The sequence below is a fragment of the Lunatimonas sp. genome, from assembly GCF_020832325.1.
Classification (GTDB): domain Bacteria; phylum Bacteroidota; class Bacteroidia; order Cytophagales; family Cyclobacteriaceae; genus Lunatimonas.
Window position 1 is genome coordinate 115,343 of the sequence record NZ_JAFIEU010000017.1, and the last position, 57,671, is coordinate 173,013.

The window sequence follows — 57,671 nt, forward strand, 5'->3', positions numbered from 1 at the left end:
CGTTCAGGAGGTGTCTCGGATCTGCTACATCCACAACTTCCTGTTCCAAGTCAAAGGATTCGGTAGTTTGTCCTAGCACAAAAGTTCCCTCGTATTCTTTTTCCTGACTTTGGAAGCGGTTGATCTGCTTGGTCATTTTGCCTGCGCATACAATCAATAGCCCGGTTGCCAAAGGGTCTAAGGTGCCCGCATGCCCTACCTTTTTGATTTTAAGCGCATTGCGAACCTTTTTAACCACATCAAACGAGGTCCAGGTGTATGGTTTATCGATTAAATAGACGGTTCCTTCCTCTGTCATGACGTCATCAGCCCTCCAATAATGGCAATCAGCCCCACGATGAGGCAATACACGGCAAAGATGGTGAGTTTACTCTTTTTTACCAGTTGGATCATCCAGGAACAGGCAAAAAGCCCGGCCACAAAGGCCGCCACAAAAGCGATGGCCATTACGCCGAAGTTTTCGCTCTCGTATGTCAATGCGCCGTCCAAGATGTCTTTGCCAATCTTACCGATGATAAGGGGTAGCACCATCAAAAAGGAAAAACGGGCGGCTTTCTCTTTGTCGATACCAAGCAAAACCGAAGTAGAAATAGTAGCTCCGGACCGGGAGATGCCAGGTAACATGGCGACCGCCTGCGCAAATCCAACGATTATTGCCTGCCCGGTGGAAACAGGTTTGCCCGTATTTTTGGCCTTGTCTGCCAAAAATAGCAACAGAGCAGTGACTAGAAGCATACTACCTACTAAGATAATCTTTCCTCCAAACATTTGCTCCAGCTCCTCTTCAAAAAACAGCCCAATGATCACCGCTGGAATCATGGAAAGGATGATTTTTACCGAGAATTGGGCCTCTTCGTTCCACTGAAATTTCAGCAATCCCTGTAGGATGTGCAAAATATCTTTTCTAAAGACAACAATCGTACTCATGGCAGTGGCAAAATGAACCACTACGGTAAATAGAAGACTTTCCTCTGGCAGGGAGGTACTTCCCAACAACACAGACGCAATCTCTAGGTGGCCACTGGAAGAAACGGGCAAAAATTCGGTCAACCCCTGGACAATGCCCAGGATGATGGCTTCAAATGTGGTCATGGATTAGTTTTTGGATTGGTGAAAAATAGCGTAAAACTGGAACATGAAGCCTCCTAAGGTGATGATAGGGCCAAGGGTGAGTCCCATGAATCCAAAACCGTGGGGCTCGCCATCCAGCCCAATGATCGTAAACCCTGCAATTATCATAGCTAAGCCGATGAGCATCAATTGGTAGTTTTTATGTTTAAAGGGAAAAGAGCTTTTCATTTTTGTACGTGTGTTAGGTTGGTCTAATGCCCGCTCATATTGACGGACCTTGTGATGGTTGCCGGATCTACGTGTCTGCCTATAGCAGGGTCACGGATTGGCATTTAGTAAAGTTCATCCAGCGACATATTCAAATACTTATTTACCGACTTCAGGGTGCTCAATAAGGAGAGTATGGCTCCCAAGAATATAAGACCCACAAACAACAGCAGTAGCCATTCCAGATTGTAGAGAAGGTTAAACCCTTCGATCATCTGACGTCCATATTCCATCAGCCCAAACAGCATGGCCGAAGCCAATAGGCCTCCAATCGCTCCAAAGAAAAACGACCTCCATAGAAATGGCTTGCGAATAAAGCCTTTGGTGGCACCCACCAGTTGCATGCTGCGGATCAGAAAACGTTGTGAAAAAAGGGCTAGCCGTATCGTATTATTGATCAGAATGACGACCGTAACTAGAAGTATGAGTACAAAAGCGCCCAGAACCATGCTGACTTTCACGAGGTTTTTATTGATAGACTCGACTAGGTCGTGCATATAGGTGACCTCAAAAACCCCCTCCATAAGTTGCAGCTCGAGTACGATGTCTTCTAGCAGTTCAGCGGTTTGGTAGGACTCTTCTACGGAAAACGTAAAAGTGTCTCGCAGAGGATTTTCGTTGAGAAACAGGGTAAAGTCCTCACCAATCTCGGCCGTGAATACCTCTGCGGCGGCTGTTTTGGAAATGTAAGTAAACCTTCGTTCTCCGTCTTTCTCCAGGATGTATGGCTTGGACCGGATGGTATTTTCCAGTTTTTTGATGTCTGAATCGGATATGTTTTTATTTAAAAATACCTGTATTTCGATATTTTCACGAATCAGCGAGGTGAGTGCTTTGGCTTGCAACAGGATCAGCCCCACTAGACCGGTGATAAACAGGGAGAGGGTAATGCTAAAGAGAACGCTGCCGAATTTATAGCTGCCCAAGTTTGTCTTTTTGCGCGGAGCCTTTACCATTTTTATTCCAAATTAGAGTCAAAATTAACGAGCGGAAGCTACTAAACCAACCCTATCTTCCAAATTCATGGGAATTACTTTGGTTGGTGTTACCAGATATACCCTATCTTCCGGCTCTGGTAGTAGGTTAAACAACCCCGTAAAGGCACCAAATGCCGGCATCACAAGGGTGTTTTTACGAAATAAAAAGCAGGGAATTTTCAATCGTTGACGTCCTTTGCCTCGTAAAGTAACTCCGGGATGGATGTGCCCGCAGATCTGAATGGGCTGACTCGGTAACTCGGGCAGTGGTTCATGGTTTAGAAGTATACTTTCCAATGCGAATGAACCGCTGTGCACTTGCAGGACGGAAGATTGGTATACCGCATCGGGTAGGATATCATGGTTTCCTCTGACTAGGTGAAAGACCGTTTCCGGAAATTGCTTTAGAAAGGTTTCCAGAACATCCCACTGAGAGTTCCACTCGCTATGAAATAAATCTCCCAAAAAAAAGACCTGCTTCGGTTGGTAGGTGGCTAGAAGTTGTTCCAATACGCGGTAATCTGCCTCATGCACTGACTCTGATATGGGAATGCCAGCTTTTCGAAAGTGGCCGGCCTTTCCAAAATGGATGTCAGACAACAACAAAGAACCTAGAGAGGCAATCCATATGGCTTTTTCTTTGAGTAACTCTAGTCGGATGTCTCCAATTTGTAGGTGCATGAGATCGCTTTTCGGCCATTCAATTGATTGGGTGAAACTACAAAATCTTTGCAGGAAAATCTCCCGTAACTGGTGCGAATTGACATAAATTAACGAACTGACAGCCTTTTGGGGTTGTCTGTGAGCCTTTCGTGTAGTTTCGTCGATTTTTGGTCAAGTAGACGTTGAAAATGAAGGAAAGAATGGATAGCTTGTATACGGTTAATTCATCCATCAAACTATTCTATGTGTATGTCAGCACCCCATAACCTCTCAATTGCCCGCCTTACCCTTTCTTATCGGTATTTTAGATCCTGTTTGCTCTTATTGGTATTGGTTGGATTAGGCTCCTTTTCCGAGCCTCTGTCCGTTCCGGAGCCAGACCCTGTGCTGAACGAAATCAAGATTCTCCGTCAGCAAGCTATTCCCATGCGGGACGGCACCATCCTATATGCAGATTTGTATATGCCGAAGAATTCCGGAAGGTACCCTGTCATTGTAACCCGAACGCCCTATGGCCTACAGCGGGATAATGTGCACCACGAGCGTATGATCAAGTTTGCGCAGCGGGGCTATGTTGGTATTGTCCAAGATGTCCGTGGCAGGTACGAGAGTGAGGGCAAATGGGAGCCCTTTAGGGACGAAGCAAACGATGGATACGATACCATTGAATGGATCGCCAAGCAGGATTTTTCAAATGGAAAAATTGCCATGCAGGGCGGATCCTATCTTGGCCACAATCAATGGGCGGCAGCGAGTCAATCCCCACCTAGCCTAGATGCGATCTTCCCATCGGTGGCTTCTACCAATCTTTACGCCAATTGGATTACTATGGGAGGGGCCAATCGCCTTAGCTTTAACTATGGATGGGGTGTGGTGCGCATGCCCAACCGCATCATGTTGCCTCAATACTGGCATACGGCGGCTTACACTCCGGAGGAACTCCGCTACGATAATATCCTGATGCACCTGCCCCTAAAAGACGGGGACTTGCAGAGTGCCGGCTATGCCGTGCAGCATTACCGCGATTGGTTAGCCCACGAAAGCTACGATGATTATTGGAAATCGATCAGTGATGAAGAACGGTTTGAAAAGGTGATGGTACCAGCCTATAATACCGGAGGATGGTTCGATATTTTTCTAATGGGTACGCTCAACGGCTATATGGGCATGAAGCAACGGGGAGGCACACCGGAGGCCCGAAAAGGAACCAAATTGTTGGTAGGTCCTTGGGGTCACGGACCGGGAACGAAATTTGGGGACTTGGATTTTGGTGCTCATGCCTTTGTGGATCTATATGAAGAAGAGCTTCGTTATTATGATTATCACCTAAAAGGTATCCAAAACGGTATAGATAAGGAAAAACCTGTTCGGATTTTTTACATGGGTGAAAATCAATGGCGACACGAGGATGATTGGCCTATTCCGCGCACCAGCTACCGGGAATTGTATCTTACCGGAGTAAGTCCTGCAAATACCTTGAGGGGAGGGGGGAAATTAAGCTTTGAAAAACCATCCCGTGCCGGTACAGATACCTATACCTACGACCCCAATCATCCGGTGATGACTTATGGAGGTAATAACTGCTGCGGGACGCCAACAGTTGCGGGACCCAAAGATCAGCGGGACATTGAGAGGCGAAACGATGTATTGGTATATACCTCTGACCACCTCACCGAGCCCTTGACGGTAGCGGGTCCTATCAAGATGAAGCTGCATGCGGCTACAGACGGTCCCGACACAGATTGGATGATCAAACTAATCGATGTATATCCCGACGGCAGTGCATATCCCGTTTCCGAAGGTATTCTTCGGGCCAAGTTTAAGGATGGGCTGGATAAGATCAGTCTATTGACACCCAATCAAGTGTATGAATTTGACATAGAGATGATGGGTACTGCGAATGTGTTTCGACCAGGTCACCGTATACGGATCGACATCACTTCCAGTAACTTTCCACAGTTTGACCGGAATCCCAATACCGGTAAGCCATTGGGCACCGATGCCGAGACCCGGGTGGCGCAGCAAACTATCCACCACGGAGGTGCCAGACCCAGCCACATCGTACTACCAATCGTGCGGGGGTTTGAATGAGTGATTCAAAATCTCCATGCAGCTACATTCTGTTTGGAAGATTGGGTGATACTCAAAGCAAGAGGGGCTGTTTTCTCAATCGAAGCAGCCCCTCTTACTATCCTGTTTTAACCTAAATATTTTTTAGTTTTTCCCAATCCCAATCGTTGTTGAGTTGGGAAATGGCGTGGTGGGCGGTTAGATCAAATTGGCAGGGAACCACGGAGACAAAGTTGTTGGCGATGGCCCATTCATCGTTGTCCTCACCTTTGTCGAAGTTCACAAAGTTACCAGCCATCCAAAAGTACTTGCGGCCATTGGGATCAAACCGTTCGTCGAAATCTTCCTGCCATTTGGCACGAGCCTGCCTACAGATCTTGATTCCCTTTAACGGCTCATTCCGTTTGGGAGGGAAGTTAACATTTAAGGCCACACCTTTCGGAATACCATTATGCAGCACCTGTTCGGCAATAGACTTCACAAAGTCTTCGACATGCGAAAAATCCGCCTTGGAGCTGTAGTCACACAGACTGAATCCGATGGATGGTAATCCTTCGATGGCCCCCTCGATGGCTGCCGACATAGTGCCGGAATAGAGAACGCTGATGGAGGTATTGCTTCCGTGATTGATACCACTCACCACTAGATCCGGTTTTTTTTCTTTCAGCACATAGTGTTTAGCCAATTTGACACAGTCCGCAGGGGTACCACTGGACTTGTAGGCGACCACGTCCTGAAAAATCTCCTCCTCGGAAAGCCGAAGGGTGTTTCCAATGGTGATGGCATGTCCCATCCCTGACTGGGGACTGTCTGGTGCCACAACCACCACTTCGCCCAGGTCTTTCATGATATCTACCAGCACGCGGATGCCTCGGGAGGTAATTCCGTCGTCGTTGGAAACTAAAATAAGGGGTTTATTCATTTACGAGTTTGGTTGTTTCAGTTGGTTGTAATAGGCTGTAATCCGTAGTAGATCTCCCCGCTTATCGTGCGAAAGGCGGTTTTTTCGCATATACAGCCTAACTTCCGATGAGCGATCATCCATCAGGTCAAATAGGTCTCTCTTTTTTTGACTATATTTTTGGATACCGCTATCGGCCAAAAAATAGTAATCAAAAGCCAGTCGATTAAAGCCCATCATTGGAGGTCCCCACATCGGACCCATGTACATTCCTCGCATGCCCATGCCGTTCATGCCCCGGTTATCCACCGTGATATATTCTCTACAAAGCAGTGTAACTTCCTGTCCCTCGACGAGCAATTCGAAAAACATAGGTACTTTATAGTCAGAAGTTGCAGCATAGGGTAGGGAGTAAAATACCCGGATACCTCCGTAGTATTCGTCGAAAATCTCAAAGCGGGTTACGGATACTGCCCCGTAGGTTTCCACCGATTCGGTGGCCACAGTTACGATGTTGTTGTCTAGGTCGTATTTTACCTTTCCCTCCACCAGTTCGCCGCTTTCTAGAAATACTTTTCCATTATGCCATACTTGAGATGGAAACTCTTGAGCGTGAGCATCGATTATCCATATCAAGCCAATTATCCATGCAAATAAGATCTTGTTCATCATGTTGTCACTTAATTTGGTCTCTGGTACTAGTACGGAAATTTTTAGCCAAATGTTGAAAGTCGGCTTTTCTGGTCATCGATTTTTTTGAAAAGACTAATCTATACGTTTAAAAACCAGAGCGAGGAAGAAGGCCGAAGATACCTGCTCTCATTCTACTTCCGAATACAATAGTGATAATTTTAAGGATCTATTTATCAGGGAGTTGTGGTGTTTTTCTTAAAATTTGGTGTTGTCTCTGCGTAGTATGGTATGTCCCATTTTGTCCTTTTTCGTCTGTAGATAGCGTTCGTTATGGGGGTTGGGGTTTATTTCCAGCGGAACGGTGTCTACAATTTCCAGTCCATAACCCAATAGACCTGCCCGTTTGGTAGGATTGTTGGAAATGAGCCGGATTTTAGAGATGCCTAAGTCCCGAAGTATCTGTGCTCCTACACCATAGTCCCGCTTGTCCATCGGAAATCCTAGGGCTATATTTGCCTGCACGGTGTCCATACCCTCTTCCTGCAATTTGTAGGCTTTGAGTTTGTTGACCAACCCGATTCCCCGGCCCTCCTGATTCATGTACAATACAACTCCCTTACCTTCGTTTTCCACTATTTCCATGGCTCTATGTAGTTGGGGGCCGCAATCGCAGCGGCAGGAACCAAAGATATCTCCTGTCACACAAGAGGAGTGCACACGCACCAGCACCTCTTCGTCTTTTTCCCACTTGCCCTTGATCAGCGCCATGTGAATTTCTTTCGTATTGGTTTGCTCATAAGCAATCAGCTCAAAGTCTCCCCATGCGGTAGGCATATCCACCCCGATTTCTCTGCGAATCAGTGATTCGTTTTTCAATCGGTAGGCTATTAGGTCCTTGATGGAGATGAGCTTGAGATGGAATTTTTGGGCTACCTCAACCAAGTCTGGCAATCGGGCCATGGTACCGTCCTCATTCATTATTTCTACCAGCACTCCAGCGGGTTTCAATCCGGCCAGCCTGGCTAAGTCAATGGCGGCTTCGGTGTGACCCGTTCTTCGCAGCACACCACCTCGCTTGGCTTTCAAAGGAAAGATGTGCCCCGGCTTGCCCAATTCGGAGGGTTTGATGGTGGGATCTACCAATGCCCGGATCGTTTTGGCCCGGTCACTGGCTGATATGCCTGTGGTGCATCCATGACCAATCAGGTCGACAGATACCGTAAACGGAGTTTCAAAAACCGCCGTATTGGAGGTTACCATCATTTCCAGACCCAATTCGTCGCAGCGATCTTCAATCAACGGCGCGCAAATGAGCCCTCGACCGTGGGTAGCCATAAAATTGATGATCTCAGGGGTTACCTTCTCTGCCGCACAAATGAAATCCCCCTCATTCTCTCGGTCTTCGTCGTCCACCACAATAACTACCTCTCCGTTTTTTATGGCTTCAATGGCTTTCTCTATGGGATCTAGCGTAATTTCTTCGTTCATATACTTATTGTGTCTATTCAGGGGTCGACGGTTCCCCAAAACGCCTCTTGGGGTGAAAGCCCCAGTGATTTCTATCTTCTATCTATCGGTCTCTCACTTCATCCAGCCCCCATTTTACTGCGGAAGGATGGCAAATCCACCGCAAATTAACGATTTATCGGCGGGACTTTTACGAGAACATTACATTTAGTGGGAGATAACAGTTCCCAGCTGACGGTCTATTTCCACTTGGTATCGTTTGATTTCCATGTAAACCTGCTGTAAATCTGCAATCTCACCGTCTTGGGCAGCTTTGATTTTGTCCAACAGCTCGTTTAGCATTTTTTTCAACACCCTTTTTTTCAGTCGCAGGACACTATCATAGATGGTTTTGGCCAAATTGTCTGCTTCTTTTACCGTGAAAATTTGATGTCGGCTTTCCCAGAGAGAGGAGAGCTCATATTTTTGTGTAATCATGTCTATGAGCTCTTTTTTTAGTTCGCTGTTGGTGGTGTTCAGGAAATATTCGGGGGTAGGAAGAATGCCTCTGCGCAGCGCTTCCCGATAGCTCTCAAACAGGTTTTTGAAAACGGGTGTTTCAAATTGTAGCTCGCTGGTTTCTTCGATAAGGTATTCGCAGACATGCAGCTCTTCCCCGATCTTTTCTACCCCGTAGTTGATCAGTAGCCGTAAAACCTCCCGTTCCTGAGACATCAGTTGCCTTTGGCCGGACTGTTTGGTGTCCATCGGTTCTACCGCGAGTAAATCTTCCGGAAATTGGGTGGGAGGTACCTGCCGGGAAGAGGTATCTCTTTCTTTGGATTTTAACAGCGCTTTGTTTAGCTCCATCAGGATCAAATCCTCCTCCAATTCCATTAGCAGGGAGGCTTCCTTGACATAGAAGTTTTGAAGGATGGGATCGGAGATTTTTGAAATGCTCTGAACGATTTGACGAACGGTTTCAGCCTTTTTGATTGGGTCTGATTTGTCTTCGCTTAGGGAAAGGCCGATTTTGAATTTGATGAAATCCTGGGCTTCGGAGTTCAGGTAGGTGGTAAAGGCTTCTGCACCCACCTTTTGGGCGTAGCTGTCTGGGTCTTCTCCTTCGGGAAAAACTACGGCTTTGACATGAAGGCCACCTTCCAAGAGCATGTCTATTCCACGGAGAGATGCTTTGATGCCCGCAGCGTCACCATCGTACAATACCGTCACATGGTCGGTAAAGCGCTTGATAAGCTTGATTTGGCTTTCTGTCAGAGAAGTACCGGAAGAGGCTACCACATTTTCGATGCCAGCCATATGGAGGGAAAGGACATCTGTGTACCCTTCTACGAGGTAGCAGTTGTCTTTGGATTTGATCGCCTGTTTGGCCTGGAAAATACCATATAGCGTATCACTTTTATGATATACCTCTGTCTCGGGAGAATTGATGTACTTGGGTTGGTTTTTGTCTTTTTTGAGCGTCCGTGCGCCAAACGCGATGGCTTTGCCTCCAACGTTATGTACGGTAAACATCACTCTGCCTCTAAACCGGTCGTAATAGTTGCCTGATTGGTTTTCACGCTCTAAGATTAGACCGGCTTTAAGCAGTTCTGTAGTAGTAAATCCAGCGGTTTTGGCGGCTTTTAGCAGGTGATCCCAGCTTTCGATGGAATACCCAAGGTCAAATTTGTCGATGATCTGCCGGTTGAATCCCCGTTCCCGGAAATAACTTAGTCCGATAGACCTGCCTTCTTCCGTGTCCAGATTTAAGGAGAAATGCTCCTTTGCATAATTCAACACTACGTATTGGCGCTCCTTTTCAGTCAACGCCTGAATTTGCTCGGGAGTTTGGCTTTTCTCCTCTTCAATCTCTATCCCGTATTTTTGTGCGAGGTGCCGGATGGATTCAGCAAATCCTATTCCCTCAATGTCCATGATGAACTGGATGGCGTCACCAGCTTTGCCGCATCCAAAGCATTTGTAAATTTGTTTGCTAGGGGAGACAGAAAAGGACGGACTTTTTTCGTTGTGAAAGGGACAGCAAGCCCAGAGATTTTGGCCCTTTTTTTTCAGCTGCACGTAGTCTCCGACTACTTCTTCGATGTCTGCCCGCTCGCGTACGGATTCGGTCGTGTGATTACTGAAACTCATCTAAAAACATCCCTTATTTGGCGGTAAAGATACAGATTTTATTCCCGAATCTAAGAGGTATACCGGAGCCTTTGGCAATGTGTGAGATATAGCCTGCTGCCCGGACCATGCAGGGGCTTGTGTGAATGTAGTGCAAACTAAATGTTCCGAAATAAGGTTACCATTACGCAGACCCAGCCAAGGATTTAGAGGTTGGAACCAAGAGGCAGGACGCACCATTAGCTTTTTTTGGTCCCCTGTCCGCTGCCAATTGAAGGCGAGGGTTATGCTAAAAAATTTTATTTAGAGGTTTATTCAGACTAAATTGCAAAAAATTTCGTAAAGCTAACATGGTTCTTTCAAAAGAGAATGTATTACAAGTACTGTCTACAGTACAGGATCCCGATTTGAAGCGGGATTTGGTCACCTTGGGCATGATTCAGGACTTAGAGATTCAGGAACGTAGCGTGTCGTTTAAGGTGGTGTTAACCACTCCCGCCTGTCCCTTGAAAGAAATGATCAAAAACGACTGTGTGCAGGCACTGGAAAAGGCCTTTGGCGAATTGCCGGATTTGGATATATTTATGACTTCCAATGTGACCAGCTCAAGGAACAACACTCCCTTGCTGCCTGGAGTGAAAAATATTGTGGCGGTAGCTTCCGGCAAAGGTGGAGTAGGTAAGTCAACCTGTGCGGCAAATCTGGCAGTTGCCCTTGCCCAATCGGGTGCCAAGGTCGGCTTGATAGATGCGGATATTTTCGGGCCATCTGTACCTACCATGTTTAATGTGGAGGGTGAACAGCCCACCGTAAAGCAAGAGGACGGAAAAAACATTATCATTCCCATTGAACAATATGGGGTAAAACTGATGTCAATCGGCTTTTTGACACCCGCAGACAGTGCGGTGGTTTGGAGGGGTCCGATGGCCAGTTCAGCGTTAAAGCAATTTATTGGAGATGTAGCCTGGGGCGAGTTGGATTATCTATTATTGGATCTGCCTCCGGGCACCTCAGACATTCACTTGACCATGGTACAAACGGTGCCGGTGACAGGTGCGGTAATCATCACTACGCCACAGAAGGTGGCTTTGGCCGATGCTACCAAGGGACTTACCATGTTTCAGCAGCCTCAGATAAACGTTCCGGTATTAGGCGTTATCGAAAACATGGCCTATTTTACACCGGATGAACTGCCTGATAATAAGTACTATTTGTTCGGAAAAGACGGTGGGAAGAAACTTGCCCAGCGCTTTAACGTTCCCTTTTTAGGCGAAGTGCCGATTGTGCAAGGTATCAGAGAAAGTGGAGACAGTGGATTTCCGGCAGTATTGAAGGCAGGCGTAACAGCCGATGCTTTTCAGACCCTAGCAGAAAATGTGGCGCGTCAAATAGCCATCCGCAATGCGGAAAAGAACAAAACCGAGGTAGTACAGATAAAGAGTTGATATGATGTTAGATCAATATAGAGCAGAAATAGAGGTTGCCCTGGATACTATCCGGCCCTATCTGGAGGCCGACGGGGGCAACGTAAAAGTCGTGGATCTCACTGAAGGTATGGTGCTGAAGTTGGAGTTAACAGGCACTTGTAGTTCCTGCCCCATGTCCACCATGACATTGAAAGCAGGGGTGGAGGAAGCCATCAAAAAAGCAATTCCTGAGATTGTCAAAGTAGAAGCGGTAAATGTTGAAGTGGCGTAATATTTCCACCCGTCATTTATACCTATACACCAACGCTCTTACAGCGTTGGTATTTTGTTTTTTTCTTAGTCTGACCGGGTTTGCCCAGGGTTCGGCTGATGGGAACTTTCCCCACGTGCATGACGAAAAATGCGGCGCAGCATTTATGGAACAGCTTCAAGAGAAAGAACTTGGGGTGTTTGGGTCCAAGGAATATTTTGAAACCTGGCTTAGCAAGCGCAAGCAGGAGTTGAAGGATACGGAATCTTCGCAGCGTAGGCAGGAAGAGGTACGAAAAATTCCCGTTGTAGTGCATGTGATACACACGGGTACACCGGTGGGTGTGGGAGCAAATATTCCTGATTCGCAAGTACTTTCTCAAATAGCCATTTTAAATCAAGACTTTAGAAGGCTAAACCCAGACGCAGAAAATACGCCCGAGGAGTTTCAGGCTGTGGCCGGTGATGCGGGAGTAGAATTTGTGCTGGCTCGACAGGATCCGAGCGGTATGCCCACGAACGGAATAAACCGAGTGCAGGGAAGTCGAGATACCTACCCTTTGGGGTTTAATGCGCAGATCAGTGAACTGGCTTATTGGCCAGCAGAGGATTATTTAAACTTTTGGGTTTTGCCCTTGCAATCACCCAATATTGGCTATGCTTCCTTTCCCGTTGCTAGCAACTTGCCAGGGTTGGATTTTCCGCCTCCGTCCAGACTCACCGACGGGGTGACAATCGATTACCGCTATTTTGGAGAGGGTGGAAATGCCCTTCCTTCCTCCAGAGGGCGTACAGCGACCCACGAGGTGGGTCACTTCTTAGGCCTAAGACATATTTGGGGAGACGGTGGATGCGGTATAGATGATTTCGTGGCAGACACTCCCGAGCAGGGTTTTTTCACTGCTGGCTGTCCACCTCATCCAAGGTCGAGCTGTGGTTCGGTAGATATGTTTCAAAACTTCATGGATTACACCTCAGATGTGTGCATGAACCTGTTTACTCTCGGACAGATCGAGCGGATGAATACCGTATTGGCTTTTAGTCCCAGAAGAACATCTCTGCTTACCAGCAGGGCGCTTGAAGAACCCGAATTGCTGCTAAATAACCTGAGGTTGGATAAAATCATAGACCCATTCCGTTTCGTTTGCGGGGAGGAAATAATCCCTAGTATACTGATATCAAATGTAGGAGGGAACCGTGTGGCAAGTGCAGAGGTTCAGATACGCTTGAACGATGATGTAGTGCAAACCCGTACCTTTGCACTCGACTTACCGGTGGGAGGTAGAGACACCCTTCGCTTTGAGTTGATTTCTTTGAATCCAACCGTTAACAATTTCTTCGAGGCGGAAATACTTTCGGTAAACGGGGAACTGGATGAAGACCCCTTTAACAATTATCTGAATTCCTCGCCGATATTTGCTTCATTTACCAGCTTGCCATTTTATCAAGCTAGTCAAGGGATTGAAAATTGGGATATTTTGAATCCCGATAATTTGGTGACTTGGCAGCCGATTGATTTGGTGCTCGATGGGGTCATAGAGGAACTAATGTACCTCAATGGCTACAACTATAACCTTCAGGGAGAGGTTGATTACCTCATCAGTCCCACATTTAGTCTGCGGGATGTAAGCAATGCACAGCTTTCTTTTGACATGGCTTTTGCACCCTTTGACAGTGAACAGTTTCAGGAGGGACTTATGGTGGCGGTATCTTTGGACTGTGGCAACACCTTTCAGGCCATGGATTATCTCTACACCAAGAGAGATGATTCTCTGGCTACAGAGTCCCGCACGTTTAACGAGTTTTTTCCCAATAGCCAAGCCCAGTTTCGCAAGGAAGTAGTCAATCTAAGTGCTTATGCAGGTCATGAACGAGTTCGGGTGGCATTGATTTCGAGTAATGGGTTTGGAAACAATATCTTTGTCAAGAATCTGACTATAGAAGATAGCGAAGTCTATCGCTACGATTTTTCCCTTTCACAAAAAAACAGTCCCCTGCCGGTTACGGCGGGTCTACAGGAGCGGGATGAAGTGATAGTGGAAAATACGGGTAATCTTCCCATTGACGGATTCTTAGTTGATATCTTTATGCAGGGCAGGGCGTCGGACATAACCACCCTACTAATAAGAGATTTTGGATTGGGTGTTGGGGAAAGTAAGTCATTAGAGCTCCCGGATTTTTTCCGATTTGGACAAAACCGGATAGACTATCGGATCTACCAACCAAACTTCGATCAGAACGGTGGAAACAGCAGTACCCTTCGCTGGCATATTTTCCAAGATAGCAGTGCTATGGATATTCCATGGCGCCAAGACTTTGATAGATCAGAGGCTTTGGGATCTTGGTTGAGAATCAACCCAGAGCGGAATTTCTCGTCTTGGAGGGTGTTTTTGGGAAATGGTGAAAACACCTTTTTGGGTCTTACCACCATGCAGGAAGGCGACTCGTATTGGTTTGCTTCTCCGTTATTCGATCTAAGCGGAACAGATCGCGCCAGTCTTTTTTTCGGATGGACAGGAGGAGGCTTCTCCAATGCCTCCCAGCTTGCCTTTGAGGTTTTGGTTAGTAACGATGGCGGGGCAACTGCCATTCCGCTTTGGAGTCGGGAAGGTGCTGCGCTTAACAATACTTCGGAAGGCCAACGTCCGAGCGAGGCGAATCCGGGAACTTTTCAACGGGAGTTTATTAACTTGTCCGACTTTGCTGGGCAGGACAATATACGGGTATTTTTCCGTGTAAGTGACCACGGTGCACCCGGCGCCTCTTTGTTTTTGGATGATTTGGAGTTGTTTCTTTCCGATAATCCGCGCCCGGTGGATCCAGGATTGAACAATACCATCCTATACCCAAACCCGGCGACGGAGCGATTTTATTTGGCGTTTAACTTTGCCGATTTTGAAAGCGTCCGTATCCAAGTAATCTCCCCTTTGGGTCAGGTGGTGCTTGATCAGGAGAAACCCCAAACACTAAATCAGACCTATTCCTTTGACACGGTCAAATTTGCGAAAGGATTGTATATCGTCCAGATTAGCAGCCAGTTCTTCACCGAGACAAGGAAGCTGATTATTCGTTAATTTAGAAAAGTTAACAGGTAAAATATTGTAAAACATCTAAATGAAGGGGTATTGGAATTACTTTTGATAGATGATTTCCGTTAAAATGCACGTAAAAATTGGTTAGCTTTACACATCTGTTTATTATCATTTAAAGCCATTATGGAGGGAATTTCAAAAGGACTGAAAAAACTGGGTATCCATATCCTGATCATGATTGGGATCTTATTTGCCCTGTTATTCGTATTCTTTACCATTTATTTACCCAGCTATACCAGTCATGGAGAGTCGGTGACGGTACCGGATTTAGAGGGAATCCATTATTCTGAGCTAAATAATTTTTTGGTTGCCAGGGATTTGCGTTATGAAGTCACGCTTGATAGCGGCTTTGTAGCGGAGGCGACACCCCTCTCCGTTCTTAAACAAAATCCCAAGCCAGGAGCAAAAGTGAAGCAGAACCGAAAGATCTACGTGACCTTGAATGCAGAAAATCCGCCGCTGATCAAAATGCCGGGGCTGGTCAATACGCAGCTGAAAAATGCTCAGGAAATTCTAGCCAATTATGGATTGGTTAGAGGGGAAATCGTCTATGTGCCAGACATCGGAATTAACGTAGTGCTGGAGCAAAAATACCGAGGACGGGATATCAAGGAGGGTTTTGAAATCCCGAAAGGCTCCCAAATTGACTTGGTGGTGGGTGATGGTTATGGCAATCAGAGCTTCGAAATGCCCAACCTAATTGGTATGGATGATGTGGAAGCTGAGTTTTTGATTTTGGGTTCAGGGCTACGTATGGGCAATATCAATTATGTGAAAACAGATACGGTACCTAAGGGCACGGTCGTTCGGCAGCTGCCTCCAGATGGGGTCATGGCCAAAACAGGCGAACGAGTAGATATCTGGGTATCCGAGTTATTGGATACTATACAGTTTTAGATGAAGTCTCCGGAAACCATAGTAACCTGTGTGATTCTATTCCTGTTAACGGGGGTGTATACCACTGTTTTTGGGCAGTTTCAGCAGTTACCTGCGGGTCTAAAGCCGGGATCATCCGATGAAGCATCGCTTTCTATTTCTGCCAGACAAGCAGAGGAACGACTCAGCCTTCCATTTTGGGATGATTTTTCATCCAATGTTCTCAATAGTAGCCTGTGGGATAATCAGGGTGCCACCCGGTCTACCTCTATTGGTGTTGACCCTCCTTCGCTCGGCGTGGTTTACTTGGATGGGGTGGATGATTTGGGGAATCCTTATTCCAGAGAGCGGTTAGCCAATGGGGAAGGAGACCGTCTAACCTCTCTTCCTATAGACTTGTCGAATCTTTCGGCTACAGAGAAGCAAACAGTATTCCTCAGCTTTTTCTGGCAGGCAGGAGGAAGGGGAGAGATGCCGGACGATACCGATCAGCTGGAGGTACAGTTTTTAAGTGCAACTGGGGATTGGGTCGTGGTCTGGGAACAAATGGGCGGAGATCACCTAGATCGACATGTTTTTGTTCAAGAGATTTTACAAGTTGCCCCTGAGTTTTTGCACGACAACTTTCGTTTTCGCTTTCAATATATCGGCAGGCTTTCGGGGCCTTTTGATACCTGGGTGCTGGATTATGTGTACCTCCACAAAAACCGGAATGCCAATGACCGTTTTTACGAAGATAGAGCTCTTTCGCTGGTCCCAAACAGCCCCTTGGGACGGTATACCGCCTATCCACTTTTTTGGCTGGAAGAACTTGGCGAAGAGGGGGGGCAGCGATTAGAAGGGCAGTTTAATAATCTAAGTAACCGATTCCGTGCGATGGAATTTACCGTCACCTTGAGCGATGCACAGACAGGGGCTTTGATCCGAACGGTAAATGCCAATACACCCCTTATCCCCGTGCCTTTGGCTCAGGAGCGACGGAATTTTTTCAGTAACCCCATCAACGACCTGAACGGCTTGCCCTCCGAAGGGTTTGACTTGGAAACAACCCTCTACTTATCTACAGGGGACTTATTTAAGGTAGCACGAGTCGTGGGTAGGGATACGGTATTTGAGCCTTCCATCGACTTTCGGCTAAATGATACGGTGCGGACAGTGACTCCTCTAAGAGATTTTATGGCCTATGACGATGGATCGGCGGAATACGCTGCTGGAATCAATCAAACTTCTGGCATGTTGGCGCTCAGGTATCAGGCCCCGGAGCCGGCTTATGTGACCGGTGTAAGCATCAATTTCACAAACTACCTACAGCGTGGCAATGCTTTGGAATTGATGGTTTGGGACTCCCTAACCAGAAACGCTGTGCACCGACAGGAAATACTGATACCCGATTTTGAGGATATAGGAGATTTTGCCTATTTCCCCATAGATACCAATGTCCGCGTTTCCGGCTCTTTTTTCGTCGGCTTCATGCAATTTACCAATGACTTTATCTATGTGGGACTGGACAAAACTACCGATACTGGAGAGGAGGTTTTTTTCAATGTTTACGGGGAATGGCAGCAAAACGAGTCTGTCGAGGGAAGTTTAATGATCCGGCCGCATCTTTCCCTACAGCCGCCTGTAGAGGGGAGGATACCTGAGTCCGAGGCAGCTGTATTCCTGTACCCCAACCCTACATATACCGAAAATGTGGTGTTGGTGGGTGCGGCAGAGCGAATTATGGTTTTTGATTTTCAAGGACGGGAAATTAATGTACCCATAGAACGGACGGAACAAGGTAATTTGATTAATTTTGCCAATCGGCAAAAAGGGCTTTACCTAGTCAGGGTACTCGCTGGAAATAAATGGAACGCTATCAGATTAATTATCAAATAAACCATGGAAGACATAACCGTAGGAGAACTGAAAGAGCGACTGGCTCGCAACGAAGAGTTTCTTTTTATTGACGTAAGGGAAGAATACGAATACGAAGACGACAATTTGGGTGCGCTGAATATTCCCCTGGGAGACCTTCCGGACAAATTGGATGAACTGGAGGAGTACAGGAACAAGGAAATAGTCATACACTGCCGATCAGGAGCCCGGAGTGGGAACGCGAAACACTTTTTGATGTCAAAGGGTTTTGATAAGGTACGGAATGTACTGGGTGGTATCCTAGCATACAGGGCATTGGAAGAGGAGGAGTAATTTCCTCCTCGTTTTTTAGTCGATTATAAACGGTTGGGGGATAAAGCAAAGGATAAACAGCAAAATGGCCACCCAACCGAGGATTTTTTGAGAATGACTCAGCGGTCGATTATCTGCTACCGGAGGGTGCTGAATGCCCAAGACCCGCCCTAACAGAAATGCAAAAAACAGCCACCCACTGTATCCTTCCAACGTGGGAAAGAAGCTCACCAGAGAATATTGTAGCGCGACAATGAGTAAAGCGATCATCAGCTTGTTAGTCATCGTCAGCCCGGATTTGGCATAGCAAATGAACACAAAGCCCACGTAGAGTGGTAGGGCAATTAGTAGGTAGTTGAAATCTTCGAAGGGAGAGACTACACCGAGACCGGCAAAGAAGATAAAAACCGTGTAGGCAGTCATTGAGATCGTTTTGTGGTGTTTTGGAAACAACCCAAAGATCACGTGACCGCCGTCAAGCTGTCCGATGGGTAGGAGGTTTAGCGCCGTAAAAAACAGGGCCAGATAGCCCGCAAAAAGATAAGGATAATGGATTACCTCAGACATATTGGGCATCTTTTCCGGGTCTGCCAGTGTCTTTTCTAAAACCCAAAAAAGCAGGTTATATCCCAGTTTCAGGTCCATCACTCCTTCTTGTTTTTCCGGATCGTAGTCAGGATCCAGATACTCCGGATGAATTTCGTAAATGAAATCTGCTTCGGGGAGGTGGGTAAACCCATATAAGAGCACTCCGATGGCCAACACAAAACCTGCGAGTGGACCAGCTATGCCAATATCGAAAAACTTTCTCCGGCTGCTGACCAGGCCTTTCATCTGAATGACCGCCCCGAATGTACCGATGGATGGCGCCCCGATAAAGCCCAACCATCCTGGGATAAAATAGGGTAGAGAAGCATTTACCCTGTGATAGATAGAAGCGAACAGATGACCCAATTCATGGACAAGCAAAATCCCGATAAAGGGTATAGAGAATTCCATTGCCCTAAGAAAATACTCCCAGGTAAGCGGCCTTTCGGACGAAAGTATGCTTCTTCCAAACAGCCATTCCCCCCCAGCCAAGGTAGTTGCAGTTAGTGTTAGGAAAAATAGTAGGCCGTGTTTGGCATAGGTTTTTGGACTATACATGCGCAAAAAACTCGATCAATGCCTTGGGATGGTTTACGTGATGGGTTTGGATTCCAACGCTTTTGGCGCCTTCTAAGTTTGATTCCAAGTCGTCAAAAAAGAGAAATTCTTCCGGTTTTCCGCCGACGGCCTGCACCACAGCCTTATAGATTGCTGGGTCGGGCTTTCGCAGACCCATCTCGTGGCTTAGAAACAGCCGGCCAAACAGTTTCATCCATTGGTTTCCTAGTCTGTCGGCAAAGACTCTTTCCACTACCTTGAAGTGGATGGAGTTCGTATTGCTCAGCATGTAGATACCAAAGTTCATTTTAAGCTTTTTAAGAAGTTCCAGTCGTTCTTGGGGGATGTCTACTAATAGGGCATTCCATACCTCATCGATCCAAGCATCCTCCCATTCCTGCCCAAAGTAGCTTCTAACCCCGTCACGAAAGGCCGCTTCGCTGATTTTTCCCATTTCGAGTTGGTAATGGATATCGGAAACCATAAACTCCTTTACTTGCTCGTGGGCGGATTGGGGTAGCTTGCTATATAATTTATTGAAAGTGAGCGAATAGTCTATATCGTAAATTACATTGCCTAAGTCAAAGATTAAAAATTTAATATCCTTTGTGTTTTTCATTCCTCTTGAAGTTGTGAATTTAAATTCAAATATGTAACATTGCAGTCCCAAAAGCAAGGTGTTGCGGAGGGATATCCGTCAAAAAAACAGTTTAGGCGTATATCTCAGTTGGTTAGAGCTTCTGACTCCCCCGATAGGAATCGGGGCAGGAGGTTTGAAGAGATATTGAGAGTTAAAGTATTTTGGGCCTATAGCTCAGTTGGTTAGAGCTTCTGACTCCCCCGATAGCAATCGGGGCAGGAGGTTTGAAGAGATATTGAGAGTTTAAGTATTTTGGGCCTATAGCTCAGTTGGTTAGAGCTTCTGACTCCCCCGATAGGAATCGGGGCAGGAGGTTTGAAGAGATATTGAGAGTTAAAGTGTTTTGGGCCTATAGCTCAGTTGGTTAGAGCTTCTGACTCATAATCAGGAGGTCCCTGGTTCGAGCCCAGGTGGGCCCACGCTAGTGCCGCTTAGTTTTTCTAAGCGGTTTTTTTATTTTTAGGATATGGAAAAGTCTTTTGTTTACGCTCTTTATTCAAAAAAGTTGGATCGGTTCTATACAGGAGTAACCACGCTCACTGTGGAAGAAAGGCTTGAGAAACACATTCAAAAGCATTATGGAAAACTTAATTTCACACAGAAAGCCGATGATTGGCAATTATTCTGGTACTTGGAGTGTAACTCTTTCAAACAAGCACGGAATATTGAACTCCATATCAAAAAAATGAAATCAAGGGTTTATATCCAGAATCTCAAGAAGTACCCGGAAATTGGTGATAAATTACTCCTTAGATACATAAACCTCTGACTCCCCCGATAGGAATCGGGGCAGGAGGTCCCTGGTTTGAGCCCAGGTGGGCCCAAGATAGTTCTGAATATCAGCTAATTACAAGATATTGGTGCAGATTTGGTGCAGATTGACCAAGAATCTTAAAGGGATTTAGTCCTGTCAGTATTCACTGGCAGGACTACTTTTTTTATGAAGTGTGAGTTAATGTTCATGAGGACGAAAGGTACATCTTTTACTAGTCACTTGGTCCAGTTGATTATCACAATTGAGTATTCTTCTCTCATTCGCCTGAATCTAGAATGCCCACCTATCCGGAAACCTTCTGGCTTAATCAAGTTTTGATGACTGTAATTATAAAGAGAATCCGAAAACAAGACGATGCGCATTAGGGTATTCTAACGATAAACTCCTTAGGTATTTTATCAAAGTTGTATATCTTAGGGCAAAAATAACGCAAATGACAAACCATAGACAAGGGCAGTCTCCTTTAAACCCATTAGAAATTAAAGAATGGCTAGATGATTTAAGGAACATTCTCTTTGATTTAAATATTTGCCTTGATAATGTTAAGCGGTTGTCAATGTTAAAATACGAACAGGAAGAATGGGTTAAAGGTCATGGTTTTTTTGATCTCTACATGCACCAACTCCGATTTATCATCGTAATACAACTTTCAAAACTGATTGCGGATAATAAGCGCACACACAAGAGAAACTTCTTTCACCTATGCGAAAAGCTTGAATTAATGGATTTGAATGGTGATTTTTTAAAAGAACTAAGAAAGTATCAGCCAGATAGCCGATTTGAACTAGAGTCAACCCAACAAAGCATAGATGTGCTGACCGAAAATGTAAAAGAAAAACTTAATCGACATCGTTTCCAGATTGAGTCAATTGTTAAAGCAAGGGATCAAATATATGCCCATAATGATCCTAATTCAAACAAGAAAGTTCCTGTCATCCGGGACTTGGAAATTATGATTCTGCTCTGTAACGAGGTATTCAATGGGTTTACAGGGGAGCTCTTTAAATCTCATACTGAATTCTCACGCACTACAGGATGGGATATTGATTTTATACTTAAAGAGATGAGCGCAAGGCGGAAGTTGAAATTGGAAGAAAGACCTTTGAGAGGCAATGTTTAATTTATGGTTTGCGCAAATCACTTTTATCGTTCTGACTGTTTCAAGGACCTCAAAAAGTACCCGGAAATTAGTGATAAATTACTCGTCTTCCACTAGGCATGGATTCCCTGTCTGCCGACGAGGTCATAGCCGTCAGGCAGGGATTCCATCTGACCTTCGAAAAACAAAAAATATACAAATGAAGAAGAGGTATTTGGGAAGTTTAGCCCAAAGAATGCTGCTGGGGCAGCAATTTTTCCGTTGTAAACATTGTATGTATTAGATGTTTATTTTAAGAATAATAGTAATTGGGGTGTAAGCATTTTTTAGTATTATTCAAAATCCCTCCTTATATTTGGTTGAGACAAGATAGCCTAAGACAATCCAAGGTTATTCGGAATAGTTTTGTTTAATTAACGAGCAAGTTAGTTTTCAAAATATAATTGAAACAGGTCCTTTATTTTTGAAATTTGAAGGGTTTAATGTGAATATGAGAGCAAGAGGCTGGCTGGTGATTTTTATGTTGATTTGGCCGGTAGAGATGAAAGCCCAGAATTTCGTCAAGCGGTACATCCATGGAATTCTAAACGATACCAGTGACATATCTCGGCCACAGTTTTTGATGTATCCTACCTTGGCTTATGCGCCGGAGACCAGTTGGGAGGTTGGTTTTAGTACCCTTTATGTCTATTATGCCGAGAGAGATACCACCAATCGACTCAGTGAAATCAATGGGTTTACATTTTATACTTTGGAAAACCAATACGGCATTTGGTTTGACCATGCATTATATACTCCAGGCAATAAGTGGTTTTTTCTGGGAAGGATCCGGTATCAGAGTTTTCCCTTGCTGTATTTTGGGATTGGTCCGGATGCTCCAAAAGAATATGTGGCTAGAGTGGATGCGAATCAGCTTTGGTTTAAAGAGCGGGCGTTACGGCAAATTCGAAGGAATCTGTTTTTTGGCCTCGAAGTCGATTACCAACGGCTAAGTAGGGTGGAGTTTGTGCCTGCGGAGCCCTCAGATCCGCTGGTATTACCGCTTGGATCCGAGGGTTCTGCCAATCTAGGGCTGGGTGTAGGCTTGGTTTACGATGATAGGCACAACGTCCTAAACGTTCGGAAAGGTTCGTTTTCGGAAATAGCCTTGTTCAATTACAATCCTTTTTCGAGCACCGCATTTAATTTCAATAACCTACTGGTAGATACGCGTATTTATAGGCCCCTATCAACCAATACGGTGATTGCTTATCAACTTTTCGGGCAATTTATGTGGGGAGAGGTCCCATTTAACCAACTATCACTGATGGGCGGGGAGAGCCTTATGAGGGGATACTATACCGGACGCTTTAGAGATAAAAATCAAATAGCTTCCCAAGTAGAGCTACGTTTTTTACCGATCAATCTGGGATTTACCAAGCGTATTGGAGCCGCGGTCTTTGGCGGAACATCACAGGTTTTTGATAAATGGGAAAATCTAAATATGGATAAATGGGTACTATCCGGTGGAGCCGGACTAAGATTTCTCTTGTTTCCGAAAAAAGATATCTATACCCGGCTTGACTGGGCCTTTACGAAAGAAGGGTCCGGGATTTACTTCTTTATCGGTGAGGCATTTTAATAAACTACACGTTAGAAGCTAAGGCTGGTTTGCTTTTTTTTTGGCGAACCAGTGGGTTTTTTGAGGTCATCGGGTAGCTTGCCAACTTTCCATCCTTCCGGCTTTTTGAATTTCTCCTTCATTGCCAAAACATCGAAAGTCTCTGGATCATCCGCCGCATGCACAAAAGACCTATAAATTACTAGCAAGCCTAATGTAACGCCAACTACTATCATAAATCCGATTTCCATTTCACACCTCCGTATTTTTTGTCGAAAACAAGTCTATTAAAACCCCCCTCTTTTTTATACGATTCCTTAAAAGAGATGTTTTAATTAATTCTCCTAAACAAATATAAACCGTATAATTATAATATAAAAGCGATGTTTACAGTGAGAAATGTCTGTAAAAATTGATGATATATAAAAAGTATTTTAGCGCTTAAAAAATGCACTTCGTTTAAAAATTTGTCAAAATTTTTTTTTGGAGTAGTTTTTTGAATTTTATAAAGTACAGAAAACCAAATAAATGTAGTTTTTTTTGGGATCATGGAATCAGAAAGCTGTATTTCGTATTACATTAAATGTAACTAGGTGTGGGGTCTGTTCGAAAAATACCAATACGTGTTGTTGGATAAGACGTTTTGCAAGCACCACAGGAAGGGCCGGCTAGCTCTCAATCTTTTTGAATAGTACGATATTCCCTCTGGTACGTATATTCTAAAAACCAAAGTTCATTTGGCACGAGGAATTATGGGAAATCATGCCTATTTTGGCAATTAATCACAACAATAAACCAGTTTGAACAATGAGTGAAAATAAAAAAAAGCAACTTTCCAGAAGAAACTTCCTAGGAAAGGGACTTTTGGGGGTTGCCGGCGCAGGAGTACTACCCAGCCTATCCGTAGCTAAGGGATCCGGGCCTGATGCACCGGCCCTGCAAACCTTGCGCCTGGGCCTGATTGGGTTAGGCCGTCAGAATAATGGCATGATGGGTAGTTTTATCACCATTCCCGATGTGGAAATTGTCGCGGGCTGCGATGTATACGATATCAAGCGGGAACGTTTTAAGCAACGGGCTGATGCCTATTACAAAGAGCAAGGCAAAACTGTCCAAGTAGAGGTGTATGAAAATTACCACGATCTACTGGCGAGAAAAGATATAGACGCAGTCGTGATCGCCACGCCTGACCATTGGCATGCGCTCATCGCCATCGATGCCTGCAAGGCCGGCAAAGACATATACCTAGAAAAACCCTTGACTTTTACCATTCGAGAGGGACAGGAGTTGGTTAAGGCGGTGAGACAAAACAACATCGTATTGGCTACAGGATCTATGCAGCGCTCTTATGCCAATTTTCAGCATGCCGTGCGTATGGTTCAGAAGGGCAGAATCGGAAAGATTTCCAAGGTCTATGCTTGTTCCGGTGGGCCGCCAAAACCTTTTGACCTGCCAGCGGAACAAGTCCCCGCGGGTTTGAATTGGGAAATGTGGCTTGGTCCGTTGAAAGCGGATATTCCCTATAACCACGAACTCAATCCTCCCATCAGCATAAATCCACCCGAAAACGAGAAGTTGTGGGGTGCATGGCGTTGGTATAAAGAAACGGGTGGGGGATTGACCACTGACTGGGGGGCGCACATGTTTGACATCGCCCAATGGGGTATAGGAATGGATCGAAATGGTCCAGTGGAGATTATACCTGCCGGCTACCAAAACACCCAATACTTGACCTTCAATTATCCCAACGGCGTAGTAGTGACCGAACAGCCATTTGATGAAAAAGAATCTCGTGGTTGCAAATTCTTTGGTGCTGACGGTTGGATTGAAGTGACGCGAAGTAGCTACAACGCGTCAGATCCTTCGTTGTATCCTGTACTCGAAAATGAGAAAGATATGTCAGGCGGGGGTAGCAGGGCCCATCACGTTGATTTTATCGATTCAGTACGAAGAAGGAAAGACCCGATTGCGCCCGTGGAAGTGGGGCATAGCACCTGCGTTACCTGTACGCTGGGTAATATCGCTTATGAACTGATGAGGCCGGTAAAATGGGATCCTGCAAATGAAAAATTTGTAAACGACCCCGAGGCAGAAAAACACATGCACAGGGAATACAGGGCCGGGTACCGACTATAGGATAGCCTATTCTGCCACATACGTACCATCGAACAAAACGGGATCCGCGAGCTTTGCTGGGCAGATCCCGTTTTTGTCTTTGGGACGAGTGGTTAGTGCAATGCCGCGCGAATGGGTAGGTTTTGAATGACTTCCCCCTCAAATTCCATCATTTCGTGTAACCGACTGTACACCGTCTTTTCGTCAAAATACGCCAAAGCGAGTTCTACAAAAATATTTCCGTGTTTTGCCTCAGAGGTCCAAAGCATTTTATAGAACCGTTTGAGCTCATCGTCTTGCTGTGCCTCTGATACCATCTTAAATCGCTCGCAGCCCCGACATTCTACGATTGATCCGAGTAGAAGCCTGGACATAAACCGGGACTCTGGCGTGCCACCATGGGTTAGGGGCATCAGTTGCTTGATATACGGATCTTCTTTCATATCGGCATTTAGGGCAACACCCCTTCGCTGCATCAACTCAAATACCTGCTGGAAATGCTCCAATTCCTCGATGGCTGTCTCGATCATGTCGGGTATTATTTTTTCCCGGTCCGGGTACTTGGCTATCAGCGAGGTGGCCATGGCAGAGGCCTTTCGCTCACAATCTGCATGATCCTGTAAAAAAGCATCAAAATCAGCCATAACAGCCTCTAGCCATGCCCCTGAAGAGGGAACCGTTAAATCGATGGAGTATTTCATGTGTCTATAATTGATTTTTCAATGGTCACATGGAATCTCGCATGGCGGATAGTCATCCCAGTGTGTGTCGCTTGCGTCATGCTCGATTTCATCTGTCTATTATTGTTTTTACAATATGCAAAACCCACCACGTTGTTCGGATCATCGATTTGCCGCGTGATAGGGTGTCTGTTTGATACTCAATTCAATATGCTTCGTAGCCATCCTGCTCGATATTCAAAGATATTAAATCTTTGCTGGTATCAGGCAGGAATAGTTTTTAGTGGTTTGGTGCGGTTTCTTGTTCCAATAAGGGTAATTTAAGAACTTCGCAAACTATGCCACCGGAATGTTAACCATGGATCAGCAGATGGAAGATATCCTTCGTACCTATGAAGGCAGGTTTGACGTCAGGCCTGCTTTTTTTAGGGAAAAGCCTCCAGAGAACCTGTGTTTGGTGATCGCCATCCCATGTTTCAAAGAGCCGGATGTGATTTCCACGCTGGACTCCCTGAAAGCCTGTGTGCCGCCATCTGGGGACGTGGAAGTGATTGTGGCCGTGAATGCGCCCGAAAGCGCAGCGGAGGACGTACTGCAAGCGAACCAGCAAACGCTCCAACAGCTTGATTATTGGCGGAAAACAAACCGCTGCTCGTATCTTAAACTGCTAATAGTAGGAGAGGAAAAGCTGCCTGACAGGTCGGCAGGGGCGGGATTAGCCAGAAAACTCGCCATGGATGAAGGTTTGCGTCGCTGGGTGCAAGCAGGTGAAGATGGTCCAATTCTGTGTTTGGATGCCGATTGTGTGGTTTCTCCGGATTACCTGGTAGCCGCGGAAGAAGCATTTTCCCAAAAACAGGTCAAGCTGGGTCACTTTCAGTTTAGCCATACCTGGAGGAATGAGTCGGACCGGGCCTTGCAGACCGGGATAATAGCCTACGAGCTGCATCTACGGTGTTTTATTCAAGGATTGAAATGGGCCGGCTACCCCTTTGCTACTCACACCGTCGGTTCCTGCATGGCAGTAAGGGCTTCTTCCTACGCTCGCTCAGGGGGTATGAACAAGCGTAAGGCCGGAGAAGATTTCTACTTTATGCACAAACTTCTCCCTTTGGGAGGCTATGCCGACCTATCCGCCACCGTGTTTCCGTCCTGCCGCGTTTCAGACCGGGTACCCTTCGGCACCGGCAGGGCCCAACTGGAATGGACCTCCGGGCAGCGAGGCATGCAAAGCTACTCTATAGAGGTGTTTCTGGTTCTAAAGACTTTTTTTAACCTCACCAGTGGGTTCTTTCGTCAGGACATCGATGGACTGGTGCTACCTTCTCCATTAAGGGGGATATTGGAACGGCTGTCATTTGGTCCACGGTTAATCCAATTCCGAAAGGAGTCTAAAACGGAGTCGATATTTTTCAAGAAATTTTGGACTTGGATGGATGGATTTATGGTGTTGAAATTGGTACATCACCTAAGGGACCATGGCTGTCCGAATCAACCCATCCTGAGTGTATCGGAGCAGCTGATTCGCTTCTACCAGCATGAGTCAGTACCCATAGACCTGGAAATACCACGCTTACGGGAGGATTTATTGCAGCTGATTAACCGTTCTTAAACAGGTTTATTTTTGGGATTGGTTTTATAGTGGGAATTGGTTTCTAATTACCTGTTTTTTAGGGGAATTACGCTGCTTTTCCACTCCTGGTGGTTTGGTTTATAGGATGTGGTTCCAGCCAAATGAGTCACTGGTTGTTCCTCTACGAATGCTTTGAAGAAGGGCTTTTAGTTTAAACATTTTGGAGTCGGGCTGCGTACTTGGATAGGCAACGGTGCCCCGGTAGTCTATGGATTCAATGGGGGATATGACCGCGGCGGTACCTACACCAAATACTTCTACGTTTCGACCCGCTTCGATCCATTGCATCAGTTCGCTCACTTCAATGCGTCGCTCATTTACGGATAATCCAATAGACGGAGCCAATCGCAGAATGGAGTCTCGGGTGATGCCTTCTAGAACGGTTTCACCAGCGGGTGGTGTGATCAAGCTGACGCCATCCAAAATGACCATCAGGTTCATGGTGCCGGATTCCTCAATGAAACGACGTTCCGCGGCATCTAACCAAATGATCTGATCATAGCCTGCTTCTTTGGCCAATCGCTGAGGCAATAGGGAGGCTCCATAGTTTCCGCCATTTTTGGCAGCGCCTGTACCACCTTTTGCCGCGCGAATAAAGTCTGTTTCTACTTTGACTTTTAGGTTTTTGCTGTAATAGGATCGCATGGGTGAGAGCAATATCATAAATAAATACTCCTCGGAAGCGTCCACGCCCAGTCGGGCTTCGGTGGCGATCACGCAGGGACGTATATAGAGGGAGTAATCGGGGTCATCAATGATCCAAGACTCCTCTGTTCGAATTAGTGCCTCCATGCCCTCCATGAAAAGACCCTTAGGCAAAGCAGGCATCGCCATGCGGTAGAGGGATCGGTTGATTCGGTCATGATGGTCTGACAAACGAAAAATATGGATAGCACCATTTTCCATGCGATAGGCTTTTAGGCCTTCAAATACGGTTTGCCCATAGTGAAGCGCCATGGCAAGTGGTGAGATACTGAGGTTGCCAAACGGTAGGATCTCGTATTCCTGCCACATTCCGTCCCGGTAAATCGCCGTGAGCATATGGTCAGTAGCTTGAACACCAAATGTAAAGTTTTTAAAATCAAAGTCGGGCTTGGAGATAGGAGTAGGTTGCATAGGATAGATCAATAGATGTGGCGTGGGTTATGTAGTAAATTGAGGTGGGCTAGGTGATGATTTCCGTGCCATTGATATAACAGGGTATGTGTCATCAGTGAGGTAGTTTGCTGATTCTCTGGGTGGAAAAACGTTCGTTTCCATTGACTTTCGGATAGCGATGTCAGCAGGGCGGACCAATGACTGTGAATTCCCCGTAACAAGCCCAAAGACACTTGTGGGTCTAATCGATAGTCAGGGAGCTCTGCCCAAGCGGCCTCTAGGTAGGGTTTGATGCTGGGATTGGATTCGGTAAGCGCGAGCTTCAGCCGCATTAGGGCATTCATGTGACTATCCGCAAGGTGGTGAACCACCTGCCTGACCGTCCACCCGTTCGGTCTATAAGGTATATCCCATTTGTGTTCACTTAAACGGTTCAGGGCATCCTCTACTCGTTGGGGGAGGGTACGAATGTCAATTATGGCATTTTGCAGGGCATCCGACGTAATCACCTCGGGGATTTGGCATTTGCCAATAGGAAACTTCAACGATTCTTGTTCCATTAGAGAAATACATTTAACACCTCACAAAGTAACCCCCTTTTTGTGAAGGGTTACAGATACATTTTTTATTATATTTGATGGGTACAGTTGTTAACAGCATGGAGCAGCATTTGTATTTGTCTCTTGCAGCCTCTTTTGAAAAGCAGATTGCAGGTGGTTTACTTAAAGCAGGAGAGAAGCTTCCGTCCATTCGGAAAGTCAGTGCCTTGTATGGGGTGAGTAAAAACACCGTAATACAGGCATACCTCACCTTGGAAAGCCGGTCACTGATCATTTCAAGGCCTCAATCTGGGTTTTACGTGGGGAGCGGCGTGGATTTTCGACTTCCGGTTCCGGACAAAAGCCAACCCTCGGCATTATCTGCTCATCAGGAGGCGGACGGATTGATCGGCAAAGTTTTTCAGCAGCTTACGAACACCCGCATCACGCAACTATCCCTAAGCGTACCGGCACCTTCATTTCTGCCAATTTCCAAGTTAAATAAGTGCTTGTCAAAGGCGATGCTCAACCTGCCATCCGGCGGTACAGGGTATGGCGATATTCAAGGCAATATGCGTCTGAGGTCATTGATATCTAAGCGGGCCTTCACCTGGGGTGGGGATTTGGATTCGGGTGACTTGGTCATCACGGCGGGAGTAATGAATGCCATATCCTTTGCACTGATGGCCCTCACCAAACCCGGCGACTCGGTGGCGGTCGAAAGTCCGGTTTACTATGGCATGTTGCAGTTGGCCAAGCATCTTGGACTGCGGGTAATTGAACTGCCTACCCATCCGCTGGAGGGGATTGACTTACAGGCATTGGAAACGATCTTACCGGACCTGAATGCGCTGTTATTGGTGACTAATTTCAATAATCCCTTGGGAAGCAGTATGCCTGAGGATCGAAAGAAGAAGTTGGTGGAAATGATAACGGCCAATCAGGTACCTCTCATCGAAAACGACTTGTACGGGGAAGTATATTTTGGAGAAAAGCGTCCAAAACCCTGCAAGGCCTTTGATCAGCAGGGCTGGGTGCTGTGGTGTGGGTCGTTTTCTAAGACACTTGCTCCGGGGTACCGGGTAGGTTGGATTGCACCGGGTAGATACTTACGGCAGGTTCTGCGGCAAAAGGCCTTTCATTCGCTTTCCAGCACGACTTTGACGCAGGAAGCCGTGGCTGAATTTATGGAAAATGGAGGCTACGACAAGCACCTTGTGACATTGAGAAAGCGTCTATTCTCGAATAGAGAGCATTTTATCCAAAGCATTGGTGCATACTTCCCGGAGGGTACCAAAGTAAGCCGCCCACAGGGAGGCTTCGTGCTCTGGATTGAGTGCCACAGGAGCATCAATACGGCTAAACTATACGAAGCTGCGATGGCCCAGGGAATAAGCATCGCACCGGGACGGATGTTTACCCTTCAGGATCAGTTTCACCATTGCATGCGTTTGAGCTTTGGTTTGGACTGGAACGAACGGTTGGAGCAAAAGCTACAGCTTCTCGGCAAGCTCGTCAGCGAGTTTACTTCACCAAATGAGCCTAGCTAATCATTCCTACGCAGAAGGAAGCCTGAAAAGGGTTCACTCCCCTGATTTTTGCGGACGAAGCGCGATCAAAAGACATAGCCGATTCCCGCTCCTGCAAACAAGGGCCAAAATCCATTTTGGTTGTAGATGGGGGTTAAATTGACCTTCCACGAAATACCGCCCCCAACGGGAATACGCCTATAGCCAAAATTCAAGGTTCCCATAGCATTTGGTGAGCCGTTTATCGGTAGAACAATCTCGGTTCGGTCCCGTTGATAGGTTCCTTCGCAGGAAAACTCATCACAGTTCCATACATAATAATTTGACTTAAATGCCATGAAGGTGACACCTCCTCCAATCTCGAAATAGTGTGGGCCATTTCCAAACAGTCGGTTGACCTCCAAGGGCAACGAAAAAAAGCCCGACTCCTGAATCCAATATCCACCTGCACCCACCTTCATGCCCCACGAATCCAGTCGGTTTTTATCAAAGCGGAAATCGTAATTGAAGGTATAGATCAATCCGGTTCCGCCTACTTCGAAATATACGGCTTGGTGCGGTTCAGCGCCTTGCTGGGCGTGCAGTTGGATGGAGCCCAAAAGTAGCAGGCAAAAGAGAAGGTTTTTCATCTGTTTATAATTTGTTCTTTAACGGTCAGATGGAATCTCGCACGTATTACAATCGTTCCTCCGTGTGTCGCTTGCGTCGTGCTCGATTTCATGTGTCTATAATTGATTTTTCAATGGTCACATGGAATCTCGCATGGCGGATAGTCATCCCACTGTGTGACGGCTACGTCATGCTCGATTTCATCTGTGTTTAAAATTAAAATGCATAGCCGAAACTGATACCCGCAAATAAAGGCCAAAAACCGTTGTGATTGAAGATCGGCGTAAGGTTTGCCCGGAAGGTAAAGCCACCGTTTTCCGGCACTTTACGATAGCCCATATTCAGGGTACCCATAAAAGCAGGAGTGTCGCCGGAATCCAGGATAAAGTTGAAATTTCGCCATTCGTAACTGGTATTCCCCCAGGTACTTCGGTCCCGGTAATGAATAAACGTAGCACCTCCACCCACTTCAAAGAAATGCCTTTTTTTTCCAAACAACCTATTTACCTGTATAGGAAGGGTTAGAAGGCTTTCGGAGCTGGAATAGCGTTTGGTGGCCCAACCACCTGCTCCCACGCGCATCCCCCAGGATTGTTGATCCGTCTTGTCAAAGCGGAAATCGTAATTTACCGAATACGCCAATCCGGCTCCTCCCAGTTCCAAATAAATCGCTTGGCCTGCGGCATCCTGGGCTTGCGAGGCACCAATCAACGTAAGAAAAACAAGTGTGGATAGGATAGCTTTTGTCATGGTGGATTGATAAATTTAGTTAGGATTTACGTGAAAAGTTTTCGAATGTTTGAGACGGATTTTGGCCTTCAAAGTCGCTAAAATCCCAGGGAAAAAGATAGGCTATAATTCTTTGATACGAATATCCCGGAACTCTACCCCCTGACCCTCTGCCTGCAAGCCAATATAGCCTTGCGTGAGCGGAGTACCATCTATTTTCAGGGCAGGGTCATACCGGTTAGCCACTCCACCGCCGACCTGAGGTCGGGTATACTCAAGCACCGTCTCTCCGTTTACTTGGTGGATTACCAGCGAGTCTCCGTACACAATTAAATCTGCCCGTACCCACTCGTCCCAGGCGAAGGTGGGTGAGGAGGAATTGATGCAGTGCCGGGGATCCAATTCTCCCTGAAAGAATACGTCGGTTCCGGGAGAGCACATATTTCCGGTCGGACGGGGTACGCCCGGCTTCTCTTCTGCTAGCATCTGGTACTCAACAGAGATAGGCCAATCCTGTTCCTTTAAGATGGTTTCCGGAGCCTGAGAATGGAACATCACCCCGCTATTTCGAAAAGTATAGCTGGGAGCATCTTCCATCCACTGATCCGTAAAGCGGTATTCAAAGGTGAGGTGGAAATTGGAAAACGGCTGCTCGTAAAAAAGGTGGCCATAGCGTTCGTCAAAGGTATCGTATTCGTCGTAGTTTACCTGAATCACGTCGTCTATTACCCGGAAGGTATTTGCGTAGTTTTCTCCCACTTCGTGATGGTGAAATTTGGGTATCCACCCTTCCAGGTCCTTGCCATTAAATAAGACCCGCCACTCGTCTTGGCGAACCTCCTTAACCTCATTGGAAGCGGACTGGTTGCATGCAGCTGCCAGTAAGCACAGACAGGTGAGGAATACGCGGTGGATAGGCTTTGTAGTACGCATGGTTACTTTCGCAATTAACATTGAGAAGCAAAGGTAGGAATTTGAATGGTTTTTTTCTCATATCCCTTCATTCCAGTGTTAAAGATGGATGTCCATGTCCCTGTATGTTTGCGACAAAGTCATAAGCAGATCTCGCAGTATGGAATGAATCTACCGATTATCTACCCATCGTAAGACGGGTCTGTGCGGCACCGCTAGCTGTTTCCTGCAATTGTATCTTCAGGCCTCCGTCGGCGTGCATCGTCCGGTCTATGGCCATTGTAAATTGGTGTTTTCCCTGCGGAAGGCTGACGGTTGCAAGTTGGTCTTCGATAGGTACCGATTTGTTCCCAGCCCATAGGGCTAATCCTCCAGCAAGATTTACCTTGAGGCCAATGTTTCCTTCTGTGAGTACTTCGATTTCAAATTGTACCATGCTTTGCCGTTTACCGTTCCCCAATTCAATCGCAGGCACTTCATCCAATGGCAGGTCTCCGGCTACTTTACTGTAGTTAGCACTCATCCGGAATCTGTACTCACTCGAGATAAGCGCTTCTAATCCATCAGATTCCCATCGCTGAATGAGGTCAGGGTGGCTAGAAGCAGTTCTCCAACGACGTACCAATCGTTCGTTTGGTACCCTATAGTTGCCGGATTCGCCGAGCTTGGACAGGTAGCCTACCAAGTCGATAAACTCCTTACGCTCCAAACTTGCAGTTAGACCTGGAGGCATTAGGGATCCTGGAACGTTTTCATGGGCACTGACTAAGGATTTTGGGATGCTTTCCTCCATACCCGCTACGTTTCTGAGCACAATTTCACTGCCGCCGTCGCTTACCAGGTATCCCATCACGACCGAACCGTCGCTTTTTGTGATCTTTTGTAGTTCGTAACCCTCTTTGATGGATTCTGCGGGATCTACGATGGACTTGATGATATTGTCAATGGGTGAGCTGGTTCCAAGTGAGCTAAGGTCAGGACCGATCAACCCGCCGGCACCACCGATGGCATGACAGGTCTGGCAGGCCAGGGCGCTCTTGCGGTAAATGACCTCGCCAAGTTCAGGGTCTGCGGTATTTTTCACTTGCTGCACCAGGGCATAAACCTGATTATCGCTAAGCTGCTGTGGCATGCGCTCTGGAGGCAATACACCACCCGATTCTTCCAAAGCCTTTCTTAATGCTTGGCTCACGTGATTATTTTGGCGAAACCAGCTAATCTGCCTCATGGACTGCCTGCCCAGTTTAGCCATTTCTGCAGGAATACGTTGTTTTTCAAGCTGTGCGGTCAATGCAGAGACATAGTCATCCTCTCCCATAAACGCACGGAACAGTTCGGCCGCATCCCGGTCTTCTGGTTGTGATGTAAGCAGTCTAACACTCAACTCAGCGGCTTTTGCTGGGTTCACCTGCACCAATTGGGCGGTGGCTAGGAATCGAATTTCTGCTGTTTTGCCCTTTTCAGCCATATCCAAGAGGAGCTGATGACCCTTAGGGTCACTCATCATGGCCAGTGTTCCCAAAGCGGCGGTTTTCACCTCCCGGTCTCCAGATTCGATGAGTGAAACCATCCTCATGATCAGTTCTGTGCGGTTCCAAAGACCAGCCAACTGCAGAGCGATCGTAGAAACCTCCGGATCATCATGTTCTACCAACGTACCTATTCTTCCCGGTTGATTTTCTGGGAATAATTTCCGTTGATTGGCCGCCTGTCGCAGCGCCATGAGCCTAGCGGTGGTTGTTGCTTTGGAGCTACGTTCCGCGATGGTTTTTTCGAAGAGTGCGTTCAGGTCTTCCGTGCTGCCATGCCGGGCTATCGCGTTCAAAACGTCGTTTTGATAAGGCTCTGGTACTTGGCCGGATACATAAAGATTTGTAAGATGGTTTATGGCTTTTGGGCTGTTGACAGACTTCAGCGCATAAGAAGTGCGTTTGGCATCGCCCAGGAATTGGTTATTTTTATTAAACTCGGGCATCCAAGCACTTTCCAGTAAACGTACGGTATTCCATAACGCAAAATCCAGGTATTCGTCCATGGGGAAATCAAGTGCCGACAGGGCCAGTTTTGCAGCCTCCGGTTGACTGATGAATCCAAGGGCTGAAACTGCTTCAAGCCGTACCCTGGGATGGGAATCCTGAACAGCCCTGTCCAACAACCCCAATGCTTGGGGTATTTGCCGGTTCCAGGCAGCTAGTACCCGCACGCCTGCTGCTCTAGCGCCTTCGTGGTTGGCTTCCAATAAGCGGGTCAATAAGGGTATGTTGATACTGCCCCTACTCTGCGATAGCCACAATGCCTCCAACAGGTGGTGTTCGTAATCCTTTTCTTGGGCATTCAGGCCATTCACCCAGTTGGCCAGCGCATCTTCCACCCCGTCCCGGTTTTTAAGCACTTGTTTGGCCATGGTTCTGGTCCATGCTTCGGGTGCTTTCAGTGCGTCTAAGAGCTGAGCCGTCGATAAAGCAGTCAGGTTTACCATCGGTTGGGTATCCCGGCCTTTGGCTGTGATTCGCCAGATCCGGCCGTGTTGCTGATCCCTACGGGGGTCGTGGAAATCCACTTCGCCATGCTGAATGATAGGATTGTACCAATCGGCTACATAAATGGCTCCATCTGGACCCACCAAAATATCAACTGGCCTAAACCCAATGTGGTCTGTCCAGAGCAGATCATCCGCTTGATTGGAAACGAAACCGCTTCCTTGGTCTTCCAACACGAACCGGTTGATGCGGTTTGCCCGGAAATCGTTGGTAATCAAACTTCCGTCCCAGGATTCCGGCAGATGCCTACCAGAAACCACGTCCAAGCCGCTGTGCTTTGGCTGTCCGGGGTTCAGACCTCTGACAATGCGCTCTGCTCCGGGCGCGGTGACAAAGGTGGCCTCCGGAAAAGCGAAATTGATGCCTTCTCCTCCAGCACCGTCTGTTAAGAAGGACTGCCCCCAACGGTCAAACTGCAGGCCCCAGGGATTTATCAGACCCTTGGCATACACATTTAACTCCATGGTTTTGGGGTTAAACTGCCAAACTCCCCCGCCCTCCAGACGGCGTACTCCCCAGGGCGTTTCTACGTGGCTATAAATGTAAATGGACTGATTGAAATACATCAATCCGTCGGGCCCCCAGCGGAACGTGTGAATCAAGTGGTGGGTGTCTCCGGTACCGAATCCAGTGAGAATTCGCCTTCGGACATCCGACTTCCCGTCTCCGTTGGTATCTTTCAGGTGCAAAATCTCGGTAGAGTTGGCCACGTAGACCCCTCCATCTCCTGGCAATATACCGGTTGGGGCGATGAGTCCTTCGGCAAATATCGTCGATTTGTCCGCCTTACCATCTCCGTTGGTGTCTTCCAATACATAGATCCTGTCATTAGCGGTCTCTCCCGGCTTCAAGTGAGGGTATACGGTACTGCTTACCACCCACAGCCTGCCTTGTTCATCCCAATTCATCTGAATGGGTTTGATTACCATGGGTTCAGCCGCAAAAAGGTCCACCTCAAATCCATCCGCGATCTGAAAAGATCTGAGCTGTTCCTGTACGTCAGGGGAGGGGATGTCTCTCAGGCTGTTTTGGGCGTAACCTGGTAGGTAGGTCAAAGATATCATTAAGCAAATGTGGCAAAGTGCCCATTTCCAACGGAAAACCGATAGGTACGTACTGACCACTGACGCTGTAAGGGATGAAGTAAGGTAGTTCATCGGACTATTGTTTATTTTTAAAGGTAAAGGCCCCGGTTTTTCACTGGGAAGTAAATCCTGCATCGATAGTGGATTTCTCCTTTGGCTCGTTGGAGCGCTTATCAGACGCTTGATTTGGTGATTTTAATTAAGATGATTTTTCTGAATCTTATTCAAGAGACTTAACCAATCATCAGGCTGTTGGTTTTCATTTCACAGGCTTAAGCTCATAAAGTACTTGGCTGGGCTGCTTTGCCGCGGTAATTTGGCCTTGCAACCAAGTTAAAACTACGTTAAAATCCTCGAGGTCTTTTACGTGCCGGCCCTGTTCGTACTCCCGAAAACCAATGATGTAGGTACGGTTAAGCGGTCGATATTTGAAGAAAAAGACTTCATCTTTTTTATTCAATAGCTGACGCAAATGATCGGACTGGGCCCAGGTGCCGCCCTGGGCTAAAGGCAGACCTGAAGCCCAGGCATTTGCCGAAGCCGAAGCCACGATTTTGCCGTTTGCGGTTAGGGAATAAAAGCCTTTCTTTAGGCCTTTTATCGTAATGACCGGTGGTTGGATAGATCCATCAGGGGCTTGGGTAGGTAGAGGTTTTGGGAGAATGGGTTCATCGACCCGAAATACCAATTGGCCTGTTTTGAGATTCGAGCTTTCCATCTGTACCGTGTATGGGCTTTCTACTTTTCCATCTGCGCTGATGAGAATATTTCCGTTGCTGTGCGTAAGTCCCAGCGCTTTTTCTATCACATCGCTCAAGTGATAGTATCCGGATTCATTCAAATGAACGCCGTCATCTGAAAGGGAAGCGCCGATGGCAGAAAGCGGCTTTATGAGATCTATAAAGACGCTTTCGTGTTTTTGCGCAAAACGGGCAAGCTGATCTGCGTAACGTGTCAACTCCTGATTTCGTTGCTTGAGGAATTCATCGGACGCACCACCGAACTGAGGAATGGGAGACAAAAAAATAACCTGACTATTTAGCTCCTGGAACGTGGTCATGAGCTTTTCGAGTCCCTCTTCAAATGCCTGAATCCCAGAGGGCCCTTCGTGTGCCTCCACCGATCCATAGGCAAGAAATACGTGGGTCGGATTTGCCTCTTTAATTTGGCTGATCAGAAGCTCAAACGGTGTAGGTGGTGAAGTATAGTAGCTACGTGCATCTCCATGCACATTATCCCCCGACCAGCCTAGGTTGCGAAACGTAATACTGCGTTCTGGCCAATGCCTGGAAAGACTAAATTCCAGGTAGTTGTAAAACTGTTCATTCTCTGCCAATGCACTTCCGAGGAGGACTACACGGTCTCCACGTTGGAGTTCGAAGCCTGATATTTCCGACTGTGCTGACGCTTTGTAAGAAAGGACTACGAGAAGGGCCGCAAAGAAAAAGCGAAACTGCGGTGCCTGCAGGAAGATTTTAAGCATATCGTGAGGATGGTTTCTTTTGGGCAAACGGAAGGAAGTAACGCTGCTTATCACCCTCTAAGGCTTCCGCAAAGGCTAAATCCCTGTCATTAACAGCTGCAATATCTAAAAAGATGCGGATTTACCATTGGATTTTTGTGCAATTTATTTGAGGGGTACCACGAGTGGATGGACCACGCTAAGGCTTTTTTTGGTAGATCCTCACGTAATCAATTTCATAGTGTCTTGGAAATTCGGTGCCGGAAGGGTCTCCGCCGTTTTCTCCAATCGCCAAGTTCAGGAGCAGGTAATGAGGTTGCCGAAACGGATTGAACCCATCAGGATTAACCGTTTCATCCAGGTTTACTTCGTTTAGGAGTTTACCGTCTAAGTAGATACGGATGTATTCAGCTGTCCAATCCATCTCCCACGTATGAAAACGGTTTACCCAATCCGGATCTCCGGCACTGATTTCGCTAAAGGGAATCTTCACTTCATCCCAGGCAGCCCGTTTGTCTACATGAGCCCAGGCCGCATTGGCGAGTATAGTTGGTTCACCCTCTACCAAGTAATATTCCATGATATCAATCTCTCCGTTTGCTGGCCAGCCTTGGTCTTTTCCGAGTGTCCAGATAGCGGGCCACAGACCAACTGCGGTGTCGATTTTTGCGCGCACCTCTACCCAGCCATATTGAAATTCTACCTTGCTACGGGTATGCAAGCTTGAGGATGTGTATTCAGCAAATTCCCGGTTCAATCGCCAGTCGGAATGGGAGGGGATGTAGCCAGGGTTCTTTAGCCATTCCCGCCTACCGGTGATGATCAGTTTTCCGTCTTTGATTTCTGCGTTGTCTTCCTGATACCACTGATGTTCCCGGTTTCGGACAAAGCCAATTTCATACGACCAATGGTCGGAGTTGGGTTTGCCATTCACTTCAAATTCATCCGACCAGCGTAACTCGTACCCCTCTTTTTCCGGGGTAGAAGTGGAGTGGAAAGCCTGTTGAGCAGCTAAATTGGTAACAGCGAAACACAAGGAGCAGCTCTGTAAGCCGATGGCTATAATCTGGTTTAGATTAATCATTTTAAATAACTGAAATGTAATATGTTAAAATTCAAATTTTAGACAAGACTAAAATTTCGATTGCATGTGTTTTCACTTTTTTTGCGTCACTTTATGTCCATTGGAAGCACTACTTAAAGCCTAGGATCATTCGTTCTTTTGCGCTCGTAGTGGATGGAATAGTTCGCGTATTTTAGAATAATTTGATTTACTTTGCCAGTATAAGCTATCCTATCAACAAAGAAAAGACGTATGCCTATTAACGGTCCGAAAAATTTTATGTTCTTGGTGTTTGTCCTTGTTATGTCCATGGCAGCGTATGGACAGCAAACTGACTTTGTATATGGGGATGCGTTGCCGGATGCACCGGAGTTGGCCCACAGGGGAACGTATTCCGTTGGTGTGCGAACCTTGGAATGGACCAACCCGGATCAAGTAGATGTGCAACAAGCAACTGCTGATGCCCAGCCCACCTATGAGCGAAAGATTACTGTGGAGATCTGGTATCCCAGTATGAATGGTTCGGGAGATGGTACCACGTTTTACGATGAAGTGATGGGAGTAAACGGTGATCCCAACAGGCCATTGATTCCTTTTTCATTTACCGGACGTGCCACACGGGATGCACCAGCTGTCGTTTCAGTAGCTCCTTTTCCATTGGTGATTGTGTCTCACGGATACCTTGGTTCCCGGTATTTGATGACGTATTTAACGGAAAATCTGGCCTCCAAAGGATACGTGGTGGTGTCCATCGATCATCCCGAGTCTACCTTTCGGCAGCCTGGTAAATTTACCAGTACGCTGTATTATCGGGCGCTGGATGATTTGTTTGTATTGGATCAAGTGACCAAGCTATCCGAGCGTTCTTCGGATAGTTTTCTTTCCGGCCTAGTAGATGTGAATCGTACGGCTTTGGTCGGTTATTCGATGGGTGGATACGGGGTATTGAATGCCGCAGGTGCGGGGTATAGTGCCAGTATGGGGCGCATGTTTGGTCAAATGAGTGGTGGCAGTAGGCTAATGGAGGATAGGGTTTCTGGCGCCGAAGGCTACGTTTCCCTTGCCGATCCGCGGGTCAAGGCCATTGTGGCATTTGCTCCTTGGGGGATGCAACGTGGTGCTTGGGATGAGAAGGGTCTCAAGGGAATTAGTGTACCTACTTTTATTGTAGCTGGAGATCAAGACGATATATCCGGTTATGAGGATGGTGTTAGGGCGATTTACGAAGGAATAACCGCAGCGCAGAAATACCTGTTGGTATATCAGCATGCACGGCACAATGTAGCCCCCAATCCACCGCCGGCAGCAGCCAATGGCCCAGGGATAAATCCAGAAGAGTATATGCGGTATGCTGAGCCCGTATGGGATGAGCGAAGGATCAATAATATCAATCAACACTTTCTTACGGCCTTTTTGGGCGTTCATTTAAAGGGAGAAAGCGCGTTGTCGGAGTATTTGGACCTGACAGAAAATTCCCTGGAAGAGACCTGGAAAGGCTTTAGACCAAGAACCTCCATAGGGTTGGAGCTTTATCAAGATAAGCCTGGGGAAACCAAGCAGTAAGTAAGCAGAAGGATAGGGAGGGTATACAGGAGCAATTGACGAAATAACCATTAAGATGATCAAACGATATGTATGGATAGCGATGGGTGTCTTCCAAACTGCTTGGCTGTTTCCAGCACAGGCACAGGAGGCATCCGTACCACCGGCGGTTGCTACAGAGCTTACGCAGTTAATTGACCTGTATTCAAAAGCAAGGGAGGAGCAGGATACACTGCTTCTCAAAGCCATTCTTACCGAAGACATCGACCAATTGGTGTCTTCTGGTGAGTGGCGACTGGGTTTGCGGGTTGCTGTAGAAGGGATGCAGCGAAGTTCGTCGATCAACGAAGGTACCCGTACCCTAACGGTCGAGAGGATTCGTTTGTTGGATCCTCAAGTCGCCTTGATAGATGCGCGGTACATCATTAATCCTTCCGATGGAGGGGATGCACGAAAGATGTGGAGCACGTTTATCGCGGTGTACCGTGAAGGGAGGTGGCGCATCGCGGGGATTCGGAATATGCTGCCAACTGGAAACTAACCCTAAGTCCTAAGGAGGCTAAACGGATGTTGGGTTTTTTTGGTGTTTGGCGGTTTTTTTTCTTTCTTTAGCCAATGGATTTGATCGTACATTCGGTCTATTGGCCTTTCTTCCTTCTTTTGTCCAGTGTACTATTGGTTATCTTGCTGATCGGCAAGCTGAAAGTCCACCCTTTTTTTGCGTTGATGCTGGCGTCGCTGTATGTTGGGATGTTCACGCCAGGCCTTTCTTTGCTCCCCGGTCAAAATTGGATCAATACGGCGTTGGAACTGCCCATGATCGAATTTGGGGTCATGGCTGGAAAAATTGCTTGGGTGATTGCGCTTGCAGCTATCATCGGTGCCGCCATGTTGGAAAGTCGGGCCGCGGAGCGGATTGTCAATGATCTATTGCGCTATTTGGGAGAATCGCGGGCTGCATTTGCCTTGCTGTTGTGTGGGTTTATCCTTTCCATTCCTGTTTTTTTTGACACGGTTTTTTTTCTGCTGATTCCATTGGGGATTGCCCTCGCACGTAAAACCGGAAAGGATTACGTCTGGTATGTCTTGGTCATTGGAGGTGGTGCAGTGATCAATCACAGCATTGTACCCCCAACACCGGGCCCGTTGATCATGGCAGAAACGCTCTCTCTAGACCTTGGCTTGGTGATATTGGCAGGTTTGATTGCGGGGATTGTGCCTGCCGCATTGGTATGGATAGTAGGTAAAAAAATAAATGAGCGTTTGCCTTTACCTATTCGTATTCAAATAAACAAAGAAACGAAGGTGAGCACGCTCCCTGGTATTGTACTTTCACTGTCTCCTATCGTATTACCGGTTGGTTTGATTGCCTTTTCTTCTGTGGTTTCGGTACTTGTAGAGGAGGTTCCAGCCTGGGTAGCGTTTTTGGGTAATAAAAATACGGCCATGGCATTGGGCGCTGTCGTTGCGGTCTATTTGTGGGCAAGGCAGCAGGGTTTAAGTCGATCTCAGCTTTGGCAAAAAGTCAACAAGCCTTTGGAAATAGGCGGCATGATTATCTTGATTACGAGTGCAGGAGGGGCCTATGGAGCGATGATAGGCCATACAGGGATTGGTGAGGTTATCAAATTGCTAGCCGAGGACTTTCATATTCATTATATTCCCCTGGCTTGGCTGATTGCAGCCATCTTTAAGACTGCGCAGGGCTCGGGAACCGTAGCCATGATTGCGTCATCCTCCATCATGGCTGGCATCATGCAAGCGGGCCCCGTGATGGATTTTCACCCCATCTACCTGTTGCTGGCCATGGGTTTTGGATCGGTATTTCTATCTTGGATGAACGACAGCGCCTTTTGGGTAGTAGCACGGATGAGCGGTTTTTCGGAAAAGGAAACCCTAAAAACGTGGACTTTTCTTTTGGCAGTAATCGGAATAGTGGGGCTGTTGCAGGTTATGCTGGTGGCATGGCTATTTCCATTGTTTTAATCAAATGAATCATAAACGCAACAAATAGAAACGATATGCATGCAGTAGTCATTGGTGGAGGAGGCTTCGTGGGAAGTCGATTGGCCCGGGAGTTGGTAAAGGTTGGGGCCTTTTCTCAAGGAAAAATTACCAAAATCACCCTCATGGACAGGGAGTTTCCGGAGGAGCTGCTCAATGAGGGGAGTTTTCACTTTGTGGTCGGTGATTTTAGTGAAGAACAGGTTATTCGACCGGTCTTAGAGCAACGCCCAGAGCTGATTTTCCATTTGGCGGCTGTGGTAAGTGGAGAGGCGGAGAAGAATTTTGAGCTGGGGATGAAGGTAAACCTACATGGATCCCTTCAATTATTAGAAATCTGTCGGGAATTGGCCCATAAACCGCGAGTGATCTTTGCGAGCTCCTGTGGCGTGTTTGGTGGGGATGTTACGCAAGTAGTTGCGGATACTACTGCACCCAAGCCCAGGAGTTCCTATGGTACCCAAAAGGCCATAGTTGAGTTGTTGGTAAACGACTATTCGCGCCGGGGTTTTGTTGACGGGCGAACGCTCCGTCTACCCACCATCACCGTGAGGCCGGGTAAGCCAAACGCTGCCACTTCTTCATTCTTAAGCGGCATAATCCGTGAACCCTTACATGGAGTTTTGGCCACGTATCCGGTATCGGAGGATTCAGCGTTTTGGCTTTTATCCCCTAAAAGGGTGGTGCAAAATTTCATCCATGCTGCTAAATTAGGGAGTGACTTGCTAGGGGATGACCGCATTATCACACTACCCGGAATTACGGCTTCTGTTGGACAATTATTGGAGAGCTTGCGACAAGTGGCCGGCGAGGAGGTTGCCAAGCGGGCCGTTTACGAACCAGATGCTTTTCTACAAGGGATTGTGTTAACCTGGCCACCGAATTTTGAACCCACAAGGGCATTGGAGTTGGGTTTTGTAAGAGACGCGTCCACCGAAGAGATCATCCGCAATTACATCGAAGAAGAAGGTGTTTCTGTCTATTAATAAACGAAAATGAGTCAAACAAAAAAAGTAGCGTTGGTGACCGGCGCTGGGTCGGGCATTGGTAGGGCCGTATGTGTAGCGTTAAGTGAAGCTGGATGGAGCTTGGTGCTTGCAGGAAGGAGGGAGGCACATCTAAACGAAACGGCTGGGCGTTGTTTGGGGGTGGAAACCCTGGTGGTTGCTTCGGATATAACGTCTCCAGCAAGCGTCAAGAGATTGTTTCAGGAAGTGGAGATGCGTTTTGGAAGACTGGACCTTCTTTTCAACAATGCCGGTGTGAATGCGCCCTATCTGCCATTGGAGGATCTGCCCTTTTCAGAATGGCAGCGGGTGGTAGAAACCAACCTAACGGGTGCATTTCTTTGTACTCAAGAGGCATTCCGTCTTATGAAGAAGCAAGATCTAAAGGGCGGCCGGATAATCAACAATGGCTCTATTTCGGCGCATGTACCCAGACCCCTGTCAGCGCCCTACACGGCGACTAAGCATGCTGTAACCGGACTAACCAAGGCAACCTCTTTGGATGGTCGCCAGCATGGCATCACTTGTGGTCAAATAGATGTGGGCAATGCAGCTACGGCTATGACCGAGAAAATGTCGTCTGGAGTTTTACAAGCAGATGGTTCGGTGAAACCGGAAGCGACCATGGATATGGCCGATGTGGGGCGTGCGGTGGCTTATATGGCGAGCCTACCGGCAGATACCAATGTGCCCTTTATGACCATTATGGCCAATGAGATGCCTTACATGGGTAGGGGATGACCGGTTTGGGAAAAAAGGTTTAGGGAAGGGGTGTTTTTAAGCACGGTACCGTCGTCAGAACCAAAGATAGGGAACTATCGTTTGATGTTGCACCCAATTAAAGAGAAAACTATGGGGAGGTAGAACCAATTCATCGATTATGCGTTCTTAAAAAATGCCACTTTTCGAAACGATGTGTAGTAAACGATTAAATTTGGAGCTGATATGATAAAAAGACAAGAAAAGAGCGTAATACCCTTGGTGAATCCAGAGGAGGAGGCATTTTTTGCGGGGCCTCAAAGTAGGATCAAAGACCTTAAGTTCAGTTTGAAGGTTTTGATTGAATTTGTTCGTGGGTTTAGGACGCTACATTTTGTGGGGCCTTGCATTACGGTTTTCGGTTCCGCCCGCTTTGAGGAACACGATGATTTCTATCAAATGGGTGTTACGGTGGGAGAACGCATCAGTAAATTAGGCTTTACCGTGATGACGGGCGGTGGTCCGGGAATCATGGAAGCAGCCAATCGCGGGGCAAAAAATGCTGGTGGTAAGTCTGTCGGGTGCAATATCGTATTGCCCTTTGAGCAATTTCCAAATACCTACTTGGACCGTTACATGGACTTTAAGTATTTTTTTGTTCGAAAGGTATTGTTGTCAAAGTACAGCTATGGTTTTGTAGTGCTTCCCGGTGGATTCGGCACCTTGGATGAGTTTTTCGAAGCGCTTACCTTAATACAAACCGAGGTGATGAAACGATTCCCTGTGGTGTTGATGGGGACGCAATTTCACCGGCATATTTACCAGCATATCCTGTACATGGCAGAAGTGGGCACCATCAGCAAAGAGGACATAGATCTTTTTCTATTGACCGACGATGTGGATGAAATGGAGCAACACCTTCGCAAATATGCCATTGAAGGTTTTGGATTGAAACGACGTGAACAGCCGGTGCCCTCTCCTCTCTTAGGTGAACGATCTTGACCTGTTTTTTATTCGGAAAGATACGCCACTAAGTCTTGGATTTCTTGAGTGCTTAGTTCCTGAAGTAAGCCTTCTGGCATGCTTGACCATTGCATAATGTTACTGGATTGTACCTTGTTTTCAGGGAGTATAATGACCTTTCCCCCGTGGGTAGGTTGTAGGTAGATGGTGTTACCTTCCTGTTTGGTAATTCGTCCTTCCAAGATTCTGCCGTCTGTGGTCTGGAATTGGTACGTTTCATAGCCTTCACGGATATCCGCATTCGGATCTACTACATGGAGCAATAGGTACTCTTTGTTACTCAAGTCATACCCACTCAAATCCGGTCCTAGCAAACCACCCTCTGCATTGAGCCGATGGCAAGAAAGGCATGTGTTGCGATAAACCAGCTTTCCAGCGGATGCGTCTCCGTTACTATTTGCAAGAATTCCGCTCATCCGCCGGATTTCAGTTGTTTTCTTGTCTGATGTCCACGGCATGCTTTTGGGCCAGAGCTTCGCTACTTTTTGGGTTACCTCTTCATCGTTCAGCAGTAGAAATTTTCTCGCCAGTAAACCGGGCACATCTGTCGCGTGGATGGTACGTGTTTCCTCGATTTCCTTCAAAAAATCTTTCGCCCATTTGTCGCGCACCGAAAATAGATGGATAGCGGCTTCGCGTACGTAGGCATCCGCACGAATGGCCGGGTACAATTCGGCAAGGGTTGTTCCGATAATGGGTTCATTGTAAGCTTCGGAGGCCTGAAGGGCCGCTTGTTTGATAGCCGAAGACGGGTCCTTCTGAATGAGGCGCAGCAGAATCGGAACGGCCTCGGATGCGTCAACTTCACCCATCAGAGTGATATAGTTCAAACGTAGTGGTAGGGGGGCTTCCTGATTTTCCATAATACCCAGCGCTTCGGTTATTGCCGTTTTATTACCTTGCCGGATGGCGAGGGTAAGCGGGGCATTGCCCGTATTTCGGTAAATAAGGTCGATGCTGGCTTGTAGCTTATCCGGGAGATGCAACGCGGTATTTCCACGCAAGCCTTCCATGATACCGTTTACTACCAATGCTTCCAAGGCGTTGTTTCCTGCAAGTTCCAGTAGTTTTTCGCAGGCTTCCAAATCCAGTGGTTCCCCCGACATGGTCCATCTTTGTGCCAGACGACCTACTAGTGCTGTCGCAACTAGGGGCTGTTTCCAAGATGACTTTTCACGGAAAAGGGTCAATAGCCCATCTCGGTCTTTTCCAGCAATGCTTTCTGTAGCCCACCAAATTTGCAGAGGTAGATCCGGATCGTTTTCCAAGTCTTCCCTGACTACAAGCTTTTGGATGATGGGTATGGCGTGGGGCGCAGGTAATCTTTTTGCAGTAGAGGCTAGTTGGCTCAGCACCTCGAGTTGCTTTTCGGATGCGGCTAATTCGGCAATCTTGCTAGCTATGCCATCAGCTACGTGCATACGGTCTCCTAATAGGCGTACGGTCCACATACGAACATAGGGATCCGTATGGGAGAGCGCTTCAAGGGCCTGCTCGTCGGTCAACCCACCGGATGAGTGAAGTGCCCACAATGCTTCTAAGGCGAGTTGACCCTCGGATGTCTTCAACAGGTTTTGCAGGGGTAAAATGGCCTCTCTATCCTTTCGGTCACCAAAAATGCGCTGGGCCTGCTGTCTATACCACTTGTTGTCATGCGAAAGGAGTGCGATCAGTTCCTTGGTAGTAAGTAGACTGAGATCCCCAGTTCTATAGCCGTGACTGTCACCTTTGGGACTCAGCCGGTATATTCTTCCGCTGCTTTTATGCCAGGTGTCTCTGGGGTCAACATGCGTAAGACGACTATCGTACCAATCTGTAAGGTAAACTGCGCCGTCCGGGCCGGTTTTGATATCGATAGGCCTGAACCACTTGTCTGAAGACACGAGGGAGATATCCTCGTCAACTACCTGAAAGGAGGAGCCCCAGGATTCTAGCCGGGTTAGCTGCACGTAATTATGGAGGGGGTTTAACGCAAGCAGTTTACCCCGATACCGTTCGGGCAATAAACCGGCCTCATAGCGAATCATGCCATGAGTAAACCGCTTTTTTTCTCCTTCCAGGGGCATGTTGGGTAAATAGCCAAAGGCGTAGGGGTTGGTAAGTGGCCCATGTTTACCCCAGCTTTTGACATAATATCCACCCTGCTTATAGTAAGGCCCCCTGTCCGATCCGTTGGACCCGGAGAATATCCGCCCTTTACTATCAAATTCCAAGTTAAACGGATTGTTGCCGCCTCCTTCGGCAAACAGTTCAAAGGTTTCCGATTCTGGATGAAACCTCCATACAGCCTGGCCTAGAAAGCGAACGTCCTTGCTTTGCTTTGTCTGAATATTGGATGTAGTGGTGCTTCCTTGAACGCCGTAAAGCCAACCATCGGGCCCCCAAGTCAGGCTATTGGCGATGGCATGGGTGTCTTCCAGGCCAAATCCGGAAGCATGCACCGTCGGATCTGCGTCTGGAATGCCATCGTCGTTTGAATCAGGGTAGGAAAGGAGGTAGGGGGGGGTTAGTACCCAGATTTTTCCTCTGCCTACCAAGACAGAAGTTGCGATGTTCAAGCCAGTGATTGCGTCGGTAGACTTGTCAAAAACACCGTCTCCATTTGTATCTTCAAAGAAGGTAATTTTATCCGCTCCCTGCACCCCTGAAGGTGGTGCATCGGGGGTTTTGTCAAAGGTAACACGGGTATGGTTATCTATAGAGGTAACTTTAAGTCCTTTTGGATAGGGATATTGATTGTATTGTACCACCCAGAGTCGCCCTTTATGGTCGAAATTCAATTCAACTGGCTGCACGATTTCCGGCTCTGCCAGCACCAAGGATATTTCTAAATCGAAGGCAGGCTTAAAAAGCGTAAGTGCATCTTCCGGAGATGAAGGGAAGGAATTGGGATCAGTCACAGCGCCTCTTCCCTGAAAGTGCTTCATATATTCTGCCACTTCTTTATTTGCGGCGTACTCGTTGACCCAGTCTTCTTTTTCTTTTTTGCATCCCTGTGATACTAGCAGGATCGCTAGTAAGGATAGGAAATGTCTTTTTAAACGCAACATCATCACTAAAAGTAGCGAAAAAAGATAGATAAAAAAAGGCCGGTTCGATGACCGGCCATTCTGTTTAAGCTTTCGCTTCTCTCAACCATTTCATGAGAGTCTGGTAAGTGATATCGTTTTGCTTACAAAACTCTACCTTGCTCATGTCGGCTGCGTCCGCTTTACTCCAAGCCTCCATCAATGCAGCTTTCTCTTCATTGGTGTAGGTTTTTCTGGTTCGTGTACCGGTTTTCTTGCCACTGTCCATACCAAAAATATGGCTAAGCAAATCAAAGAATTTCGAAACATCCGCTTTAGACTCGATACCCATCTCTTTCAAATATTCGATGGCTGAATCATTTGAATTTTTGATAGCAACTTTCTTTCCGCTTTTATAAGCCTCTTCAACAGACTTATATCGCTTGCCATCTTCATCTTCATAAACAAACGGTGACTCATTAGCCAGTAATTGGCTGTACTCTTTAACAAACTCCTTAATATTTCCCATAAGTGATAAAGTAAATTAAGATTGATTATACAAATTTATAAAATTGATGTTAACAAACAATAGTCTTTTCATATTAGATTTTAGTTTCAGCCTATATTTATATATTTTAACATTGTCCAACCAGATATATTGTGTGTCTGTTCCGGAATCCCCGTTTTTTTGTTGAAGTAATGTCAGTGTTCTTTCGGTGGCGCTATATTGGTTTGAATAGCGCGATCGCGAAAAACCAAAAATAGATTTTCAAATTAGTTTCGGTTTGGTGCCTGAGTAGCGTCATTTTTTTTTAATTTTAGAATTAATTGCAAAAACATACAGTATTGGTAGTACCAATAAAAATTAATCAACTATGACCCAAAACACAAAACCCGTAAGAATTCTAGTAGTTGGCTGTGGCAACATGGGCTCTTCTCATGCGCTGGCCTATCATCAACTGACTGATTTTGAGATAGTAGGTTTGGTATCAGGCGGTAAATCCAAGCAGGTATTGAACGAAAAGCTAGGAGGATCGTACGCTCTTTTCGATGATTATTTCGAGGCAATGGAGGCGACCAAGCCAGATGCAGTCAGTATATCAACGTATCCCGATACCCATGAACCCTACGCCGTGCATGCGATTGAACAGGGATGTCACGTATTCGTGGAAAAGCCGCTGGCTGATACGGTAGAAGGTGCGCAACGAGTCGTAGATGCTGCTACGGCACACGGGAAAAAACTGGTAGTGGGCTATATTTTACGTCATCATCCATCGTGGGAGCGGTTTATCGCCGAGAGCCACAAGTTGGGTAAGCCTTTGGTCATGCGGATGAATCTGAATCAACAAAGCGAGGGCAGTATGTGGACTCTTCACCGAAACCTCATGAAGTCACTCAGCCCAATTGTAGACTGCGGTGTGCATTATATTGATGTCATGTGTCAAATGACGCGCTCAAAACCAACGCAGGTGTATGCGATAGGGGCTAGATTGACGGAGGAGATTCCCGCAGGCAACTATAATTACGGAAACCTTCAGATTCGATTTGAGGACGGATCGGTGGGCTGGTACGAGGCAGGATGGGGTCCCATGGTCAGCGAAACAGCGTTTTTTATCAAGGATGTATTCGGGCCACAGGGGTCTGTGTCTATTGTGGCAAAAGATGCGGGGGGTTCAGGCAAATCCGATAGCATCGAAGCCCATACCAAAACAGAATCCTTGTTGGTCCACAGTGGGGATCTGAATTCAGAGGAGAAATTTGCAAAGGACGATCAATGGATTGACCTAACCGATGAACCCGACCACAATGGCCTGTGCAAGCGTGAACAGGAATACTTCTTAAGGGCGATCAGAGAAGATATTGATCTTTCAGACCACATGACAGATGCCGTGAATAGCCTTCGAATAGCGTTTGCCTGCGATGAATCGGTGAGAACCGGACAGGTCGTAAAGCTAGGCTAGGAAGAATGAGGTTTGGACAGGTTGTATACATAAAGATAAGCTAAAGAAATGAACTATTCGATGGAGCCCGGAGAGATACCGATTGGTATGGTAGGCCTAGGGCTGATGGGTAGCAGTATTACGGTGTGTATGCTCATTGCAGGTCATCCGGTGATCGGTGTAGAGCCGGTTTCAGAAAATGTAGCAAATAGTCTGCAAAGAGTCCGAAATTACTTGGACGTTGCTTGGCAGAAGGGATTGGTTACTGAAAAACCCGATGCTTATCTGTCGCGTTTGACACTGAGCGATGATTTTGACTCCTTGGGTCCGGCTAAGATTGTGATTGAGTCGGTGAAGGAAGATATGGATATAAAGCGACAGGTATTTGCTAAAATTGATAAAGTCGTAAGCGATGATGCGATCCTATCTTCCAATACGTCGGCAATCCCGATTTCTGACCTTCAGACGTTTGTAAGCTCACCGCAGCGGTTTTTTGGCCTCCATTGGATGCAACCTGCCCATACCACCCGGTTTTTGGAGATTATCTGCGGGAACCAAAGTGACCGGGACATCGCAGATTATCTGTACCAACTGGCTGAAAAGTGGGACAAAGAACCTGTTTTGGTCAAAAAGGATATTCGTGGATTTATCGGAAACCGGCTGATGTATGCCATGTACCGGGAGGCGCTTCACTTGGTGCAAGAGGACTATGCGACCGTGGAGGACGTAGACAGAGCCTGCCGAAATGTAGCAGGATATTTTATTCCGATGGTTGGGGTATTTCGTTGGATGGATTTTACCGGCATCGGTGCCTATCATACCGTCATGAAGGAGTTGTTTCCAACCCTCAGCAACGCGCAAGAGCCCAATAAACTTATTAGTGAGATCGTAGAGGAGGGGGGGAATGGTGTTTTCAACGGTAGGGGGTTTTATACCTATACCGAGGAGGAGCGAAAGCTGTGGGAAGAAGCCTACAGTCGATTTACCTACGAGATCAGAGAGCTTGCTCTGAAATACCCCCACGATGTCGTGAAAAAGAAGTTGGAGCAGAACGAGGACTTGGATTTACCGGAGCAAACCCCGTATTCATGAGACACAGGGATATCCATGGAAGAGTAAGGGCTTTACTTTACCTATCTATGGGTATCCTTCTTTTTTGTGCCTGCAACGGTAGCCAACGCGATCGGTTGGATGGGGACGCATGGGGTACCTACTGGTTTCAGGGAACCTCAGAAATAAGTAGTTTTGACTTACTCCCATACCGTTATGGTGAACCTCGAGAAGGGGAGGTTGTCTTAGTTTTTGTTACAGAAGTCTTATCCCAAAAGAATCAGGTAAAATTAGATCACCCGGAAAGCGCGGGCCGAGATGCGGTAAAGGTGTTAACCCTTAATAAGACGAATCTCCGAAAAGTGACTATTGGAATAAAAACAAACTCCAAGATATCCGCTACAGAAAGGAGCTTCAGTTAGTACCATGAAAGGGCTTCCCATTCGTTTTTTGGCTATCTCATCGGTGTTTTTAGGGTGCATTGGGCTGATAGGTTATTCCTTTACGAGAGATCAATCGGTACCGCTGATGGCACTGTATGGGATAAGTTTTGCTTGCTTTTTTTGGCTCTATCGAATAGCCCAAGGTGAAAACCTAGCCTTGGGGTACTTTTTTGGTTTGGGTCTATTAGCTAGGGTCCTATTGGTATTTTCTTGGCCAACGCTGTCCGACGATTTTGCCAGATTTCTCTGGGATGGCTACTTGGTGCTGCAGGGTATTAGTCCATATGCCTTTACGCCTGATACACTTTTAGCCAAGGAGGGTATCGCGGAGGCTCCGTTTCTTTCAGCGTTGCATCCATTGCTGAATTCATCGGGGTACTACAGTATTTATCCTCCCGTGAATCAGTTATTTTTTGCTCTTTCGGTGTACGTTGGGCAATCGGATTTTTTTCACGCTTTGGTGTTTTTGCGGATCGTATTGATAGCTGCTGAGGGTTTGGTTTTTTTCGTAATGCATAAAATGCTGTTAAGCCAAGGGCTTTCACCCAAGAAAACATTGCTTTATGCACTTAACCCGCTGGTGATTCTTGAGATAGCCGGAAACCTACATTTTGAAGGATTGATGTTGCTGGCAGTATTGGGGACTTTTTGGCTTTTTCGTCGAAGATCTGTTTGGTCTGGATGCTGCTTCGGTCTTGCTATAGCTATAAAACTTACGCCATTATTATTAGCGCCGATGCTGTTAGCAAAAAGTCGTTCTTTTTCCGATTTAGGTAAATTTACACTCGGTTTATTTTTGATGTTAGTTTGTTGTCTTTTACCAATTTATCCATTTCAAGATAATTTTTTTACAAGCTTTAGTCTTTATTATGGGAAATTTGAGTTTAACGCTTCTATTTACTATTTGATTAGAGAAATATTCATGTTCTGGATAGACTACAATCCCATCCAATACGTGACTCCCCTGTTGTCGATAATCTCAGCCACTGCTATCCTGTGGTTAGCCATTCAATCTCGTATTCATTTGAATATCTATCAGTTATCTGTACTTAGTTATGTGTGTTACTTAATGCTGCATGCGGTAGTACATCCTTGGTATATAATCCTTCCTTTGGGTTTAAGTGTTTTTACGAAGCTTCAAACCATGCAGGTCTGGTCAGCTTTTATATTTCTCTCCTACGTTGCGTATCGAAGTGTCCCGGTACTGGAATCTCCCTGGGTGATTTTGGTCCAATATGTGGCCGTTTTGTTTTTCTTTTACAGAGACATCCAAAATTTTAATACGGCTCAAACAATACCGTAGTGCTGTGGTTATGTAACTGATTTACATTAATGAGCAACCATATGAAAATTAACGAAACACTGAAGGTTATTGCAGGTAATGGGACCAATGGCACGCATCTCAACACAAAGGAACTCTTGATTAAGAATGCAATATTTATCAGAGACAAGGGTTGCCTTACAAAAGTAGCCTATCCGGATATTGTGTATCTGAAGGGAGATGGAAACTATACCACCTTGGTGACTGCTAAAAAAACATACTCACTGCGAAACATTTTGAAGGAATTTGAAGAGATTTTGCCGGATGAGTTGTTTATCCGTATTCACAAATCTTACATCGTAAACTTAGAACAGATCTCTACCATTTCTCCCAAGGAGTTGTGCGTGGCCAATGAAAAGGTGCCTGTAGGACGTACGTACTACCAATCCTTGATCAATGGTATTCAGAAATTAGGAAGTGGCGATTAACCAGTCATTGTGACAACAGGAGACGCAAATCAGGTGAGCCATAATAAACTACTGTCACCGTAACTTAGGAAACGGTAGTCGTTGGTTAGTGCTTCTTCGTAAATTTTTTTCCAAGCACCTCCGGTGAATGCGGCAATCAAAAGGATAAGGGTTGATCCGGGCTGATGAAAATTGGTTATCAGTCCGGATACTACTTTGAAGGAATATCCCGGGTAAATATAGATAGAAGTTTCACCTTCCAATTGGCTGATTCCCTGCGCATCCATCCAGTCCAGCACATGCTGAAAAACCTCTCGGAAATCAGGTAATTCAGTCTGATGTTCGTAGGGGTAGGTTTGGGGAATTATAAATGTAGCATCCCCCTCTTTCAATAACTTTACTCCAAACCAATACAAGCTTTCCAAAGACCGAATGGAAGTGGTTCCCACAGCGACCACGCTTCCCTTGGCCTGTACCAATGCCTCGAGGTTTTCCCGTGAAAAGACCATTTGCTCGCCGTGCATGGAGTGTTCTTTTACATTCTCTACCGCGATAGGTTGGAAGGTACCCGCGCTGACGTGTAGGGTCAAATAATCCAAAGATATCCCTTTGTCTTTAAGGTTTCTGAGGATCTCTGGGGTGAAATGCAATCCAGCGGTCGGTGCCGCCACCGCGCCTTTTACCTGAGAGTATACTGTTTGGTACCGTTCGCTATCCTCTTCGGTAGCTTCTCGGTTGAGGTAGGGTGGAAGGGGAAGTTTGCCGATGGCCTCTACTAGTGAAGCGAATGGTTCCCGTTGATCCCAAGTTAGCTGTACCAGTCGTTTTTCCCGGTCTACCAAGGTAGCGGTGAGGTTGATTATTCGGCCAGATAGCTCCACCTGTTTTTTAAGCTCCTCGCCAGACTTCCATCGTTTCAAGTTGCCTATCAGGGTTTCCCAAGTAGTTGACTCGGTTTCTTCCATCACGGTTTGTATTACTGTACTAGGTGATATAGGCTTTAGCAAGAATATTTCAATCCACGCACCTGTTTCCCGCTGAAAAAATAGCCTGGCAGGTATCACCTTGGTGTTATTAAATACCAACAGGGAATCGGCGGGAATCAATGAGGGTAGATCTTGAAATTGGTGATGTTGAATTTCCTGGTCCTTATACCATAGCAACTTGGAAGTGTCTCGCTGTGCTAGGGGAAACTTGGCGATCCGATGCTCGGGCAACTCATACCAGAAATCTGTCTTTTGTAACATGGATTGGTTAGACATGGTAGCGATGTGGGGAAACAATGGGGATAAATCCTTAGTTTTGGTCAATCGACGGCAAATATAAAGGATTTATTCGTAGTGGTTTTGCGTGCCTCTAAGATTTAGATCAGGAAGCAAAGGTAATGCGTAGCGATGGTTTTTGTGCCACTTGGCTAGGGACTACTCGGCGGAATGTTTCCCTCTAGTGTTCTAAAAAAAGCCGGCACCCTACGGATGGATTAGGTTTTCTCTGCCAGTTGGATGAGTTAATACCGTTGAATTCTATTTTACAACAACTATGAACAAAACGACAGAAAAAATACGAGTTTCCGCATCGTTTGAGCCGTTGCACTTGAAGTTTAAGTTTGATGCGGGCACATCGAGAGGGGTTTTGCAGGAAAAGCATAACTACTTGCTACGGATTCGGTCGGATACTTATCCAGGTTTGGTTGGGATAGGGGAGGCAGGACCGTTGGTAGGACTAAGCTTGGATGATCGAAAGGATTTTCGAGCATGTCTTCAACAGGTGTGCGATGGCTTGCAGGGGGTGGCGTTTTCTACAGATCCAGACATGATTCTTAAAGAGGTAGCCGCATTGGTGCTGGAGGGTCTCCCCAGTATCCGTTTTGCGTTGGAAACTGCCTTATTGGATCTGATTCATGGGGGAAGGCGCCGCATTTTCCCAAATAGATTTTTCGACAATCAAGTACCCATACCCATCAACGGTTTGGTATGGATGGGAGAAGTGGAATTTATGGAACGGCAGATCGAGGAAAAGCTGGCCGCTGGGTTTTCCTGCATCAAGATGAAAATCGGTGCGATTGACTTTGATACGGAATACCACTTGCTAAAAAAGGTACGGAAGCGGTATAGAAAAGAAGAAATTACCCTGAGGGTAGATGCCAATGGGGCATTTTCTCCGGAAGACGCATTGACCAAGCTGGAAAAGTTGTCCGCATTGGATCTTCATAGTATCGAACAGCCGATAGGACAGGGACAGTGGGAAGAGATGGCGAAGCTATGTGCACATTCTCCAGTACCCATCGCATTGGATGAAGAGTTGATCGGTATTTTTGATGAGGCAGAAAAGAGTAAACTACTCGCTAATGTGATGCCTGCTTTTATCATTTTAAAACCCACCCTGCTGGGAGGCATTTACGAAACAACGACATGGATCCGTTTGGCAGAGGAAAAAGGGATAGGTTGGTGGATGACCTCCGCCTTGGAGAGCAATGTTGGGTTAAATGCCATAGCGCAATTTACAGCTACCTTTGAATCGGAAATGCCACAGGGTTTGGGAACAGGCCAACTGTATCACAACAATATTGATTCACCGTTATTGGTTAGAGCCGGATACCTATGGTATGATGCAGAAAAAAGGTGGGCGAACATTCCTGGTGGGGAGATAAATTAAAGACCGATTATCCTATATTACCGTGGTAAAATTGATGTAAATGCCTATCTTTAAGAGATTGTCGTTTGATTTGATACCTTCATGCTTGTTAACGTTTTAAGGGTTTTTCCGGCTGCCGTTTGTGGGTGGTTGTTATTGGTTGTAGGCTGTGGAGAAGGCAGTTCGCACCACGGTGAAGGTGAAATACCCGAGGTCATCAGTTACAACCTACACATACGCCCGATTCTGTCGGAAAATTGCTTTGCTTGTCATGGACCGGACGCGAATAAGCGGGAGGCAGGATTACGCTTGGACTCCCCCGAGGAAGCCTTTCTTGCCCTGAGGGATAGTCCCGGTAGTCATGCTTGGGTGCCCGGTTCCCCCAAGGCATCGGTTGCTTTTCAGCGGGTTGTTTCAACCGACCCCAATGAGTTGATGCCTCCTCCTTCATCGAACCTTACACTGAGTGATCGGGATATTAAGCTATTGGAGAAATGGTTACAGCAGGGCGCTCGTTATGAGCCGCATTGGGCATTTATCCCTCCCACCAAAGCGGACTTGCCAACGGTGGCATTTAGTTCGTGGCCCAAGCACCCATTGGATTATTTTATCCTAGAGAAGCAGGAAAAGCTAGGTCTTAAGCCAAATCCGGAATCTGATCCGGCTCAGCTCCTTAGGCGTGTCACGCTGGACCTTACCGGTTTGCCTCCCACATTCGGGGAACTGAATGCATTTATCGCCGATCCGTCCCTCGAGAATTACGAGAAAGTGGTAGATGAATTGCTCGCTCGAAAGACGTATGGAGAAAAAATGGCAGTGCATTGGATGGACTTGGCAAGGTATGCGGATTCCCACGGTTATCAGGATGACTATTATCGAACCCAATGGCCTTGGCGCGACTGGGTTATTCATGCGTTTAATCAAAACCTTTCTTATGAGTCCTTTGTAACCTGGCAGCTGGCAGGGGATTTAATGCCCGATGCTACCAAAGAGACGCTGCTAGCCACGGCTTTTAACCGTAACCATAAAATCACGGAGGAATCCGGAGCGATCGACGAAGAGTATAGGGTGGAATACGTGGTGGATAGGGCAAATACCGTTGGAAAGGCTTTTTTAGGCCTTACCCTAGAGTGTGCCCAATGCCACGATCACAAATACGATCCCATATCCCAAAAGGAATACTTTCAGGTTTATGCCTTTTTCAATCAGGTGGCTGAATATGGAATAGAGGAATCTACTCCGGGATTTTCCAGGAAAAGCCCGGCAAAGCATCCCCTGATGGAAATTACAGATGAGGATGTAACGGGTATTTTGTCCTTTGTGAATCGCCCCGATTCTACGGCTATGTCGGTCGCATTAATCGGG

The 57,671-nt window shown here is 46.6% G+C and carries 50 protein-coding genes and 1 tRNA gene (2 of these 51 running past the window's edge); 27 read left to right on the top strand and 24 right to left on the bottom strand.

All coding sequences use genetic code 11. From position 1 onward, the window contains the following. The 5 genes from truB to pdeM form a co-directional block, all read right to left on the bottom strand. On the bottom strand, nucleotides 1–298 hold the start of the coding sequence (gene truB / locus JJU34_RS06375; protein ID WP_228691496.1) for a tRNA pseudouridine(55) synthase TruB. The gene continues 380 nt to the left of window position 1, outside the view; the window shows 298 of its 678 coding nt (coding positions 1–298); its start codon is at nucleotides 296–298; its stop codon lies beyond the left edge, outside the window. Then, nucleotides 295–1,092 carry an undecaprenyl-diphosphate phosphatase gene (locus JJU34_RS06380; RefSeq protein ID WP_228691497.1) on the bottom strand — a complete coding sequence of 266 codons (798 nt, stop codon included), beginning with the start codon at nucleotides 1,090–1,092 and terminating at the stop codon, nucleotides 295–297. The genes truB and JJU34_RS06380 overlap by 4 nt, the downstream gene beginning before the upstream one ends. A gap of 3 nt (nucleotides 1,093–1,095) precedes the next feature. Next, the gene (locus JJU34_RS06385; RefSeq protein ID WP_228691498.1) at nucleotides 1,096–1,299 is read right to left on the bottom strand and encodes a DUF3098 domain-containing protein; all 204 of its coding nucleotides are present in this window, start codon (nucleotides 1,297–1,299) and stop codon (nucleotides 1,096–1,098) included. 104 nt (nucleotides 1,300–1,403) lie between these two features. After that, the gene (locus tag JJU34_RS06390) at nucleotides 1,404–2,294 is read right to left on the bottom strand and encodes a permease-like cell division protein FtsX (RefSeq protein WP_228691499.1); all 891 of its coding nucleotides are present in this window, start codon (nucleotides 2,292–2,294) and stop codon (nucleotides 1,404–1,406) included. 24 nt (nucleotides 2,295–2,318) lie between these two features. Continuing rightward, a complete protein-coding gene (gene pdeM / locus JJU34_RS06395) occupies nucleotides 2,319–2,996 on the bottom strand; it encodes a ligase-associated DNA damage response endonuclease PdeM (protein ID WP_228691500.1) in 678 nt (225 codons plus the stop codon). A gap of 231 nt (nucleotides 2,997–3,227) precedes the next feature. On the opposite strand from pdeM, the gene JJU34_RS06400 reads away from it, so the two are divergent. After that, nucleotides 3,228–5,069, top strand: coding sequence for a CocE/NonD family hydrolase (locus JJU34_RS06400; protein WP_228691501.1), 1,842 nt, complete (start codon nucleotides 3,228–3,230; stop codon nucleotides 5,067–5,069). Between the two features lie 112 nt (nucleotides 5,070–5,181). Here JJU34_RS06400 and surE read toward each other — a convergent pair whose 3' ends face one another. The 4 genes from surE to dnaG form a co-directional block, all read right to left on the bottom strand. Next, nucleotides 5,182–5,970 carry a 5'/3'-nucleotidase SurE gene (gene surE, locus JJU34_RS06405; RefSeq protein ID WP_228691502.1) on the bottom strand — a complete coding sequence of 263 codons (789 nt, stop codon included), beginning with the start codon at nucleotides 5,968–5,970 and terminating at the stop codon, nucleotides 5,182–5,184. Then, nucleotides 5,971–6,621 carry a hypothetical protein gene (locus JJU34_RS06410; RefSeq protein WP_366512676.1) on the bottom strand — a complete coding sequence of 217 codons (651 nt, stop codon included), beginning with the start codon at nucleotides 6,619–6,621 and terminating at the stop codon, nucleotides 5,971–5,973. A gap of 216 nt (nucleotides 6,622–6,837) precedes the next feature. After that, nucleotides 6,838–8,070, bottom strand: a complete 1,233-nt coding sequence (locus tag JJU34_RS06415; RefSeq protein WP_228691503.1) for a bifunctional 3,4-dihydroxy-2-butanone-4-phosphate synthase/GTP cyclohydrolase II — start codon at nucleotides 8,068–8,070, stop codon at nucleotides 6,838–6,840. 186 nt (nucleotides 8,071–8,256) lie between these two features. Beyond that, nucleotides 8,257–10,182 carry a DNA primase gene (gene dnaG, locus JJU34_RS06420; RefSeq protein ID WP_228691504.1) on the bottom strand — a complete coding sequence of 642 codons (1,926 nt, stop codon included), beginning with the start codon at nucleotides 10,180–10,182 and terminating at the stop codon, nucleotides 8,257–8,259. A gap of 329 nt (nucleotides 10,183–10,511) precedes the next feature. On the opposite strand from dnaG, the gene JJU34_RS06425 reads away from it, so the two are divergent. The 6 genes from JJU34_RS06425 (at nucleotide 10,512) to JJU34_RS06450 (ending at nucleotide 17,995) form a co-directional block, all read left to right on the top strand. Next, nucleotides 10,512–11,606 carry an Mrp/NBP35 family ATP-binding protein gene (locus JJU34_RS06425; RefSeq protein WP_228691505.1) on the top strand — a complete coding sequence of 365 codons (1,095 nt, stop codon included), beginning with the start codon at nucleotides 10,512–10,514 and terminating at the stop codon, nucleotides 11,604–11,606. Between the two features lie 4 nt (nucleotides 11,607–11,610). After that, nucleotides 11,611–11,859, top strand: a complete 249-nt coding sequence (locus JJU34_RS06430; protein WP_228691555.1) for a NifU family protein — start codon at nucleotides 11,611–11,613, stop codon at nucleotides 11,857–11,859. Further along, nucleotides 11,843–14,911 carry a M43 family zinc metalloprotease gene (locus JJU34_RS06435; RefSeq protein ID WP_228691506.1) on the top strand — a complete coding sequence of 1,023 codons (3,069 nt, stop codon included), beginning with the start codon at nucleotides 11,843–11,845 and terminating at the stop codon, nucleotides 14,909–14,911. Before JJU34_RS06430 ends, JJU34_RS06435 begins: the two co-directional genes overlap by 17 nt. A gap of 141 nt (nucleotides 14,912–15,052) precedes the next feature. Then, complete coding sequence (locus tag JJU34_RS06440; protein WP_228691507.1) at nucleotides 15,053–15,826, top strand: PASTA domain-containing protein; 774 nt, start codon at nucleotides 15,053–15,055, stop codon at nucleotides 15,824–15,826. After that, entirely contained in the window at nucleotides 15,827–17,683 is a 1,857-nt protein-coding gene (locus tag JJU34_RS06445; protein ID WP_228691508.1) for a T9SS type A sorting domain-containing protein, read from the top strand. Between the two features lie 3 nt (nucleotides 17,684–17,686). Beyond that, entirely contained in the window at nucleotides 17,687–17,995 is a 309-nt protein-coding gene (locus JJU34_RS06450) for a rhodanese-like domain-containing protein (RefSeq protein WP_228691509.1), read from the top strand. Nucleotides 17,996–18,010: 15 nt separating this feature from the next. Here the strand turns inward: JJU34_RS06450 and JJU34_RS06455 are convergent, their stop codons facing one another. Together JJU34_RS06455 and JJU34_RS06460 are read right to left on the bottom strand one after the other, a co-directional pair. Continuing rightward, the gene (locus JJU34_RS06455) at nucleotides 18,011–19,120 is read right to left on the bottom strand and encodes a site-2 protease family protein (RefSeq protein ID WP_228691510.1); all 1,110 of its coding nucleotides are present in this window, start codon (nucleotides 19,118–19,120) and stop codon (nucleotides 18,011–18,013) included. After that, entirely contained in the window at nucleotides 19,113–19,739 is a 627-nt protein-coding gene (locus JJU34_RS06460) for an HAD family phosphatase (RefSeq protein WP_228691511.1), read from the bottom strand. Before JJU34_RS06460 ends, JJU34_RS06455 begins: the two co-directional genes overlap by 8 nt. 366 nt (nucleotides 19,740–20,105) lie before the next feature. Here JJU34_RS06460 and JJU34_RS06465 point away from each other — a divergent pair. The 4 genes from JJU34_RS06465 (at nucleotide 20,106) to JJU34_RS06475 (ending at nucleotide 23,255) form a co-directional block, all read left to right on the top strand. Then, a tRNA-Ile gene (locus JJU34_RS06465) sits at nucleotides 20,106–20,179 on the top strand. 47 nt (nucleotides 20,180–20,226) lie between these two features. Next, entirely contained in the window at nucleotides 20,227–20,529 is a 303-nt protein-coding gene (locus JJU34_RS21770) for a GIY-YIG nuclease family protein (protein WP_366512677.1), read from the top strand. Between the two features lie 439 nt (nucleotides 20,530–20,968). Beyond that, nucleotides 20,969–21,655: a hypothetical protein gene (locus JJU34_RS06470; RefSeq protein WP_228691512.1), complete on the top strand. Its 687-nt coding sequence runs from the start codon at nucleotides 20,969–20,971 to the stop codon at nucleotides 21,653–21,655. Between the two features lie 469 nt (nucleotides 21,656–22,124). Beyond that, nucleotides 22,125–23,255: a BamA/TamA family outer membrane protein gene (locus JJU34_RS06475; RefSeq protein WP_228691513.1), complete on the top strand. Its 1,131-nt coding sequence runs from the start codon at nucleotides 22,125–22,127 to the stop codon at nucleotides 23,253–23,255. A gap of 11 nt (nucleotides 23,256–23,266) precedes the next feature. On the opposite strand, the gene JJU34_RS06480 is transcribed toward JJU34_RS06475, so the two are convergent. Then, complete coding sequence (locus JJU34_RS06480; RefSeq protein WP_228691514.1) at nucleotides 23,267–23,485, bottom strand: hypothetical protein; 219 nt, start codon at nucleotides 23,483–23,485, stop codon at nucleotides 23,267–23,269. 556 nt (nucleotides 23,486–24,041) lie between these two features. On the opposite strand from JJU34_RS06480, the gene JJU34_RS06485 reads away from it, so the two are divergent. After that, nucleotides 24,042–25,370: a Gfo/Idh/MocA family oxidoreductase gene (locus JJU34_RS06485; RefSeq protein ID WP_228691515.1), complete on the top strand. Its 1,329-nt coding sequence runs from the start codon at nucleotides 24,042–24,044 to the stop codon at nucleotides 25,368–25,370. Between the two features lie 92 nt (nucleotides 25,371–25,462). On the opposite strand, the gene JJU34_RS06490 is transcribed toward JJU34_RS06485, so the two are convergent. Beyond that, nucleotides 25,463–26,050 (bottom strand): tRNA-(ms[2]io[6]A)-hydroxylase, encoded by a 588-nt coding sequence (locus tag JJU34_RS06490; protein ID WP_228691516.1) that lies wholly within the window; start codon nucleotides 26,048–26,050, stop codon nucleotides 25,463–25,465. Nucleotides 26,051–26,387: 337 nt separating this feature from the next. Here JJU34_RS06490 and JJU34_RS06495 point away from each other — a divergent pair, with 337 nt between their 5' ends. Beyond that, on the top strand, nucleotides 26,388–27,641 hold the full coding sequence (locus tag JJU34_RS06495; RefSeq protein ID WP_228691517.1) for a glycosyltransferase: 1,254 nt from the start codon (nucleotides 26,388–26,390) through the stop codon (nucleotides 27,639–27,641). A gap of 99 nt (nucleotides 27,642–27,740) precedes the next feature. Here the strand turns inward: JJU34_RS06495 and JJU34_RS06500 are convergent, their stop codons facing one another. Both JJU34_RS06500 and JJU34_RS06505 read right to left on the bottom strand, forming a co-directional pair. Continuing rightward, nucleotides 27,741–28,778, bottom strand: coding sequence for a branched-chain amino acid aminotransferase (locus JJU34_RS06500; RefSeq protein WP_228691518.1), 1,038 nt, complete (start codon nucleotides 28,776–28,778; stop codon nucleotides 27,741–27,743). Between the two features lie 8 nt (nucleotides 28,779–28,786). Continuing rightward, a complete protein-coding gene (locus tag JJU34_RS06505) occupies nucleotides 28,787–29,320 on the bottom strand; it encodes a YfiT family bacillithiol transferase (RefSeq protein WP_228691519.1) in 534 nt (177 codons plus the stop codon). A gap of 98 nt (nucleotides 29,321–29,418) precedes the next feature. Here JJU34_RS06505 and JJU34_RS06510 point away from each other — a divergent pair, with 98 nt between their 5' ends. Continuing rightward, nucleotides 29,419–30,849 (top strand): PLP-dependent aminotransferase family protein, encoded by a 1,431-nt coding sequence (locus tag JJU34_RS06510; RefSeq protein WP_228691520.1) that lies wholly within the window; start codon nucleotides 29,419–29,421, stop codon nucleotides 30,847–30,849. A gap of 65 nt (nucleotides 30,850–30,914) precedes the next feature. On the opposite strand, the gene JJU34_RS06515 is transcribed toward JJU34_RS06510, so the two are convergent. The 6 genes from JJU34_RS06515 to JJU34_RS06540 all read right to left on the bottom strand — a co-directional run bounded on the left by JJU34_RS06515 (nucleotide 30,915) and on the right by JJU34_RS06540 (nucleotide 39,249). Further along, nucleotides 30,915–31,457, bottom strand: coding sequence for a hypothetical protein (locus JJU34_RS06515; protein WP_228691521.1), 543 nt, complete (start codon nucleotides 31,455–31,457; stop codon nucleotides 30,915–30,917). A gap of 196 nt (nucleotides 31,458–31,653) precedes the next feature. Further along, nucleotides 31,654–32,187 (bottom strand): hypothetical protein, encoded by a 534-nt coding sequence (locus JJU34_RS06520; RefSeq protein WP_228691522.1) that lies wholly within the window; start codon nucleotides 32,185–32,187, stop codon nucleotides 31,654–31,656. A 102-nt stretch (nucleotides 32,188–32,289) separates the two neighbouring features. Further along, nucleotides 32,290–33,099, bottom strand: coding sequence for a DUF1080 domain-containing protein (locus JJU34_RS06525; protein WP_228691523.1), 810 nt, complete (start codon nucleotides 33,097–33,099; stop codon nucleotides 32,290–32,292). 157 nt (nucleotides 33,100–33,256) lie between these two features. Continuing rightward, nucleotides 33,257–36,775, bottom strand: coding sequence for a PVC-type heme-binding CxxCH protein (locus JJU34_RS06530; protein ID WP_228691524.1), 3,519 nt, complete (start codon nucleotides 36,773–36,775; stop codon nucleotides 33,257–33,259). A 187-nt stretch (nucleotides 36,776–36,962) separates the two neighbouring features. After that, a complete protein-coding gene (locus JJU34_RS06535; RefSeq protein ID WP_228691525.1) occupies nucleotides 36,963–38,186 on the bottom strand; it encodes a GDSL-type esterase/lipase family protein in 1,224 nt (407 codons plus the stop codon). A 178-nt stretch (nucleotides 38,187–38,364) separates the two neighbouring features. Continuing rightward, entirely contained in the window at nucleotides 38,365–39,249 is an 885-nt protein-coding gene (locus JJU34_RS06540; RefSeq protein ID WP_228691526.1) for a glycoside hydrolase family 16 protein, read from the bottom strand. Between the two features lie 231 nt (nucleotides 39,250–39,480). Between JJU34_RS06540 and JJU34_RS06545 the strand changes: the two genes are divergently transcribed. From JJU34_RS06545 to JJU34_RS06570, 6 genes are all read left to right on the top strand, one after another. Continuing rightward, the gene (locus JJU34_RS06545; RefSeq protein WP_228691527.1) at nucleotides 39,481–40,791 is read left to right on the top strand and encodes a dienelactone hydrolase; all 1,311 of its coding nucleotides are present in this window, start codon (nucleotides 39,481–39,483) and stop codon (nucleotides 40,789–40,791) included. Between the two features lie 55 nt (nucleotides 40,792–40,846). Continuing rightward, entirely contained in the window at nucleotides 40,847–41,311 is a 465-nt protein-coding gene (locus tag JJU34_RS06550) for a DUF4440 domain-containing protein (RefSeq protein WP_228691528.1), read from the top strand. A 74-nt stretch (nucleotides 41,312–41,385) separates the two neighbouring features. Further along, nucleotides 41,386–42,756: an SLC13 family permease gene (locus JJU34_RS06555; RefSeq protein WP_228691529.1), complete on the top strand. Its 1,371-nt coding sequence runs from the start codon at nucleotides 41,386–41,388 to the stop codon at nucleotides 42,754–42,756. Between the two features lie 35 nt (nucleotides 42,757–42,791). Beyond that, nucleotides 42,792–43,760 (top strand): D-erythronate dehydrogenase, encoded by a 969-nt coding sequence (denD, locus tag JJU34_RS06560; protein WP_228691530.1) that lies wholly within the window; start codon nucleotides 42,792–42,794, stop codon nucleotides 43,758–43,760. A gap of 9 nt (nucleotides 43,761–43,769) precedes the next feature. Continuing rightward, nucleotides 43,770–44,522, top strand: coding sequence for an SDR family oxidoreductase (locus JJU34_RS06565; RefSeq protein ID WP_228691531.1), 753 nt, complete (start codon nucleotides 43,770–43,772; stop codon nucleotides 44,520–44,522). Nucleotides 44,523–44,726: 204 nt separating this feature from the next. Beyond that, entirely contained in the window at nucleotides 44,727–45,482 is a 756-nt protein-coding gene (locus tag JJU34_RS06570) for a TIGR00730 family Rossman fold protein (protein ID WP_228691532.1), read from the top strand. Nucleotides 45,483–45,490: 8 nt separating this feature from the next. On the opposite strand, the gene JJU34_RS06575 is transcribed toward JJU34_RS06570, so the two are convergent. Both JJU34_RS06575 and JJU34_RS06580 read right to left on the bottom strand, forming a co-directional pair. Beyond that, complete coding sequence (locus JJU34_RS06575) at nucleotides 45,491–48,556, bottom strand: PVC-type heme-binding CxxCH protein (RefSeq protein ID WP_228691533.1); 3,066 nt, start codon at nucleotides 48,554–48,556, stop codon at nucleotides 45,491–45,493. A gap of 61 nt (nucleotides 48,557–48,617) precedes the next feature. After that, entirely contained in the window at nucleotides 48,618–49,040 is a 423-nt protein-coding gene (locus JJU34_RS06580) for a hypothetical protein (RefSeq protein WP_228691534.1), read from the bottom strand. 346 nt (nucleotides 49,041–49,386) lie between these two features. Here JJU34_RS06580 and JJU34_RS06585 point away from each other — a divergent pair, with 346 nt between their 5' ends. The 5 genes from JJU34_RS06585 to JJU34_RS06605 all read left to right on the top strand — a co-directional run bounded on the left by JJU34_RS06585 (nucleotide 49,387) and on the right by JJU34_RS06605 (nucleotide 53,693). Further along, nucleotides 49,387–50,472 (top strand): Gfo/Idh/MocA family oxidoreductase, encoded by a 1,086-nt coding sequence (locus tag JJU34_RS06585; protein ID WP_228691535.1) that lies wholly within the window; start codon nucleotides 49,387–49,389, stop codon nucleotides 50,470–50,472. Between the two features lie 48 nt (nucleotides 50,473–50,520). After that, the gene (locus JJU34_RS06590; RefSeq protein ID WP_228691536.1) at nucleotides 50,521–51,543 is read left to right on the top strand and encodes a 3-hydroxyacyl-CoA dehydrogenase family protein; all 1,023 of its coding nucleotides are present in this window, start codon (nucleotides 50,521–50,523) and stop codon (nucleotides 51,541–51,543) included. After that, nucleotides 51,540–51,923 carry a hypothetical protein gene (locus JJU34_RS06595; protein WP_228691537.1) on the top strand — a complete coding sequence of 128 codons (384 nt, stop codon included), beginning with the start codon at nucleotides 51,540–51,542 and terminating at the stop codon, nucleotides 51,921–51,923. The genes JJU34_RS06590 and JJU34_RS06595 overlap by 4 nt, the downstream gene beginning before the upstream one ends. A 220-nt stretch (nucleotides 51,924–52,143) precedes the next feature. After that, nucleotides 52,144–53,247: a glycosyltransferase 87 family protein gene (locus tag JJU34_RS06600; RefSeq protein WP_228691538.1), complete on the top strand. Its 1,104-nt coding sequence runs from the start codon at nucleotides 52,144–52,146 to the stop codon at nucleotides 53,245–53,247. A gap of 41 nt (nucleotides 53,248–53,288) precedes the next feature. Beyond that, complete coding sequence (locus tag JJU34_RS06605; protein WP_228691539.1) at nucleotides 53,289–53,693, top strand: LytTR family DNA-binding domain-containing protein; 405 nt, start codon at nucleotides 53,289–53,291, stop codon at nucleotides 53,691–53,693. 29 nt (nucleotides 53,694–53,722) lie between these two features. On the opposite strand, the gene JJU34_RS06610 is transcribed toward JJU34_RS06605, so the two are convergent. After that, a complete protein-coding gene (locus JJU34_RS06610) occupies nucleotides 53,723–54,919 on the bottom strand; it encodes an S-adenosylmethionine:tRNA ribosyltransferase-isomerase (protein ID WP_228691540.1) in 1,197 nt (398 codons plus the stop codon). A gap of 292 nt (nucleotides 54,920–55,211) precedes the next feature. Here JJU34_RS06610 and JJU34_RS06615 point away from each other — a divergent pair, with 292 nt between their 5' ends. Both JJU34_RS06615 and JJU34_RS06620 read left to right on the top strand, forming a co-directional pair. Then, nucleotides 55,212–56,327, top strand: coding sequence for an o-succinylbenzoate synthase (locus tag JJU34_RS06615; RefSeq protein ID WP_228691541.1), 1,116 nt, complete (start codon nucleotides 55,212–55,214; stop codon nucleotides 56,325–56,327). Between the two features lie 81 nt (nucleotides 56,328–56,408). Further along, nucleotides 56,409–57,671, top strand: partial view of a PSD1 and planctomycete cytochrome C domain-containing protein gene (locus JJU34_RS06620; protein WP_228691542.1) — the 5' portion only. Its footprint extends 1,140 nt past the window's final position; only the first 1,263 of its 2,403 coding nucleotides appear in the window; it begins with the start codon at nucleotides 56,409–56,411; its stop codon lies off the right edge, out of view.

Coding starts and splice junctions, on each gene's coding strand:
- JJU34_RS06380 (WP_228691497.1), bottom strand. CDS start 1,092: ATGACCACATTTGAAGCCATCATCCTGGGCATTGTCCAGGGGTTGACC.
- JJU34_RS06385 (WP_228691498.1), bottom strand. CDS start 1,299: ATGAAAAGCTCTTTTCCCTTTAAACATAAAAACTACCAATTGATGCTC.
- JJU34_RS06390 (WP_228691499.1), bottom strand. CDS start 2,294: ATGGTAAAGGCTCCGCGCAAAAAGACAAACTTGGGCAGCTATAAATTC.
- pdeM (WP_228691500.1), bottom strand. CDS start 2,996: ATGCACCTACAAATTGGAGACATCCGACTAGAGTTACTCAAAGAAAAA.
- JJU34_RS06400 (WP_228691501.1), top strand. CDS start 3,228: ATGTCAGCACCCCATAACCTCTCAATTGCCCGCCTTACCCTTTCTTAT.
- surE (WP_228691502.1), bottom strand. CDS start 5,970: ATGAATAAACCCCTTATTTTAGTTTCCAACGACGACGGAATTACCTCC.
- JJU34_RS06410 (WP_366512676.1), bottom strand. CDS start 6,621: ATGATGAACAAGATCTTATTTGCATGGATAATTGGCTTGATATGGATA.
- JJU34_RS06415 (WP_228691503.1), bottom strand. CDS start 8,070: ATGAACGAAGAAATTACGCTAGATCCCATAGAGAAAGCCATTGAAGCC.
- dnaG (WP_228691504.1), bottom strand. CDS start 10,182: ATGAGTTTCAGTAATCACACGACCGAATCCGTACGCGAGCGGGCAGAC.
- JJU34_RS06425 (WP_228691505.1), top strand. CDS start 10,512: ATGGTTCTTTCAAAAGAGAATGTATTACAAGTACTGTCTACAGTACAG.
- JJU34_RS06430 (WP_228691555.1), top strand. CDS start 11,611: ATGTTAGATCAATATAGAGCAGAAATAGAGGTTGCCCTGGATACTATC.
- JJU34_RS06435 (WP_228691506.1), top strand. CDS start 11,843: ATGTTGAAGTGGCGTAATATTTCCACCCGTCATTTATACCTATACACC.
- JJU34_RS06440 (WP_228691507.1), top strand. CDS start 15,053: ATGGAGGGAATTTCAAAAGGACTGAAAAAACTGGGTATCCATATCCTG.
- JJU34_RS06445 (WP_228691508.1), top strand. CDS start 15,827: ATGAAGTCTCCGGAAACCATAGTAACCTGTGTGATTCTATTCCTGTTA.
- JJU34_RS06450 (WP_228691509.1), top strand. CDS start 17,687: ATGGAAGACATAACCGTAGGAGAACTGAAAGAGCGACTGGCTCGCAAC.
- JJU34_RS06455 (WP_228691510.1), bottom strand. CDS start 19,120: ATGTATAGTCCAAAAACCTATGCCAAACACGGCCTACTATTTTTCCTA.
- JJU34_RS06460 (WP_228691511.1), bottom strand. CDS start 19,739: ATGAAAAACACAAAGGATATTAAATTTTTAATCTTTGACTTAGGCAAT.
- JJU34_RS21770 (WP_366512677.1), top strand. CDS start 20,227: ATGGAAAAGTCTTTTGTTTACGCTCTTTATTCAAAAAAGTTGGATCGG.
- JJU34_RS06470 (WP_228691512.1), top strand. CDS start 20,969: ATGACAAACCATAGACAAGGGCAGTCTCCTTTAAACCCATTAGAAATT.
- JJU34_RS06475 (WP_228691513.1), top strand. CDS start 22,125: ATGAGAGCAAGAGGCTGGCTGGTGATTTTTATGTTGATTTGGCCGGTA.
- JJU34_RS06480 (WP_228691514.1), bottom strand. CDS start 23,485: ATGGAAATCGGATTTATGATAGTAGTTGGCGTTACATTAGGCTTGCTA.
- JJU34_RS06485 (WP_228691515.1), top strand. CDS start 24,042: ATGAGTGAAAATAAAAAAAAGCAACTTTCCAGAAGAAACTTCCTAGGA.
- JJU34_RS06490 (WP_228691516.1), bottom strand. CDS start 26,050: ATGAAATACTCCATCGATTTAACGGTTCCCTCTTCAGGGGCATGGCTA.
- JJU34_RS06495 (WP_228691517.1), top strand. CDS start 26,388: ATGGATCAGCAGATGGAAGATATCCTTCGTACCTATGAAGGCAGGTTT.
- JJU34_RS06500 (WP_228691518.1), bottom strand. CDS start 28,778: ATGCAACCTACTCCTATCTCCAAGCCCGACTTTGATTTTAAAAACTTT.
- JJU34_RS06505 (WP_228691519.1), bottom strand. CDS start 29,320: ATGGAACAAGAATCGTTGAAGTTTCCTATTGGCAAATGCCAAATCCCC.
- JJU34_RS06510 (WP_228691520.1), top strand. CDS start 29,419: ATGGAGCAGCATTTGTATTTGTCTCTTGCAGCCTCTTTTGAAAAGCAG.
- JJU34_RS06515 (WP_228691521.1), bottom strand. CDS start 31,457: ATGAAAAACCTTCTCTTTTGCCTGCTACTTTTGGGCTCCATCCAACTG.
- JJU34_RS06520 (WP_228691522.1), bottom strand. CDS start 32,187: ATGACAAAAGCTATCCTATCCACACTTGTTTTTCTTACGTTGATTGGT.
- JJU34_RS06525 (WP_228691523.1), bottom strand. CDS start 33,099: ATGCGTACTACAAAGCCTATCCACCGCGTATTCCTCACCTGTCTGTGC.
- JJU34_RS06530 (WP_228691524.1), bottom strand. CDS start 36,775: ATGAACTACCTTACTTCATCCCTTACAGCGTCAGTGGTCAGTACGTAC.
- JJU34_RS06535 (WP_228691525.1), bottom strand. CDS start 38,186: ATGCTTAAAATCTTCCTGCAGGCACCGCAGTTTCGCTTTTTCTTTGCG.
- JJU34_RS06540 (WP_228691526.1), bottom strand. CDS start 39,249: ATGATTAATCTAAACCAGATTATAGCCATCGGCTTACAGAGCTGCTCC.
- JJU34_RS06545 (WP_228691527.1), top strand. CDS start 39,481: ATGCCTATTAACGGTCCGAAAAATTTTATGTTCTTGGTGTTTGTCCTT.
- JJU34_RS06550 (WP_228691528.1), top strand. CDS start 40,847: ATGATCAAACGATATGTATGGATAGCGATGGGTGTCTTCCAAACTGCT.
- JJU34_RS06555 (WP_228691529.1), top strand. CDS start 41,386: ATGGATTTGATCGTACATTCGGTCTATTGGCCTTTCTTCCTTCTTTTG.
- denD (WP_228691530.1), top strand. CDS start 42,792: ATGCATGCAGTAGTCATTGGTGGAGGAGGCTTCGTGGGAAGTCGATTG.
- JJU34_RS06565 (WP_228691531.1), top strand. CDS start 43,770: ATGAGTCAAACAAAAAAAGTAGCGTTGGTGACCGGCGCTGGGTCGGGC.
- JJU34_RS06570 (WP_228691532.1), top strand. CDS start 44,727: ATGATAAAAAGACAAGAAAAGAGCGTAATACCCTTGGTGAATCCAGAG.
- JJU34_RS06575 (WP_228691533.1), bottom strand. CDS start 48,556: ATGATGTTGCGTTTAAAAAGACATTTCCTATCCTTACTAGCGATCCTG.
- JJU34_RS06580 (WP_228691534.1), bottom strand. CDS start 49,040: ATGGGAAATATTAAGGAGTTTGTTAAAGAGTACAGCCAATTACTGGCT.
- JJU34_RS06585 (WP_228691535.1), top strand. CDS start 49,387: ATGACCCAAAACACAAAACCCGTAAGAATTCTAGTAGTTGGCTGTGGC.
- JJU34_RS06590 (WP_228691536.1), top strand. CDS start 50,521: ATGAACTATTCGATGGAGCCCGGAGAGATACCGATTGGTATGGTAGGC.
- JJU34_RS06595 (WP_228691537.1), top strand. CDS start 51,540: ATGAGACACAGGGATATCCATGGAAGAGTAAGGGCTTTACTTTACCTA.
- JJU34_RS06605 (WP_228691539.1), top strand. CDS start 53,289: ATGAAAATTAACGAAACACTGAAGGTTATTGCAGGTAATGGGACCAAT.
- JJU34_RS06610 (WP_228691540.1), bottom strand. CDS start 54,919: ATGTTACAAAAGACAGATTTCTGGTATGAGTTGCCCGAGCATCGGATC.
- JJU34_RS06615 (WP_228691541.1), top strand. CDS start 55,212: ATGAACAAAACGACAGAAAAAATACGAGTTTCCGCATCGTTTGAGCCG.